This window comes from Indolivaga macrotermitis (genome assembly GCF_900128985.1).
Classification (GTDB): Bacteria; Bacteroidota; Bacteroidia; order Bacteroidales; family Dysgonomonadaceae; genus Dysgonomonas_A; species Dysgonomonas_A macrotermitis.
The window spans coordinates 1-57671 of record NZ_FQUC01000004.1 but is presented as its reverse complement, the minus strand read 5'-3'; the positions used below and the strand labels follow the sequence as shown (position 1 = coordinate 57671).

Here is a 57671-nt window from a genome sequence, read left to right as displayed (position 1 = left end):
CAGATATCCGTTACCTATGTCGATGTCTTCTTCTCCGGCGATAACGAAGCCCATATGTGTATAGAACCCGTGTGAGTGGTTGAACCTGTTCATATTCAGGGTGATGGTATTACATCCGTGTGCAAGGGCTTGTTCCGCTACATAGTCGACCAATAGTTTACCGAGACCCGATCCGTGCGATTCGGGTAGTACATACAACTTATGTATCTTAACTTTGTTCTCTCCGTGATAACCGAACTCGTACGAAACCAATCCTCTGTATTCGCCTGACTGTTCGTCTATAGCAAGAACAAAGTGATGCCCGTTCTCCATCTGTTGAGCTAAAGAATGGTCGCTGTACATCATATTGAGCATGTATTCCGATTGCTCAGGCGATAGTATTTCGCGGTAAGTATCAGCCCAAGTGGTAGAGGCTATCCGGCGTATTGTTGCACAGTCGTCGATTGTAGCTTTTAGTATTTGCATATTTATTGTCCCCTTTTTATAGGGCAAAATTAGCAAAAACATAACAAAAGAGAGCTATAATGATACTATTAAGTAATTGGAAATATTTACTAACGCGCCTTCCGGCTTGTTCTTCATTTTGCCTTGATGCAAAACGAAGCAAAAAATCAAGACTGCGCCTTCAAGCCCGACCCGTTATGTGTGCTCGAAAACTAAGACAAATAAAAAACGTTCAATACAACATCTATTTGCCTTTTAACGCTTTCTTCTCACAACGAGTACCCCGTGCTTTACGACGATGCCGGAGCCTGACAGACGAAAACGAGCGTCAGATAGACGAAGGCTCTAAGCGCCAGTGTGTTTTTGCCTTCTTTTGGGGTTTAGGCAAAAAAATGGGTAAGTAATCTCTGATTGCGTACAGTAAAAAATACGAATTATTATTCGTAGTAATAATTATTACCAGCTTTGGTTTCGAGTATGGCTGCACCGGCTACTACGGTTGCTCCTAGTAGAATAGCCCATCCTGTATTGTTGGCAGGCTTTTCGATGAAAAACATATCTCCCCGTTGACTCATATCTCCGGGCAGGTTTTTGGGCGACATGGCATTTGTTTTGATCAAAGACGATATGTAGAAATCCTGTTCGAATACCATTGGTTTTTCGGGCACGGCATATACGGTTATATAGCTGGTGAAGCTGAAAGGCGTGTCTTCGGGAGTGAAATTGGCTCTTTTTACATCTATGCTTTCCTGATGTTTATTACCCATTTTTGCATTTTTATAAGATAGTTTTTCCACATCTTTCAGGCTGAGGTTGAGACTGAGGGTTGCATTGCTGACCTTGGTACGCGGAGGTATAAAGTCTACATTAGACGGTGTTGCGCCTATCGACCCTATACTGATACTCTGAGTTTCGCTGCTACTCGAAAAAGGATAGTGGTATGTTTCGGACGAGGTGCTTATGCTTATGCGCGATGCTTTGCCGGCATAACTGACCGCCTGATCCTGTACTATCAGAGCCGATTTGCCCCAGTCAACATATAGCGGAGTGTCGAGTTTGTTGTATACGGTGATCTGTATGGGGGCATTCTCGCCGTTGAAGCAATGGGCTATCCAGAGGCTGTCGTTCTCGAAGACAAAGTCGCCGTTGTCTACCTTTTCGGTGTACGGTGTTCCGGTATTCAGTACCGAAAAAAAGTAGGTTGATGAGCACGATGTCAACAACAAAGGTATCAGCAATATCGCTGCGAATATCTTTTTCATAATATAAGGCGTTTAGTGAATGTATATATGATACAGACAGGTTAAATCTGTAAAAGTTGCATAGCATAGCGGTTAAAATAAATAAAAAACGGCTATCTGTCAAAGATAACCGTTTTTGTTGAATTTGTGAAGTATATAGTCTTATAATCCTAAGAACTCGAATGGTTTAGTAACTACGAATTTAGATGATGCGTCTCCCGAATATGTTTCGTGGTTGATAACCGAAAGTTTTTTCACGGGAGCACCTTCCGAAAAGTCTACATTTTTGAAATTAACCCAGAAAGTATTGGGAGTCAATGCAGTTTCGAAATAGTATATCTTGTTTTTCTGATCTGATACGGTACGCCATCTGGTTGATGAGATATTAGGCTGTCCCGGAGTGCTGATACCTAATGGTACAGAACAGTTGCGGATTACACTGAAAACACTTGCTGCACCCAGTTGAAGATCGCCTGTTTTAGGTATAGCTTCGATATAGAATGATGCTCTGACGAAGCGGTCTGCGGCACGGTTGGTTCCGGGTAGCATTACTGTACCGCCTATTTCTTTCCAGTATTCGTTCAACGCAAGTTGTTTTTCGAAGATAGGAGAATTGGTCATTACCTGATACGAAGCATCGTGGTGTATCACCTGTTTTCCGTTGATGTATTCGAATATGGCATTATCTCCCGTTGGGTCCGATATAGACAGGTGAAGGGCTGCCAGACGCGATCCGTCGGGCATTTGGTCGGATATTACTGCAATAGGTTCACTTTCCATATAAGCAACAGCTTCCGATACGGTAGCAAAGTTGTCTAATACATATTGTACCCATGCGGCAATACTTAGTCCGGGTTTAGTACCATCCAAAGTAGGATATTCGGATTCGGCTAACCAAAGCAGGTTGGCAACCAAGCCTTGTTCGTTCATCCCGTCGGTACTCGAAAAGTCGTAAGCCGATGTTACTACACTTCCGTATTTTGATTTCCATTTTACCGAATTGGGACCCACTGCGCCGTCGCGTTCCATTCCTCTCGGGAATATCCATATATTGCTTTTGATGTCTTCTTTCCAGTCCATGGAACGGGCTGTAAGAATCAGATTGTCGTTGCCTTTATACACTACTCGCGTACAGGCTTCTACACCCAGATAACCTGCTGCTAAAAGAACGGCAGCTAAAAGAATTTTTTTCATAAGTGAGTTATATTAATTATTCTATTGTAGAGTAAACAAAATAATTACTCGTAATGTTTGCTTACAGTGTGTGTAAATGCAAAAAAAACGCCCACAAGATATGTGAGCGGCTTTTGGCTTATAATTTATACGTGGTGCGTATTTCGCTTATTTCACTTCTTCGAAATCTACATCGGTAACACCATCGTCGTTTTTAGGTTGAGAACCACCTGCGTTAGCTCCTGCATTAGGATCGGCACCGGGTTGTCCGCCTGTTTGGTTGTACATTTCCTGACTCAATGCCTGGAACAATGTATTCAACTCGTTCATAGCAGTGTCGATAGCGTTCAAGTCCTGAGCTTTGTGAGCGTCTTTCAGCTTATTCAAAGCATCTTCGATAGGCGCTTTCTTGTCGGCAGGAATCTTGTCACCCAGCTCGTTCAGTTGTTTTTCTGTCTGGAAAATCAATGAGTCGGCTTGGTTCAGCTTGTCGATTCTTTCCTTTTCTTTTTGATCGGCTTCGGCATTAGCGGCAGCTTCGTCTTTCATACGTTGTATTTCGGCATCGCTCAATCCTGATGATGCTTCGATACGGATCGATTGTTCTTTGCCTGTCGCTTTGTCTTTTGCAGACACTTTAAGTATACCGTTGGCATCGATATCGAATGTTACTTCGATCTGAGGCACACCACGCATTGCCGGTGGAATACCGTCGAGGTTGAACACTCCGATTTGTTTGTTGTCGCGAGCCATCGGACGTTCACCCTGCAATACATTGATCTGTACCGAAGGCTGATTGTCGGCAGCTGTAGAGAACGTTTCACTCTTGCGTGTAGGTATGGTTGTGTTAGATTCGATAAGCTTGGTCATCACACCACCCATAGTTTCGATACCTAATGACAGTGGAGTAACGTCTAACAGAAGTACGTCTTTCACATCACCTGTCAATACCGCACCTTGTATGGCAGCACCTACGGCTACTACTTCGTCGGGGTTAACTCCTTTTGAAGGAGCTTTTCCGAAGAATTTTTCTACTTCGGCCTGTACGGCTGGTATACGTGTCGAACCTCCTACAAGGATCACTTCGTCGATATCGGAAGCCGATAATCCTGCGTCTTTCAATGCATTACGGCATGGTTCTACACAAGCGCGGATCAATGAGTCTGCCAATTGTTCGAATTTAGCACGTGTCAATGTTTTTACCAAGTGCTTAGGCATACCGTTTACAGGCATGATGTACGGCAGGTTGATTTCGGTTGAAGTAGTGCTCGAAAGCTCGATTTTCGCTTTTTCGGCAGCTTCTTTCAAACGTTGAAGAGCCATCGGGTCTTTACGAAGGTCCAGTCCTTCTTCTCTCTGGAATTCTTCAGCCAACCAGTCGATAATAACGTGGTCGAAATCGTCACCACCTAAGTGAGTATCACCGTTGGTTGATTTCACTTCGAATACCCCATCACCCAATTCAAGGATCGAGATATCGAATGTACCTCCCCCTAAGTCGAATACTGCTATCTTGAGGTCTTGGCTTTTCTTATCGAGACCGTAAGCCAAAGCTGCTGCTGTAGGCTCGTTCACGATACGTTGTACTTTCAGTCCTGCAATCTCTCCGGCTTCTTTAGTCGCCTGGCGTTGCGAGTCGTTGAAGTATGCAGGTACTGTAATCACAGCGTCTGTAACTTCCTGTCCTAGGTAATCTTCGGCTGTTTTCTTCATTTTCTGAAGTATCATTGCCGATATTTCCTGTGGAGTATATAATCTTCCGTCGATGTCTACACGAGGTGTATTGTTGTCACCTTTCACTACTTTGTAAGGTACACGTCCGAGTTCGTTTTGTACCTGATCCCATGTTTCACCCATGAATCTCTTGATAGAGAATATGGTTTTTTCGGGGTTTGTTATGGCCTGACGTTTGGCCGGATCACCCACCTTACGTTCGCCACCCTCGATAAAGGCAACGATAGAAGGCGTAGTGCGTTTCCCTTCGTTGTTGGCGATAACGATAGGTTCGTTACCTTCCAATACGGCAACACAAGAGTTTGTGGTACCTAAGTCTATTCCAATTATTTTTCCCATTGTATTATATATGTTTTTTATTTGTTTATTTTTTTCGGTTTTGATTTGAATGTTGCCTCCAGAGGTTTGTTCTCCGAAGACACTAGGGTTTGTTCAAATCTTGTGCCAAAAATAAGATGGGGTAGTGATGTGACATTTTGACAGAAATCGGAAGGACTGTTTTGATAGAAAAAAATAAGACAGAAACCTTTTGAAGTCTCTGTCTTTATGCTCTTTCATTCAGGTGCTGAACGGATGTTCGCATTGATGACATTTTATTTTCAGCCCGTGATACCTGAGCCTGTCGCCGAATGCTGTTTTACCTTCAGCTTTCGGCGCAAAGTAGATGTCGGTAACCGAATCTGTTGCTGTGCGATAGTCGATATATAGGCGTTCATTATTGATATCTTCTAATATCCTTTCATTTTTGTCTAATGATTCGACACAAATAATACGGCATTCTTGTTCTTCTTTAAAAGCGACATGCTTTACCAGATATCGCAAGTGGATAAGCAGGTCGCAGATAGTTTGTTCGACCTTTTTCTTTTCCTGCTCATCGGTAATGGAAGAAAGGAGCTTGTTTATCTCTTCCTGTAGTTCGCTTAGTTCTTCGCGGACTTTATCTGTCGTGGATTCTATTTCTTTTTTATATGCCTTATATTCGTCTTTTACCGTTTGGTTTATTTCTCTGCCTGTATGTAGTTGTTCTCTGTAAAATGTGTAATCCTCTTTATGTCCGACCGATATAACCTGTCGGGTAGTAGGGTCTAAGTAGATACAACGATAGAGGGATTCATGTTCGTTTTGTATATCTTCTTTTATTTCTGTTTTTATTTCATCAACAGGCGCTTCAGTAAGACTGCTAGTAAAAAGAGCTTTATTGATAGTTATATCTTTATTGAAGAAACTTTTATTAAAAACTAAGCTTAGTCCTGTTGCTTCTTTATTCTCTTCTTTACCATACAGACGAAACTGATTCAAACTGTCGGGGTTAAAAATAAAACTGGCTACAAATGCTTGATGTTCATCCGAAATGCAATCTTCCCTAATGCCTAAATATGTAAGAAGAGGCTTTCCTTCACCCGGATCGTTTGCTTTGGCTACCGTATTCAATTGCATGGGAGAATTATTTAGAAGGAGTTGCTCAGCTACCCACTTTTTTGTGTAATGTGCTACTTGGTTTTCTATATTTTCGGTGTCAATATCTACAAATAATTGTTGAACTATTGACATCGATTTTGAATAAATATTAGTTAGCTCTTTTCTGTATAGAGAATCTTTGGGTACTCTAGAAGAGAAAAAAGAATCAGAATCAGCATTGAGAATATTTGTAACAATTTTTTGAATCTCTTTAGCATTATCAGTATCTCGAAAAGTATATATTTCTAAGATTGCTTTATTAAGTTCAAAACATTTTTTTTTCAAGTTTGTCAAATGCTTTTTCTTTATTGTATATGAATATTAATGCATCGTTAATATATGTAATGTCTCTTTTTTTTATTGCTATACCTTCTGCTACTTCAAATTTTAATCTTGCATTAGTAATATCTCCCCTTTTGAAATATAGTGAAGCAAGATTTTTTAGAGCAATAAGGTTATATGGAGAACGCTTTAATGCTTTTAGATAGTATTCTTCTCCTTTGTCTAAATCCCCTTGCTCATCATACACAAGACCTAAATTCGCTAGAATTCCACTCATCTTTGGGGCTAGATCAAGAGCTTTTAATAGATAAAACTCAGCAGCTTTGAATTCTTTCAATCCAATATTAGCTGATCCTAAGTTAATATATGCCCCCAAGTCTTTAGGGACAAGTTCTATCACCTTTAATAAGAGCTTTTCGGCTTCTTTGTATCTTTGAAAAATAGCACCATGTATATATGCTGACCTTGATAAAATATCACTATCCTCAGGTTCTTCCTTCAAATATATCTCATATTGTCTTATGGCTTCCTGATAGTTTTTATTATCATACGCTTCATGTCCTAACCTCAAAGCTTCTTTAGCTTCGGGGGACAATGGGGGGAGTTCTGTTTCTGCCATAGTTTTGGTGTTAAGAAAAAAAATCGTGTTAATTCTAAGTTCAATAATATACAGGTAAATATACGATAAAAAGTACAATCGTAAAGCACTCCCGAAAGCGAAAAAGCCCGTGATCTCACATCGCAGGCTTTTATTACTTAAAAACAACACTTTTTTTTGAATAAACACCGGACCTTCGAAGTGTGAAAGTCCGATGTATAAACGCTAGTGAAGAATAATAGTTCACGAAAAAAATAAAGCCTCCCGTTACAGAGAGGCTTTGTTGTTAAAACAGAGAATATTTGTGTCTTATAAAATGATAGAAGGGCCGTCACCGGCAGACTTAATAGTTCCGGTTCTGTATAAAAATGTACTTTCACCGTATTGGTTTACAGAATATACTTTCACATCCAGATATTTAGGTGTGGTTCCTATAGAAACAGCTGTTTCGACGGTAATACTTGCTCCGGTTGAAGTTCCTATGATAGTTCCTCCGGATACCTCCCATCGATAACTTGTTGCACCATTAGCAGGAGCTACAGTAAATGAATATTGAGATCTGGAGTTAAATATTTTATTATTCGTTTCGAATCCGATAATATTAGTAGGTGTTGCAGGCTTACCTATCCAAACAGAAGAATGTTCGAAACTAAAATTATTCCCATAGAATGTAACAATGGCTTTGACACGTGCATAGCCATTACCTGATACTTTGAAGGTGGCTTTAGATACCCCGTTGCCGGAAGTAAGAGTTGCATTTTGTATTGACTCCCATTTTATCTGCGTACTAGATAGAGGATTTACTCCTATAGTATAAGTAACATCTGTGCCTGAGCCGACAGCTGTAGAAGATGCCGAAATTTGAGAGTTAGCAGGATACAAGTATCTTATAGCAACAACATCGTAATAGGAGAATCCTTTCCAAGTTGTAGCCATTTTATAATTCATTATAGAATTAATATCGTTATCACTCATATTAGGACCTAAACCACCACCGGACGGAGTTCCCGGAATCAGGATGCCGGGATTGTTACTTTTAGTCTCGCTTAGCTCCAAGTTAAAGTCGGTATGTAATAGCCCTAATGTATGACCTAACTCGTGTACTATTGCATATTTTTTTTCTAAAGAAGAATAACTATTCGATGTGGAATTGACTTCAACATAGCTTCCCGGTTTATTATTAGAGGGTGTAAGAGCACGGGCAACCCATGTTCCGCTTACAGTTGTATATTTGATTTTAATGTCAGGATTAGCTACTGTAGTCAATGTAAATTTGACTAAACATCCGGGTATGCTATTCCATTCATTTATAGCGGATTGTGTTGCATCTCTCCAGCCCGAGTCTGACCCTATGTTTGGCATAGATGAATCGAATCCGACAGAGATATTAGAAACATTTGCCTGGCTAACAAGATTTGTACTTCTGCTTTGCCGTAATGTTAAAGAATCGTTCGAAGAAGACGTGTGTCTCCGGAGTTGTTCTTTTGACAAAATAATATCGCCTTCAACGACATAGCTATCCCCTAGATCTTCGATATTTGTGATATCCATTCCCAACTGTTTTATCAGTGCGAGATCTCCTGAAATATCACCTGATGTTTGCGGAGAGTTTCCATCTTCAATCGTTTCGTTCTGGCAAGCCGATACTAATGCTACGATCAGTAAAATACAGAGAGGTTTAATAAATTTCATAGTTTGTAAAAATTTAGGTTTGAAAATTAGTGTCTGTATGCAAATATGTCCATTAAAAAAAGAAGAGACTATAACCAAAAACTAAAATTATACTCATTTACGACATACGTTCGGAAGCCCGCAACAGAACAGCATTTGAACCGGGAGATAAGGAGTTTTAAACAGTAAATAGTATTTATTCCGCAGATAATTGCTAATTTTCGCAAAAAGACTGACAGATGAAGATTTTTATAGAAACGGAACGGCTCATTTTGAGAGAAGTAGATTACGTAGACGAAGATGATCTGTATGAAATGGACTCCGATCCCCAAGTTCATTTGTATATCGAAAACAAACCTGTAAAATCGATTGAGGAAGTACGGCCTGTGATCGAAATACTGAAAAAACAATACCGCGAATACGGTATAGCCCGTTGGGCGGTAACCGACAAATCGACAAAAGAATGTGTCGGCTGGGCAGGACTGAAATATTTTAACGAGCCGTTAAACAATCACACCGATTTTTACGAACTCGGATACAGATTTAAGAGAAAACATTGGGGAAAAGGTTTTGCGACCGAATCGTCGGTAGCGATATTGGATTATGGATTCGAAAATCTGAATCTCGATATAATATATGCAATAGTTAACCCCGAAAATGTAAAGTCGAAAAATGTACTGGCTAAATTGGGTTTTGACTTTCAGGAAACATTCGACTACAATGGTGTTCAGATAGATTGGCTCGAATTGACAAAGGCGGCTTGGGAGAATCAAAAGCCGAACCTCTGACAAGTATCCGGTTGCGGAGACAAGAGCCGGCCGGCAAATACGAAGGTTAAAAGAAAAAGCTGTAGTTATAACCAAAAACTAAAATTATACTCATCTGTCGTATACATTTGTTTGCGACGAAAAACGAAAAAGCCCGTGATCTCACATCACAGGCTTTCGCTACTTAAAAACAACACTTTTTTTTTGAATAAACACGAACCTTCGAAGTGTGAAGGTCTGATGTATAAACGCAAACGAGGAATAATGGTTCACTCAAAAAATAATAAATATTTTCGATGAATTATATACACAATAGAGTAAATGTTTGTAAAACAGAATTTTAATATATTTCGATTGCGAAAATATTAGTACAAAATTCTCGCAAAAAAAATCACTGATTTAAGCAGAATAAAAAATAAACCTCTTTTTTTAGTAAAACAAATCACCGTACTCATAATTTAGAGTACGGCGATTTATTGGATTAACGGGACAACGCCCCATCTAAAAGTAATTGAGAGTAAAGTTGAATGATGATTTTGAGTGAAAAAAGTTAACCTATTTCAATCTTTTTAACCTTGTCTTCTATCACCTTATCCATTTTATTGAGGTGGATATTCAGTATACCATCCTTGTGTTTAGCCGAAATATGTTCGGCATCGGTATTATCGGGCAGGATAAAACTTCTGGAGAATGACGAAGCGCTGAATTCCTGACGGATCAGGCGATTGTCTTTGTCTTTTTCTTCCATCCGGTTTTCCTTCTTAGCCGAAACGGTCAATACATTGTCCTCCACCTTAATATCTATATCGCTTTTGTCGAATCCCGGAACAGACAGGTCGATGTCGAATCCGTTCTTATTTTCGGTTACATTGGCAGCCGGAAAATTGTTACTTTCAAAAAAGTCGGTAAAGAAATTGTCGTTGAATAATGATGGCAGAGTGTTTCTCCTCGAATCAAATCTTCTTAAAAAGTTAGTCATCGTAAATTCCTCCTATTTTTTTATTAAACAATCTATTCATTGCAGAATCCGCCGTTACGGTTCACTTATACGAGCCGTTTTGGTGTGTTCACCATCGGGCGGCTTCCGGCAGTAAAATGGCAAACAGCGTGCCCGAATGTGTACCCGTGAGGTTTAAAAAAGTTTAAAACAGGCTGTAATATATTGTCAATTAATAAATTATTTGAGAGATGTGAGTTTCTGTCAAAGGGTTGGTAATAAGACTGTTTGTCAGAAAACAGGACATCTTTTCAGTGACAAATTTTCAGAATCGTACCATTCCGCCTGCCGAAGTTTATCTATAACGTAAAAAACTGAAGCTTATGGAACGAAAAGACCTGCCCCGGTACATCGGGCAACGCATCCAACAATATTACGGCATGCCCGAAGCGGGCGAATTTGTGTCGCCAACAGCCCGTCTCGGTAAGATTGTCGAAGACCTGTCGGTGAAGCTGAAAATGTACAAGCAGAACCCCAATGCCAATGACGGTTATATCCGCCGCCAGTCGGAACTGATATGGAACCTGCTGGAGATACACCGCCAGCTGGAGACGCTCGAACCCCTCGATATATGGACGGAGATCAACCAACGGGTACAGCGTGTGGTGGCTTTCGACGACAGCGATCTGGTGACGCTGCTGTTTCCGCTGAAACCGCAATTGCCCGAAATGGGAAAGATCAGTTCGTGCCTGATCAACCTGACCGACCAGCCTGATGACGTAATCCGTAAGAATCTGTTGTATGCAATTGGATTACAGTGATATTGCCCGTATCTGCGGACAGGCTCCCGAAGTGGATGCCGGTGAGGTGGGAGTGCCTCAGTCCGACCTCGTTGCCGAATGCCAGATAGACCTTTCGAAGGAGATTGCCGAGCCTTTGCCGTTGCTTTCGATAGGCGAGGGGGTACTGTTTTCCGAAGGCAATATATCGACTATCGGAGGGGCTGCCAAGTCGTGCAAAACCTTTCTGGTTTGCCTCCTCGCAGCCCGTATGCTCGACCATAATATGCAGGCGAGAGTGTTGGTGGTCGACACCGAAATGGCACGCCACAGCACCCTTAAAACAGCCCGCCGTATACACCGCCTTGCGGGATGGGATCCGCGATTGAACAACAACCGTCTGAAGGTATTTTCGCTGCGCGAATACAGTGCTGCCGAACGTACTGCCATCTTTACACAGATAGTGGAGAAGTGGCAGCCGTCGCTCGTCTTTCTCGATGGGGTGAGAGACTTGGTTCGCGACTTCAATTCGGCCGACGAGAGTAGCGAAACCGTCAATCTGCTGATGCGCCTCACCACCCTCCACAACTGTCATATATGCTCTGTGTTGCACGAAAATAAGGTCGGTGGACAACTGCGCGGACATCTCGGAACGGAGATCGTAAACAAGTCCGAAACGGTGCTCGGTATCAGCCGTACGGGAGGTGTGTCTACCGTCCGTCCGCTCTTTACCCGCAACCGTCCTTTCGACGAATTTCATTTCCTGATCAATGATAAGGGATTGCCCGAAATGTGCGGGAAGAACGATGTTAAGACGAAAACGGATAGCGTTTTGTATGAACATTTCGAACGTATATTTAGTACCATAAATTCTCTTTCGTATGCCGACTTACGTAACAGGCTGATGAAATGCCAGTCGATTAGCGCACGTACTGCCGAAAGGAAGATAAAGGAAGCTATAGGGCAACAACTGATAGACAAAAATAGTAATGGCGAATATTGCCTGTATCCATCCGATGAAACAATACAATATCAGTTACCGTTATCGGTTTAGGCATCTCTTTTTTTACCGTCACCGAAAGCCGTCACTGACTACCGTCAACCGTCACGTATATATATATACGTGACGGTTGACGGTAAGTAGACGGTGACGGGCAAATGCCGGTAGATATATACTTCTTTTAGTGTTTATATTGTTGATATATAGGTGCGTATGTTTTTGGTAAAAGATGAAGTAACCGACAGAAACTACCGTCATCTACCGTCCGGAGTTGACGGTCGGTAATGACGGTTGTACGGTAAAGGTTTGTATCTATATCAGAACATTCCTAATAGATAGAAAACTAAAAAGATAATACCAATAATAATAGGTACAACAAATGCCGAAATACCTATAACGTAGAATACTAAAGCTGTTCTGTCTTTATTTAACAGCTTGAATACAAATGCTATTATAAGAAAGAAAGGTATCGAAAGAAAGAAATATTCCATAATTATTTTCCTCTCAATGTATATCTATCACACCGCCTTCGCAGCCTTTCAGGGTGCCATCGGTAAGTTCGTAGCCCATAACGTACTGACCCGGTATATCGTTCGTGTTACCGATACCGAAAGCCTTGTCGCACCTTACGAACCCGAAACGGCTGTAATAGAGCGGATAACCTACCACGAATACCGAACCGAATCCCATCCGGCGTGCTATCTCAAAGCCTTTGCAGACCAGAGCCGAACCGATGCCCGTGCTGCGGTATTCGAGCAATACCGATAGTGGCGATAGCATCAGGGTATCGGTCTTCTGCCCGTCGCTTCCGGTGATGTATATACGGGTGAACATAATGTGCCCGACAATCTGTCCGTCGTGCTCGGCAACCAACGCAAGCTGAGGAATGTAACCGTCACTTTTGCGAAGATCTTCGGCATAGTCCTGCTCGTCCCCGTCTTTCACTTCGGCAGTAGCAAAAGCCGTTTTGATGAGGTCGTAAATCGTCGCAAAGTCCGAGGGGTTCTCGTGTCGTATTCCGAAAGGTGTTATCATAACATGCTCGTTTTTTTTCTTCAGATAAAAACAAATATACGATTAAGAGTTTGTAATGAATTTTTTCGCTAAAATTTAAACAGACTCTTAATAAAAATCCCCATACAATTTTATAACAGAAGTAATCTAAACGGATGCCCCAATTGTTATATATTCATCGGCCCCGATATGTCAAAATATAAACTTGTTGTATCCGGTCGATAGAAAATAATAAATATTAAATACTTGTTGTAATAAATTAATTATTAGATGTTTATTTTTATGAAAGGAAGATCTTTTAGGTTGGTTTTTGTTAAAAATGACTGATGAAAAAGTTAATACGATAGATAAAATTGAACTATATGACAACACTATTGTTTTAACGATATAAGACAAAACCATAGTGATTAGTGTTTGTAAAAAAAATGTTGTTTTAAGTTGAAGAAGCCTGTGATGTGAGATCACGGGCTTTTTTTATAACATTATTTAAGGTTTGTTTGTATATTAGTCATACATTTGAATAGACATGCCTGATGCACGGTAATATGCCGACAACGGAATCCTGTCTTAACTTAAAACAATTACAAACTAATAACATGAAAAATCGCCGTATTTTACTAACTGCACTGCTGTCTTTAGTCGTTGTAACACTGTCAGCACAAGATAATTACTTTACATTTAACGGTACAGCCGATGTCAAAATGCGATGCTTAGCCCGAGGAGCCGGAGGCAGGGCAATAGTGCACGATGTAAATAATACTCTGGTTCTTAATTATGCCGGAGACTTTACTGGTGGAGTGAAAATAGGAAGTAATCTGACCGTACAGGAAAAACTCACAGCAAAAAGTCTGTATTTAGGTCCTACATCTATCACAGACGGCTGGAATAGAACGGATTTAGAGTACCGAGGGCATACACTGCGCATAGCGTCACCGACAGGTATGTCGACTCACAACCAGATTGAGATATATCCCGGAACTAATGCCAATGCATTGAGATATACATCTTTTCAGATGTTTACGAGTACTACACATACCGATTTCAAAAATGTAGTACAAATACATACCAATGGAGCATCCTATTTCAATGGTGGCAATGTGGGCATCGGCACCGCTACTCCCAAAAATAAACTGGATGTAAACGGAGTTATCCGTGCAACTGAAGTAAAGGTCGAAACAGGTTGGGCAGACTTTGTCTTTGCCGACGATTACAAGCTACCGACCCTTAAAGAAGTGGAAGCCCATATAAGCGAACACCGCCATCTGCCCGGCATCCCATCCGAAGCCGAAGTGAAAGCCGAAGGCGTAAGTCTTGGTGATATGCAAGCAAAACTTTTACAAAAGATCGAAGAGTTGACGCTGTATGTAATAGAACAGAATAAAGTTATAGACGAACAAAAAGAGATGCTTAAAGAGCAAAACCAACGAATCAGCATTTTAGAAAACACAAAATAAACTATCATAATGAACATAAAAACACTAACTGTTACAGCTTTTTGGAGTGTAGTAACCTTAAATTCTTTTTCACAGACGATAAATACACTTAATATTACCGATTGGGGAACAATGAGATATTCGGGGTTTTATGAGTCTGTGACCAAAAACTCGTTAAATACACCGAATCAGAATTATGATTTTTTCTGGGGTCTTAATATTGCACATTCTACAAATAAATCAATGGGCGAAAGACCTTATTATTGGGGAGGGCAAATGTTATTCGGTATCAACCGCACTAATTCTCCTGCAGCGGTATATGTCAGAAGCACCAATGAACAGGGAGCAGGTCCGTGGGCTAAAGTATTGACCGATAAAGGAGAGCAGCAGATAGACGGCGATTTAAAGGTGTATGGCAAATCCATTTTATCTAATCTGCATCTACCTGTGGCAGAGACTATAAATGGTTGGTCTTATACCTACCTAAAGTATGCAGGTCATTCGCTGGTAGTAGGTTCAGCAGCAGGAGTACATGCATTTAACAGGCTCGAAATCAAACCCGGAGGCTCTGATAAAGGCTTACTGCATTCCACGCTGTGTATGTTTGTTTCGCCTTCTACGGGAGTTCATGTCGAAAAAATACGATTACTAACCAATGGCAGTTCTTTCTTCAACGGTGGCAATGTAGGTATAGGTACTGAAACACCTCAGAATAAGCTCGATGTAGTTGGTACAATCCGTGCAACGGAAGTAAAGGTCGAAACAGGCTGGGCAGACTTTGTCTTTGCCGACGATTACAAACTACCGACGCTTAAAGAAGTGGAAGCCCATATAACCGAGCATCGCCATCTGCCCGGCATCCCATCCGAAGCCGAAGTGAAAGCCGAAGGAGTCAGTCTCGGCGATATGCAGGCAAAACTTTTACAAAAGATCGAAGAATTGACGCTGTATGTTATTGAGCAAGATAAAAAACTCTCGGAACAGGCGCAGCAAATGAACAAGCAGAACGAAGAGATACAGCAGCTTCGCAGCGAGCTAAGTTTCGTTAAGTAGTTTTAACTAATAGTTTAACATAATCATCAAGAGCGGCTGTATTGCTTCGGATTCATACCCGTATGCTCTTTAAATACCCTCGAAAAGTGGCTTAGGTTGGTAAATCCCAGTCCGTAGCCGACATCAGATACCGAAAGCTGCCCTTCCTTCAACAGACGGGCAGCTTCTTTCATCCTGAATGCCTGATAATAACTGAAAATACTGTTACCGAAAATCTGCCTGAATATGCGTTTCAGTTTCGACGGGCTCATATTGGCCGTAGCCGCCAGGTTTGCGATAAGTGGCGGAACTTCCGGATGCTCAAGTATTTGTTCCCTCACTCTGTAAATAGTTTGTATGTCACGGATATTCAGCGGATAAAGGTGTTTTTCGTCCCGTTCCTCCAGTTGCATCAATAGCCTGCAAACCAGTTCTTCCGCCTTAATGCGAAGAAAGAACAACGCGAATGTTTCGTTAACCTGTTCATTCACAATCTCGTCTATTATCTTCTGTAAAGCAGGATGAACTATCTGCTCGAAAAGCAAAGGTTGTGTATTTTCGAGAAGGCTTTGCAGTACAGGCGACTTTTCGGACGACCCGAACAGGCTGTTCAGATAATCGGCATCTACTTCTATATTAATAGCTTCCGTTTCGGTATCGATCGGAATAACGGTATCGGTATTCATGCTGCTGGTCGTAATCAGTACCGAAGGCATTTTTGTTACCTGTAATCCTGTTTTAGATATAATATTCTGAAACTTAAAGAGTATCATTCTGCCCGGAATATCAATGTCGGGATTTTCGACAACCAAATCCTCGTTCAGCTTATAGTTCATGATAAGCATCCGGATATGATCATCAAAAATATAACCGGCGCAATATCCACTGCCTGATCCTTCAGGGATTTGCAGCCTTCCGCCCACTATTTTAGTCCCCAGCATATGGGCAAGCCTTCGGAGTATGGCAGGTTCGGTCTGTTGTCTGTATTCTTTCATGAAAGTCTTTTTCGACTATTAATGTGTCAAATATAGGTATTTTATCTCTAAAAGATATAATAGTTTTGTGATATCAATTAAGTAGGAATAAATCATGGAAATACTAACGCGCCTAAAGGCTTGTTCTTCATTTTGCCTTGATGCAAAACGAAGCAAACAGCAAAAGGACAAAATTAGAAGAACGCTTTATGATGACTAATTCATACAAAAAAGTAAAAAATAAACAAGAGTATAAATATGCTGTATGTCAGTAGATTATTGGCGTGTATTCCTTCAAAAAGCTATATGGTGCAAAAAAAAATATCGTTTTCTAATAAAATATTTTTCGGCTCATGTTGTCTACATAATTAGAGAGCTCTCAATAAAAAATAGAATTAAAACATAAAAACAGTAACAATTATGACAACAAGAGATTTTGGAATGGGATTCATCGGAAGAGGACATTTTGGTAACGACGAAAGAGCAAAAATCAAAGAAGAATGGTCTAAAATGACCGACAGCGAAAAACTGGAGTTCATGAATAAATGGATGGAAGGTGCTGACAGGCACGAAGACCGTTTTTCGATAGAAGCGATAGATTCGCGTTGCGAAAAATGGATGAATATGTCTCGCGAAGAAAAAGAGGCATTCCTCACCGAAAAAAAGAAAGCCATGGAAAACAGGATGCACGGCATGCACCGTGGCTTCGGTTTCGGCTTCGGACAATGAACCTTCAAAAAACAGTAGTAACTAATAAAGCCGGTTGCGAAATACCATCGTAACCGGTTTATAAAAAACAATTTAGATATGGAAATAATTACATCAGGACCTCCATCGAACAACGTGGAATTTGATCAGGCATACAGTTCGCTGTCGCATTGGACATGGAGCGATATACGTATCCCCCGCGAACTGAAAGAACTGATAGAAACCTGTAAGCCACGCACATCGTTGGAATTGGGGTGCGGACTCGGACGTTTTTCGCGGTTTGTAGCGAGCCGGAAAGTAGAAGCTACAGGAGTCGATTTTTCGGCCGTCGCTATCTATAAAGCAGATCAACGGGTTGCCGAAGACAAGCACAGACCCACCTATCTGGTAGGGGATGTGACCGATCTGAAAATGCTATCGGAACCGTTCGATGTCTCTTTCGATGTCGGCTGCTTTCATTGCCTGACCTCCGAAGGGCAGCAAAGCTATGTGAAAGAAGTACACAGGCTGCTGAAACCCGGAGGCACACATTTGGTTTGGGCGCTCGATCAGTCGCCGAACGATATGAAGCTGAGCCCCGAATACATTAAAAAGATATTCGGTAACGGATTCCGGTTACAGAAGTCGCAACGCAGCCGCAGGCGTGTCATATTCGTACCGTCGCACTGGTACTGGCTTGTGCGCCTGTAGTACATATTGTGCTCGCTAATAACAAACTATATAAACAGTAAAAGCAATGAAACAACATTCGGCATCAGCCAATTTCGAGAGTTTATTCAACCCGATCTCCCCCGAAGAGATATCCGATAACGTATTTACCTTAGTCGGGAAAATTTTACCGGTGATCACCGCAGGCACTCCCGAACATTACAATTCGATGACGGGCAGCGGCGGAGGTCTGGGGCTACTATTCAAAAAGCCTGTCACATGGTGTGCTATGCGGTCGGACCGTTATACGCTCGAACTGATCGAAAAAGAGCAAACCTATACCATGTCTTATTTTCCGAAGGAGTACAAAGAGCAAATACTCTTTCTGGGAAGTAAGTCGGGCAGGGAGAGTATCAAAATGGAAGAAGTGCAATTGACAAGCATACAAACCCCGTCGGGAAACGTATCTTTCGAAGAAGCCCGTTTAATAATCGAATGCCGGTTGACACAAATCACAATGCCCGATCCCGATGACTTTTATACACAAGAAGCCCGCGACTATCTGAAAGAAGCCTACAAATCGCCGAACGACTACCGCAAATATGTATTCGGGGAGATTACACATGTTTGGGAGAAAAAAGAAGTGTGAGTAAATATTAGTCAAGATATAGGTTATCAGTATATTATGTTTATTTTTACTTCCTGAGAATCGGATGAATTAAAATTAGTGCAACGTTGTCCGTGATTTTGTCAGCCTTACAGGGTATTTTGTACAGCCAAACAACTATTTTGTACATATCGTATAAGAAGGTAGTGTAAAGTTGAAGGATATAATTTACATTTGTATTAAACAAAAAGCAACCGCTGTGAAGTACCTGATATTGTCAAATAGTAACGACTTAGTACGTGTCTCTCCCGAGAGGATCGTCTATGTATCGTCCGATGGCAACTATTCGACCATGGTACTCACAACCGCCGAAGAGCATCTGTTCACGATCAATCTTGGAACGATGGAGCGTATGATCGAAGAACAGCTCGAAGCCGATGCCCGTTTGTTTATACGTCTCGGCAAAAGCCTGATTATCAATAGCAGTTATATCTATTATATCAATGTATCGCGTCAGCAATTGGTACTGTCCGATATGCGTTTCGCCGAACGTTTTACACTGTCGGCATCCAAAGAAGCGCTGAAAGCCTTGAAATCGGTTTTGGAGGACAGCTTAAATAGCAGGAGGACTGAAAAATGACTAATAAACAACATACCGATAACCAAGACGAAGTGTATTTTCTCGGTTCGCGCGACGACCGTCCCGAAATGCAGCAATCCGACCCTGATCACAATCGCCGCCGGCGTCTTGCCATATTGGGCATAGTGGCGGTAATAGTCATAGCTCTGATAGGCTTGTATTTTGTATTGAAAGAAGATGCGCCCGCATATTATTTCGAACCCGAAAACGAAAGTGTGGCTACAGTCGAAACTCAAGCTGTAGATACGGTAACAACCGTTGAACCAAAAGGTTATATCGAAGTACAGGAAGAGACGGTGAACGATGTGCCGATGTATATATATACGCCTCACAATGCGGCGTTGACACTATCGGTAGGTATACCCGACAGAGCCGATTCGACCATTATCTGCGTTATGCAGGCTGCCGATATACGCACTGATAATAAGGATATTGTAGGTGATTTTGTGCTGAACGGCAAACGCCTGTCGAGAGGAGTCGCCAAGAAAGGATTCTGTGCAGTGATCGGCGACGACATTTCGGTCGGGGTTTCGGAAGATACACCCCTGTTGCAAAAGTCGATAGACGAATCGGGATACTTTTTCCGCCAGTATCCGCTGGTAAAGAACGGCGAACTGGTCGAAAACAATCCTAAAAATAAATCGATACGCCGTGCCTTAGCCATTCGCCACGATAAGGTGGTGATGATAGAAAGCCGTAGCAGCGAGTCGTTTCACGATTTTTCGCAGGCACTGGTCGATATAGGAGTCACCGAAGCCATCTATCTGGTAGGGTCTACCGCTCACGGATGGTATCGGACTGAAGACGGGAAGCTGACCGAATACGGAACTTTTCCGGATGCCGCACTCACAAGCGTGTCGTACATAGTCTGGCGGGTAAAATAATCAATCGATAAATAAATACTAAACAGAGGCGAAGAGGTTCCGTAAAAATCTTTGCCGGAGGGCTTATTGTCTCTTTTCCTTGTGGTTTACCGGTAAGATTGTAAGATCAAAACACAATATAGACGATGAAAATAATTACTCTTTTCACACAATTATTACTACTCACGTTTACTACGATGTCGTGCAAACCTTCGGCATCAGCACCCTCGCCGGATACCTCCGATTCGTTGGAGGTAAACAGGCGGGCGTGTAACTCGGTGTACTATTGGAAAACCACCTTTTCGTTGACAGACGAAGACCGCAACTTTCTTACCGGCAACCGTATCGGGCGTATTTATATCCGGTATTTCGATGTATATCAGGATCCCGACAACTATCGCAGTCCTATACCCGAAGCCACTATCCGCTTTAAAGACACCGTGCCTGCCGGTCTGGAAGTTGTACCTACCGTATTTATAGACAATGAGTTGTTCAAGATGTTTGATATGAATGACTATGCCGGGCGTCTGGTAAATCGTATCAGGATAATGTCCGAAACCAATGATATACCAAATATCAGTGAGGTTCAGATCGATTGTGACTGGACGGCTACTACCGAAGGCGTTTACTTCCGTTTTCTGCGTAAAGTAGATACACTGTTGTTGAAAGACGGCATCAGGCTGTCGGCTACCATCCGCCTTCATCAGCTCAATATGGAAGTTCCGCCCGTACACAGGGGAGTACTTATGTGTTACAATACGGGAGCAGTGCGTCATCCCGGAGAGAGCAATTCGATACTCAGGGTGCAGGATGTGAAACCGTATGCAAGCCGTGTGGAAGGTTATAAACTGCCGATGGATATAGCTTATCCGGCATTTTCGTGGGCAGTATTGTTCAGGGAAGGGAAGTTTCAGTCGCTTCTGCGTACGGCAGACCGCAACAACCCTAACCTTAAGCTCAAAGGTAACCATGTGTACCGTGTGGAGAAAGGCTTCTATGTAGATGGGGCATACCTGGCACCGGGAGACGAAATCCGTTTCGAAGATTCTCATTTCGAAGATATTATAGGAGTGAAAAAATTGCTCGAACACCAGTTGTCCGGTTATTCGGTCATAATGTACCACCTCGATTCACGTAACCTCTCTAAATATACACAAGATGAAATTGACAGGATATATCGCCGCCGTTAGCCTCACGTTAATAAGTCTGGAAGCAATTCCGTGCGGTTCGTATAGCTACAAGCCCAGCGAGTATTACACCTTCTATACGACCGATAAGTTTTATTACATCGAGCAAAAAGATGCTCCCGACCCTAATATTACCGAATGGCAGCAATATGTATCGGGAAAAGCCACGTACGAAGATGTATACGACGTAGTGTACAAATACAGTTATGACGAAATGTCGGGAATACTGGGTTGCATATCCCGGAAAGATTCGTCGCGTAACAGCTTTGTACAAAGTCTTATAGATACCCGTGATACCGATGCCGTAGAATATCTGATGCTGGCAAAGCGGTGCGAAATAACCCGCGAGCACCGTAACGATAAGTGGTGGTACCCGAGCAAAGAAGATATGGAGTTTAACGATCTTCAACCCATTGTCGATCAGGCATTGGCTTATAAGGGAACGAAGTTTGGTTCGCGCTACATGTTACAGGCTATACGTGCAGCCTACACTATGGGCGAAGACAGTCTTTGCATCGATATATGGGACAGGTATCTGACCAAAGCACCCGAATCGGCAGTAAAGCGGATGAGTGGCGAGTACATAGGCGGTATTTACTTCAAACGGGGCGATTACGACAGGGCTATGCAGCTTTATTCGCAAGGCGATTATGTGTCTACAGGTTTCTGGTGGAGTGCCAATAAGACCGCAAAATCGGATATAGACCGTATTAAAGTGCTGTATAAATACAATCCCCGTTCGCCCGAACTTGATCTGCTTGTGCAGAACATTTGTCGTGAAGCCGAAGTCCGTGCTAACGAATATATTTTTGACGGTAGTGATTACAGCGAGGAATTTCAGAAGCAATACGGTAGAGAAGATTCTGATTGGGGATACGGTTATACTTCGTTCCGGTACAACAGGGTACGTTATATGGAATTGCGCGACTTTGCCTTAGAGGCTGCCGCCGATAAGCAGTGCGGCAACCGTGCCATGTGGCAATATGCAGCGGCTTTTCTTACCCTGCTCGATAATGATGTGAAGCTCGCAAAAGAGTATATAACCAAAGCGGAGCAATTGCCTGGTACACCTCTTGTAAAGACCAACATCAAAATACTTCATGTAATGATGGACGCCCTTACGGGATCGTATGATGCAGCCTTCGATGCCCGTATGCTGCCCCATCTCAAGTGGCTTTGCGGCTTGGTAGAGTCTAATATATCCGACAGGGTTATAAACGAATATGACGACAACTGGGTATTCGACAATTACAGCTTCTATTATTATAACGATATGCTGCGTAAACTTACCGTATCCATTATGGCACCCCGCTATATGAAGAAGGGTAGGGATACACAGGCTCTACTGACAGTAGGTATGAGCAGCGAGTACCTGCGTACCCTTATCAGGTACAGGGAAAAGCATCCGAAGGTAGGATATGGTGAGGGAAGCGAATGGAACCCCGATTTTTATACCGACGTATTCGGAATGATGGATACCGTTCGCGTCGAAAGCCTTATTAAGTACAAACAAATACTGAACAAGGGAGGAAATACTCCATCGGAACGCTTTATGGCAGCCAAATGCTATAAGAACGACGATTATTACAACGAGGTCATAGGTACTAAATATATGCGTATCCTGCGTTTCGATAAGGCTGTCGAATACCTGTCTAAGGTGAGCAAAGGATATGACCGTACGCTTAATATTTTCGAATACTTTTACGCCGACCCTTTCGGCAAGTATAAGAGCGAAAATCCTATCAGTGATTATAAACTGAGTTATGCTACACAAATGCTCGATCTCGAACGTATTATGTCCGTAGTGCGGAATAGTGATATGAAAGCCGAAGCTGCCTACAGATATGCGCTGGGTATATCTATGGCGAATGAACAATGCTGGGCATTGCTCCGTTATTACAATGGAAATAATTATAATTTCAAAAACGATAGGTATGACTTGTGGGGAGCTACATTATCGAAGTCGGTAGATAAATATGTGAAGGAGGCTACCTCGCTGACAAATAATAAATTACTGACTGATGGATGGTGCTTCAGTAACTGCGACAGGTATGCATCGTATTTTAATTAAAAAAAATAATTTACAATTTTTAACATGATATTTTTTATATATAATTGAACTATTTAGAAACATATACGTTTATATAAATACAAATCCATAGTGATTAGTGTTAATTCAAAAAGAAAGTGTTGTTTTTAAAGAAAAAAAGCCTGTGATGTGATATCACGGGCTTTCTTGCTTTTGATAAAGCTCTGATGAAGTATATATATTTGTTGATAGGTAGCATCTTCTTTTTCGATCCGCCCTTCCGCTTGGCAAAAGAGACGGATCAGAGTTTAACCACGTTCCTGCGTATTCTCGTCAGGATTAATTCTGTTCAAAGCCGCTTTTATAGCTTTAGGGCTTGCCTTTTTGATCTCTCTGTTCAAACCGGGCTTACGAGCATCTTCATATCCGGTAAACTGGCGATATTCGTTTCTGTCTAAGTCCTTCATTTCTATGAGAATTAAAATAGTTACACTATTCTAACAATGTAGGGTAGATAAAGTTCGTTTACAATAAAAAAGAAGCCAAAAAAAAATATTTTCAACTTCTTCTTTACTAATTAGCTATAAATTAAATGTAATTGAGTCTCGTTATTCAGTAAATAAATCCTTGTATCATACATGATTTAATACTAATGTAAAGTTACCAAAATACAATTGGTCTGCTTATAATCGAAATCTAATATTTTTGACAAAAGAGGCTGTAAACTAATTAGTAAAACGAAAAAAGATTAGTTTTTCAGGAAGTTTAAGGTGTCAGCCTACTTAATCAGAAACTGAAGCATGAGAGTAATATTTTTCCAGAAACTCGCCGAATTCGGGTTCGTACTTGATATTATTAAAGTCAGAATCATTTTCAAGCATCTCTCTGTCTATCGTAGTTGTTGGTTTATTATAAGATTTACTCGCCATTAGTCTGAGCCATTTCAGGCTTTCTTCTTTCCGGTTTATAAATGAATAATAGCAGGCAAGATTATATGCTGCTATCTGATTGCTCATTTCTTCTGATTTGAAAAGCAATTGTTTGATCTCTTCATTATAATCGGTAAAGTCATTTGTAAACTTCGCGAAGCGGAACAAAACACAGCCCAAGTTATTATATATTGCAGGGTATTCGCGGTCGTAACCGGCTATCAGTGAGTATATCCGGGCAGCTACCAGTTCTAATGAGGGATTATCACTCTTCAGGTTATTTATCTCGGTCAATTTAGAGTAGAGATAGTAATGGAATGAAGAATACGGTTCTTTCGATTCGGAATGTTCTATCTGGGTTTCCAGATCTTCGAGGTGCCTGTTGTATTCGTTTATCTGATCAAGAGTGAAATATTTCTCCATATCCTCTTTTAGAGAGTATTGCGGATAGCAAACATTTACACATAAAAGGAAGAGTAAGGTCAAAAGTGTATATTTTTTCATGATATCTAATTATAGATGAAGACCGGTAACAAAAAGGTTCTCCGGTAAAAATAAGTAATTAAAAATAAAAGGTTGTTCCTCCCGAGAAATTAAAATAAAAAAAGACCTCCAAATTACTTGAAAGTCTTCTTTGTGCGCGCGACGAGATTTGAACTCACACACCCGAACGGGCACTACCTTCTGAGAGTAGCGTGTCTACCAATTCCACCACGCGCGCTTATTACTCTTTAGGCATCACAAAAATACTACATATTTTGTTTTCGAAATAAGATATGAGCGAAAAAATATACGAAAAAATGTAAATTGTTCTCTTACAGATAAAAACGTACGATCTGTAAAAGACCGTACGTTTTCTCCCGTGAAAAAATTAAGAGGGTCCGAAGACCTTTTTCTCTTTATGACGATTATTTATTCGTGAACGTTTTTGACGCGTAACCTTTTCTTGAAGTTGTATTCCGAAATAAACATTGCCGACAGAATACACAATCCGCCGATAACCGTATATACGGTAATGCTTTCTTGTATAAGGAAGTAAGCCGCAATCACAGCAAATATAGGTTCGCAGAGATAAGTCAGGGCAACCTTTTCTTCCTCAATAAATTTTTGCGAAACATTTTGTATCCCATACATATAGGCAGTAGCCAGAATTCCGGTAAACAACACAGCTTTCCATACCGATGTGTCAGCAGGCAATATCAATTGTTCGGTTCCCAAAGTGCTGATTACCAATACTGCATATGCTACCGCACAGGTATACAATTGTACAATAACCATCGAGATAGTGTCGGCCTTGGTATTGTATTTGCCTACCAGCAGTACATAACAACCAAAGGCTACAGCACCTGCCAGCACATACAAATCTCCCTGATTGAACCCGTTACTGCCCGAATTCATGGCGATAATATACAGTCCGGCAAGGGCTATGCTGCACGCTATCCATATTTGGGGTTTTACCGATTTTTTGAAAATAAACATCTTGAGGATCGGAATCAGCATTACATCCATTCCCGAAATAAAGGAGGCATTAGACGATGAGGTGTATTGTAACCCTATCGTCTGCAATAGTATAGCTACGAATAGGGGTACACCTACCAACATACCGTATTTGACGGTCTGTAAGTTGATTCGTTTTAACTGATTGAAAAATAAGATGGATAATACCAGTGCGGCAAGGATAAACCTGTACAGCAGGAAAGAGTATGGGTGAACCACATTCAACCCGTCTTTAACCAAAGGGAACGATATTCCCCAGAAAGCTGTACCCATGACCAAAAGAGCCAAGTAAATTCTACTTTTCTTCATAACTCAAATAATTTAAGTTTTTACATTAAACTATTAGGGTATGTAAAAGGAAGTATTTACAAAAGGTAGCCTATATCCCCGATTCTCTTCCCTAATGTTGGGATATAAACTATAGATAACCTTATCTGAGCTGCAAAATTATATCATATTGTCGGAATTGCCAAATTTTTATTTATTCTTTTTTTCAGATTTGGCAGGTACGAGACAATCTAAGCCTAACAGCTGGGTGTTGGTTTTATCTGTAATAATCTGATTTACAATCTTGCCCGAACAGGTATTATTCGATGTCGGTATTGAATTTCCAATACTTGACGATACCATCATATATGATAGTAAACATTTGTACCGAGGGCAGATGCAGATGCCTGAATTGCGCATTAAGCGCTACCCGCCTGTTTTCGAGGTCGGCAACATCAAAGTTCCATGTCTGAATCTTGAGATAACATTCTTCGACCTTCTGCTTATCTCCGGTATGAATGGCTTCGTTGATACCTGCAACAACCTTTTTTATTTCGGAGTTCTTGTACTTATCTACAAGTTGATTGTAATCTTCGATGTACTGTTTCGATAGCTTTTCAGAGTCCATAAGGCTATATATTTTAAAGTTTGTAGTATAAAATTACGAAATTAATTTGTTCTAGCTGATAGAAAAAAGATGTTTTTCGATACTTTCCGGTAATAAAAAAGTAAACTCGAAAAGCATTAATTTTTTAATCAGGAAAAATAAGTTAGAAAAATATTATATGTTATAATAGAACAGTATGATATCTTTGTTATATATGTTTTGATGATCTTGTTTATAGATAGTTATAGGTAGAGGATTAATTTTTTAACGGGACTGATTTTAAACAAAAATGAGAGCATGATTGTTTATGTACTATAACGCTATAATAATGATAAGGCAAACCAATCAGATCATTGAAATGTATTAGGGAATTTTTGCAATAGAGCTTTCGGTAATAACGGAAGCTCTTTTTTTGTGAAATAATAAAGAACCCGATACATACCCGTTCATTTAAAAATCTGCCTGTATACCGATATCAGTATCATCATCATTAATAATATACCGAGTAGAGTCATTCCTGAAATATAAAATATATTGGCGGCTTTGTTTTTCTTCAGGAGCGATGCAATGCAGTAACCCGTCATCGAAATCACTATGCCGAAGAAAAAAAATAGTATGATGCCTATAAATACCAATATGCCCATTTCGATAATATATTTTCGGAGTATAGGAACGAAAAACCGGAAGCTCTATCTGTTTGTAACAATGTGAATTTAGTCTTTTTTGTTGAGAAAAAGGAAAGTCAGGATAAAATAATAGTAATAATAAACCCGATGAAAGTGGTTCTGAATGCCCTTTTCATTAATCTACTTTTTCTATCTTTGTAGAATGAAACTGAAGCATGGCAGAGATTATATTATAAAAACGGTATCAGACAAACGTGCCGTTAAAGCCATGTTTCTGTCCGAATACACCAATCTGTTTGGCGACCATTACAAAAATGTTTTTATCGACCAGTCTAATTTATTGCATCGTCTGAAAGATTGTACATTTGTACGTGAAGTCTGATTCGTCCGATATCGTTATATTTGTATAGTCACAATAATTAAAACAGATCCGAAACATAAATGCAGAAACTTTGGAATCCGTGGCATGGATGCCATAAACTGAGCGAAGGATGCAGGAATTGCTATGTTTACCGTGGCGATGCCAAAAGAGGGATAGACAGTTCGGTTATTACACAAACCAAGAATTTTGACCTGCCCGTACAAAAGAAGCGTAACGGCGAATACAAGATTCCTTCGGGCTCGGAAGTAGCTACGTGTTTTACCTCCGATTTTTTTGTTGAAGACGCTGATCAATGGCGTGTCGAAGCATGGCGTATGATTAAAGAGCGTCCGGATCTGAAATTCCTGATGATAACGAAACGTATCGATCGGCTGCATGTAAGCCTGCCCGATGACTGGGGCGATGGATATGACCATGTAACGATCTGTTGTACAGTCGAAAATCAGGACAGGGCTGATTACCGCCTCCCGATTTATAAAGCCAGCCCCGTAAAGCACAAGATTATTATTTGCGAACCTATATTGGAGTATATCGATCTGCAGCCCTATCTGGGATCGTGGATCGAGCAGGTCGTAGTTGGCGGAGAGTCGGGATATCAAAACCTACGGGTCTGCAATTACGACTGGGTATTAGCTATCAGAGAGCTGTGTGTGAAGCACGGAATCTCGTTCTGGTTTAAGCAAACAGGCACTCTGTTTCAGAAAGAAGGGCATATTTATACTATCAACCGCCGTTTTCAGCATTCGCAGGCGCGAAAAGCCGCAATCAACCATAAGTTATATTAAGTGTCTGATTATTATGATTGTGAAGCGTGTTGTGCGTGTGTGAGCATATCAGTCAAGACTTGACGGAAAAATAAAAAGTATTTTCCTGTGAAAAATAATTGACCTAAAATGATGAACAAATGCGGATAGAATATATCTTTGTCCGGATTTTTAAATTTTTTAAAGGAATATGAAAGCATTATTAGACAACCTAAATGGACTTTTTGCAGAATTTGCAAAAGACGCATCTCTTCAAGTAGAAAACGGAAACAAAGCAGCCGGAACCCGCGCAAGAAAATCTTCATTAGCTATCGAAAAAGCACTGAAAGAATTCCGCAAAGTATCTGTAGAAGATTCAAAAAAATAAGAAAAACGGGGGCGGTCAAATGCTCCCTTTTCTTTTTCCGCTACTTTTCCTCCGCAAACTCTCCGTTACGGGATTATCATTAATCTCTTTTTATTCTAAAGCCTTTTTCGGCAATATAAACTCCCGCCAATATAAATACAGTACCTATAAGGGCAATGTACGTGATCTGCTCATCTATCACTATTGCCGAAGTGAACAGTGTAACTAATGGTACAAGGTAAATATAGTTTGATGTCTGTACGATTCCCAGTTCTTTTACAGCCGTATTCCAGGTCACAAAGCACAGGAGAGAAGCTATCAGACCCAGAAATATAATATTGGCAGCTATTAGAGGGCTTGCCAGCAGTGAAGGAGTGAAGGTTGCCGAGTCCATGGCGAAAAACGGCAGCATTGTAAGTATACCGTAAATAAATACCTTACGGGTGATAAATAAGGTAGAATAGCGCCCGTTCACTTGTCGCAATATAATACCGTAAAAAGCCCACGAAAGAGCCGCAAGTATTGTAAGTATATCTCCCAGAGGATTGATCTGTAGTATAAAACTTCCGTTAAAAACTACGAGTGCCACACCCAGAAAAGCCGTTAAAGAACCGAACATGAGTGATGCTTTCATCCGTTCTTTCCGGTACATCAGCCACGATAATAAAGCCGTAAATATAGGAGACGTGCAGATGATGAGCGATACATTCGACGCCAGAGTAATTCCCAGAGCCGTGTTTTCGAAGATAAAATACAATGCGCCACCGCATAAGCCCGATGCAGCGAACAGCAGTTCGTCCTTCAGGTTATTGGCAAACAACTTGCGGGGACAGAAAAACCAGATGCCGATATAAGCGAGTACAAAACGGTACAGGAATATCTCGGTAGGCGAAAGCCCGCCGTTGATAAGCACTTTGGTAGAAACGAAGGTTGTACCCCAAACAATCACAGTAAAGATAGCCATCAGATGGTATCGGTAGGTACTGAATGCAGCCATAGGTTGTGTAATTAAGGACACAAAAGTACAGAGAAAAAATAGCTTATAGGTAAATTAAGTGCGATGTATTTTCTATTTATTTCAGATGAACTTTTAAACAAAGTGATATTGGATTTTTGAACAAACTTATACTTTGTCTCAGAATGTAATTTTGTATCACAGAATACAAGTAATAACATTTAAAAGAAAATAGTATGAAACTTATAGACAAAATTTACATCAACGGCGAATTCGTAAAACCCCACGGAACAGAATTATTCGATCTGATAAGCCCTTCTACCCAGCAACTACTGGGAAAAGTGACATTAGGGGACGAAACCGATACCCGAAATGCAATTGCCGCGGCAAAAGAAGCCTTTAAAAGTTTTTCGAGAACAAGTAAAGCCGAACGTATCAGTTATCTGGAAAAGATGTACGCAGCCGTGCTAAAACGCAAAAAAGAGCTGATAGATGTAATGGTAGAAGAATATGGCGGAACTGTGTTGTTTTCTACGGCATCTTTCCAAAATACGATTGATTCGATATCCGTTAATATAGAAGTCCTGAAAAATTTCAACTTCGATAAGAAAGTAGGTAATTCTACCGTTGTGCTCAATCCGGTCGGGGTTGTTGGTATCATCACACCCTGGAATGCCAGTAATGGCTTTATCTGCGGAAAGTTGTCGACAGCTATTGCGGCCGGATGTACCGCTGTTATCAAACCCAGCGAGATGAGCGCGATGCAAACTCAGCTAATCGCTGAATGTCTCGACGAAGTAGGACTACCCAAAGGTGTCTTTAATATTGTCAACGGCTTGGGTAGTGTAGTAGGTGCAGAGATAACCCGGAATGCAGATATTGCTAAAATATCTTTTACAGGTTCTACTGTTGTAGGCAAAACTATTGCCCGGGACGGAGCGGAAACGATCAAGAGAATAACTCTCGAACTGGGAGGTAAATCCGCTAATATATTGATGGAAGATGCCGATCTGCATGTTGCTATACCTCAGTCGCTGGGACTTGCATTTATGAACAGTGGGCAAGCTTGTATTGCAGCTACACGTCTCTTAGTGCCCGAATCGAGATTGGAAGAGGTGAAAACAATCATAAAAGATTCTATCTCACACATAAAAGTGGGTGATCCGAGGGACGAAACAAGCCATATCGGTCCGATGGTCAGCAAAAAGCAGTACGAGAGAGTGCAGAATTATATTAAAATAGGAATCGAAGAAGGAGCAAGCCTTTTGACCGGAGGACCCGGACACCCCGAAGGTTTGGAGAACGGAAACTTTGTGAAGCCTACGGTATTTGTGAATGTAACTAATGATATGCGTATTGCCCGCGAAGAAATATTCGGTCCGGTACTGTCTGTTATTACTTACAAAACATTGGATGAAGCTATTGAAATAGCAAACGATACTGCTTACGGATTATCGGCCTATGTACAGGGGCAGGACGAAAAGAAGGCTTACGAAATAGCTCTCCGCTTAGAATCGGGGCGTGTTGCGATAAACGGGTTCAAACACGAGCCATTAGCTCCCTTCGGAGGCGTTAAGCAGTCGGGCATAGGTAGGGAGTTTGGTGAATATGGGCTGGAAGAATATTTGGAAACCAAAACTGTTTTAATCTGAGATTGTTTATATTTGATCTTTATTCGATAATGTATGAAATTCTAAATTCTATTATGGATATATCCGATGAAAACAAGCCAAAAATTCTGCAAACCTGCTATTTTACACGTAGCAGGGAAGGGGAGCAGTTTATTCACGAACACGTGCTTGGTTTTCAGGTAACGGGTACGATGACAGTTCATGATGGGCATAAGGAATATATATCCAAAGAGGGCGATTTCCGCTTGTGCAGGAGAAACCGTTTGGCGAAGTTTGAAAAGACACCGCCCGAGAACGGAGAGTTCAAGATAATATCAATATATCTCGATCAGGAAACATTAAAAAAACTGAGTAAGGAACTTAATGTAAAAGCTACAAAATCTGTCGCGACCTCAGATACTCTGATAACGTTAAAGGAGCATCCTCTCTATAAGAGTTTTGTTGATTCTCTTTGGGTTTATTTACAATTGCCGGAGAACGAACAACAAGTTTTGATGGACACTAAAGTAAAGGAAGCCGTGCAGATAATACTGACGGTAAATCCCGAGCTGAAAGATATATTGTTCGATTTTAATGATCCCGGTAAGATTGATATTGAAGCCTTTATGATGAAAAATTTTCATTTCAATGTGCAGCTCAACCGTTTTGCTTACCTTACAGGACGAAGCCTGAGTACATTCAAACGCGACTTCGAAAAGATATTTCATACTACGCCCAGCCGTTGGCTGACACAGCAACGATTGCAGGAAGCTTATTATCAGATCAAAGAGAAGGGAAAGAAGCCTTCGGATGTTTATATCGAAGTTGGTTTCGAAGATCTGTCTCACTTTTCTTTTGCCTTCAAAAAGCAATTTGGTGTAGCGCCTTCGATGCTGGTGTAAAGAGATCCGTTTAATTGATTTAGTAAGGATATTAAATATAAAAGCGTGTAAGGCAATAACTTACACGCTTTTGTTTTGTAGTTTACAGAACTAATATTACTTAAGTTCTAATTGATATATAAAATGGAATAACTTCCAATTAATAACGATTTCTGTTATAACCACCGTTATTGTTCTCTGTTCTTGGACGTGCAACGGTTACATTGATTGTCTTTCCTTCAAAGTCTGTTTCATTTAATTCAGAAATAGCTTTTTGACCTTCTGCATCGTCAGACATTTCAACAAAACCGAAACCGCGAGATCTACCAGTCTCTCTGTCTGTAATGATTTTAGCAGAAGTTACTTCTCCATATGCTTCGAATAGTTCTTGAAAACTTTCGCTAGTTGTGCTAAAGTTTAGATTTGATACGTAAATGTTCATTTGTTTACTTAAATTTATTATTATTGATTATTGGTTATCCTTATTGGCAAGGGTGATATTTACGGCATTCATGCCTTTTTGACCACGTTCCAATTCGAATGTTACCATATTTCCTTCTGTAATGGAAGCCGGGGCACTGCTGATATGGAAAAAATATTTATCCGTACTTCCTGTATGCTTTATAAAGCCGTAACCCTTGTCCGGGTTAAAATATTCTACTCGCCCTTTCAGTATAGGATCTTCCATATCTTCCTTTTTGGGAGTAGAAATAGCTATGTCTTCGATATCCACTTTTAGTTTTTTTGCCGGATCGGGGGGCGTACTCATTATAACACCGTTCTCGTCCACATAAGCTATCATATCTTCAAAAGAATCAGTAGGATTGTTTTTTTTATCCTCTTTCCTTTGCTGTTTTTCTTTTCTCTTTTGTTGTTTGTTTTTTTCTATTTCTCTCTTGTTAAATGAGCTTGACTTCGCCATATTTATTCCTTAAATGTCTTTATTTTTTTATGATGAATACTTTTTTTTGTTCAGTTACTTAATATCAGCTTGCTACAACGAGTTTTTTACCCGTCAGCTTTTGTATATCCCGAAGCATTGATTGCTCGTCCTGTGCACAAAATGTGAGCGCAGTACCTGTGTTTCCGGCTCTTCCTGTACGCCCTATACGATGTACATAAGTTTCGGCAACATCGGGCAGATCATAGTTTATAACCAATTCCAGATGGTCAATATCGATTCCTCTGGCAGCTATATCTGTTGCTATCAGGGTTTGTATCTTATGCGATTTAAAATCGGATAAAGCACGTTGTCTGGCATTCTGAGACTTATTTCCATGAATAGCAGCGCTACCTATCCCGGCTTTACTGAGTATACGGGCTATTTTATCAGCTCCGTGTTTAGTACGGGAAAATATCAATGCCGATTTCTTTTTATCTTTTTTCAGCAGGCTTATCAGTAGATCTTTTTTTTCTTGTTTTTCTACAAAATAAAGATGTTGTTCTATGGTGTCTACAACAGACGACACAGGAGCAACTTCTACTTTTACAGGATCGTGCAGAATTGAACGTGATAGAACGGCTATCGACGAAGGCATGGTTGCCGAAAAGAAAAGCGTTTGTTTTTTCTTCGGAAGTTTTGGTAGCAAGCGCCTTATATCATGGATAAAGCCCATGTCGAGCATCCTGTCGGCTTCGTCCAACACAAAATGGCTGATCGAATTCAGGCTTACAATTCCTTGGTTCATAAGGTCTAGTAAGCGGCCCGGCGTAGCTACTAATATATCTACTCCATCTTTCAGCTGATTTACCTGAGCATTTTGTTTCACCCCTCCGTATATCACACAGTGGCGTATACCGGTATAAGAGGTATAGTCATTCAGGCTCTCATTAATTTGAATTGCCAGTTCACGGGTAGGGGTTAATATCAGTGCCCTTATCTCCCTTTTTTTGCCATGTACTTTGTTCTGATACAGCTGCTGTATGATGGGTAATGAGAATGCTGCAGTTTTACCTGTTCCTGTTTGCGCCAATCCGAGTATATCGCGATTGTCAAGTGCCGGAAGAATAGCTTGCTGCTGTATTGGTGTAGGCGTTATATATCCTTTTTCGTTTAGAGCTCTCAATAGAGGCTCAATAATATTTAATTCTTTAAATGTCATGTTTTGATTCTTTCTGATACAAATTATTTCACAGGAGTTTCTGATTCCGGACACATGTTATAACCCCGATACTTCTTGCATCGGTGATATTATATTCGACATTTGGGAAAGGAAGTTTCCATCCATACCCGGCAGGGCTTGAATAGTCAGAAATTTTGCTTGTTGATTGCCTGAGAAACGTTTGTATTTTATTTTATAAATGTGTCACGATATTGTGATACACACCCTCGCGACTTGTTAATATTATAAACAAGTAAGCTAATTTTGAAGTCGATTTTGACGATCGGAAGATCCGCAAAACTGAGGCGGAGCAAACCATTGAGAAGAAAGATACAATATAAACTCGATTGTTCAGGTGACAAAGATACGAAAATAAATCGATTTATTGTCTGCTAAGCATTTATTCGTGAGAACTATTCTAAAATATGGCTTAGCTTTTGATAAGTCTATGAGAGTGGAAATGACAGTAAAAATGCTCTGCTAGAACATAATAATAAGTTTCCACGTTACACTTTTATTGGCATTTTGGGGCATTTTATTTCCCCGGGATACAGATGTTGTTACGGTGTCTGGTATCCCGACTACCTTCCATACTCCACTTTTGGGACATTTATCTCCTGTTCGGGCAGTCATTCCTAAGCGAGGTTTCATCATATGGGTTGGATTTTAATTTTTTATAATACTATGGGTAAATCAGAATATCGGATCTTTTACTGAAAAAAATGGATTAAAAAAAATAATACAGATTTGTCCGGTAATTTTGTTCCCGATTTAGATAAAGTGTAAATACTCAAAATAAAAGCGCGTAAACTACTGATTTACACGCTTTTATTTCTTTAGTGTGATCCCGAAGGGAATCGAACCCCCATCATAGGAACCGGAATCCTACGTTTTATCCATTAAACTACGGGACCGAAGCCTTTTTTGTTTTAGACGGTGCAAATGTATAAAATATTTATCAATGATCGTCATTTCTTTATTTTTGATTTGTCATTACCCGATAATTTATATCTTTGTTTATAGGAATAACACAGAAAATATACATTGATGAATGTAAAAATAGAGCCATCGTGGCACAAACAGTTAGAAGAAGAGTTTAATCAAGAGTATTTTACCAAATTAACAGATTTCGTACGAAACGAATACCAGACAAAAAAAATATTTCCTCCGGCGAAGTTGATCTTCAATGCTTTCGAACATACTCCGTTTGATCGTGTAAAAGTGGTTATCTTAGGTCAGGATCCTTATCATAATGACGGACAGGCTCATGGGTTATCTTTTTCTGTGAATGAAGGCGTAAAGTTTCCTCCTTCTTTGATAAATATTTTTAAAGAAATAAACGATGATCTGGCTGTACCGGTACCTGCATCGGGCGATCTTACCCGTTGGGCAGATCAGGGAGTACTATTATTGAACGCCACCTTAACCGTTCAGTCGCATCTGGCGGCATCGCATCAAAATAAGGGTTGGGAAACCTTTACAGACGCTGCTATCCGGAAGTTGGCTGACGAACGGTCTAATATAGTATTCTTGTTATGGGGTTCTTATGCACAGAAGAAAGCTTCTTTTATCAATCCCGAAAAGCATTTGGTACTAACATCGGTACATCCGTCACCCTTGTCGGCTCACAGGGGGTTCTTCGGGAATAAACATTTCAGTAAAGCGAACGAATATCTGGTGTCGACGGGGCAATCGCCTATACAATGGTAAAAGATATTTGTAAGAAATAAACACAACTAACATCAAAACAATAGAATAATGCTTCATTAATATTACGGAAATATGGGAATATTTGATTTTTTCAGAAGTAAGAAAGAAAAACGCAATTCGGAACAAAATACACAATCCGGAAATATACAGCAACAAGCTGCGCCGTTAAACGAGCCATTTGCAAAACTATATAATGATTTACTTGAAAAGTTCAGGGCGAACGCCGAAGAAATGGCATGTAAGCTAAAATCCTTACTGGCACAGGATAACTATGATGATAAACAAGACTGGATTGAGGCAATGGTTATCTGTTTTGTAGCCCTCGAAAAGAATCAACTGTCGGATGATATAAAGGAACTGTACCGCCAGATATATAGCCGGAACAGGAATAAAGTTGTCTCTATGGAGTACAATGACGATGATTACCGCGATTGGTTTGAAGCGAACCGTGCTTTGAATGAGCGTTTTATCGAATCCGGTTATACCAGAGGATATTGTGAGCAAGCCGACCTGTATGGTTCAGCCCGGCGCGGGTATCACGATCTGGAGAAGAAGGTCATATATCTACGCAAAGGAGTGGAGCTAAAAGACGGAGCTTCCCTTGGCGATCTGGGATATGGTATTTATCTGGGACTGCCCGAATATGGTGGTGAAGCAGATAAAGAAGAAGGGCGTAAACTGGTCGAAGAATCGATAAAGCAGGGGTATGAATCGGGTGAGCTTTTGTTACACTATATCGATTTCTATAATAATGCGGAGAATGATGAATTCTTGACCGAAATTGAAGCATTCATCGAAAAAACTAAAGCCGACGACCGCAAGCCTTACCATATACTGTCCGATTATTATTTGCGGCGTTCGGATGAAACCGAAGCCGGACAGGCTAATTTCGAGAAAGCAGTTGAGGCTATGAAAAAAGGTGTGGATGCCGGTATCCCATACTGTAAGTATATATTGGGCTTGAATATGCTTAACGGGCGTATACCCGATGCAGATAAAGCTAAAGGAATATCGCTTCTCGAAGATGCATATAACCATTATATATTATATGCAGCCAACTTTTTGGGGCAGTATTATAATTATGCCAATGATGAGAATACCTCGTTGGAGAAGGCTATTGCATGGCACAAAAAAGCCGAGATGTATTGTTATGCCGAATCGTCGTTCGAACTTGCCTGTATCTATCTGTACAACGAACAGTACAAAGATATAGCCGAAGGGCTTCTGTATCTTGAGCAAGCCATTTCAGATGGCAGTGTACGTGCATTGAGTGAAAAAGCATACCTGATGCTCGAAACCGATATTCTTGAAACGAATACCGAAGAAGCTCGGAATCTATTGGAATCGGCCGACTTCAAAGGCAACGAATATGCACCTTATCGTTTGGGGTTAGCTTATCAGAACGGAGAATTCGGGCAAGAGCCTGATTATCCGAAAGCATTGGAACATTTTGAACGGGCTGCATCCCGTGGTCATGTCTATAGTCTTGAGCTGGCCGGAAACTACTATAGGGTAGGTGTCGGAGGTGATAGTGAAGAGGCATCACGCAAAGCTATCGATTACCTGACGCAGGCAGTAGACCGGGGATCGAATTATGCCAAAGTAGAACTGGCATTCTGTTATGATGCAGGAATCGGGGTCGAAAAAGACTATCAAAAGGCATTCGACCTGTTCCAGGCAGCAGCCCAAAATGACTATCCTTATGCCAACACCCGGATGGCGCTTTATTATGAAGACGGTTTACTGGGCAAAGAAGATTATGCAGCGGCGCTCGAACAATATAAAATAGCCGCCGAAGCCGGTTTGCCCGATGCGATTTATCATGTCGGGAGGTATTATAAATATGCGGTAGGAATACCGGAAGATCCACAAACAGCCCTCGATCATTTCCGTAAAGCAGCCGAAGGCGGCAGTGCTCCGGGCTTGGTCGAACTGGCTCTTGCTTACGAAGAAGAGTACGGCGGTATTGAGTTCGATGCAGATAAGGTGATCGAATATATGACCAAGGCTGCCGAACAGGGATATACATATGCACAGTACAAACTGGGAACTTATTTTTACTATGGATTAAAAGAAGTTGATATCCCCAGAGCTAAATACTGGTTCGAAAAATCGTACGAGCAAGGTTATCCGTATTCGGCACTGATGTTGGGAGATATCTATCTTTACAATATAGAGGGAAAAGATGAGCCCGATTACAGCAAATCATTCGAATATTATAAATATGCCGAATCACAAGGTGCAGTATCCGAAGGGTTAGGTGTGTGCTACGAATATGGTTTTGGCGTGGAGTCTAATGAGACGGAAGCCTTTAAATATTATACATTGGCAGCTAACGAGAATTACACAGCTGCTAAGTACCGTTTGGGATTATGCTACAAATACGGTACAGGCACATCGGTGAATACGATCGAAGCTTATCGGTGGTTCTCGGATGCGGCACAAAACGGAAATATTTACGCTACGTACGAAGCTGCCATGCTGTTGTTGAACGGCGACGGTGTAAGCAAAGACGAGGAACAGGCCGTCAATATGTTATTGAAAGCAGCCGAAGAAGAATATGACTGGGCGCAGTTCGAGCTGGGTAATTGCTACCTGACAGGCAGGGGAGTGCCCGAAGACGACGTTCAGGCAATGGTGTGGTACCAGAAAGCTGCCGAAAATGGTAACGAACAAGCACAGAAAGTTACCGGAAAACGGGAAAGACGGCGACGATGAAGATATAGTCTTCTATGACAGGATTTATTAAGCGGCATATATTGCTCGCAATAGCTATCGGTGTAGCTTATTTTATCAATAGGTTTATATTGTCGGGGGCACATCAAGAGATGGCGTTTGACAATTATATCCTGTATTTCCTCTATGGAGTATATGGACTACTTTGTATTCCGGTAATTCGCAGAGATATAAAAGATTATAAACGTAAAAAGCGATTGGCAGTGTTTACTCCGTCATTGATCGCTTTTGCTATTGTTTTTTCATTTGTTTGCTCATCAAAATCGGTTCGCGACCTGGACAAATCTCCGGTTGTGTTTACTGCTTACGGAATGAGTGATTTTAATGGTATGAATATCCAGTTCAGAGATGATGGAACCTATAAACTAACCGAATGGGTTATGTTTATGGCTGAATTTTACAGGGGAGGATGCAGAATAGACAACGATAGCCTCGTAACTTTAATAAATAAAGAGTATATAGAAGAAAGTGAAGATATGCAAAGGTTGCTGAAAAGTAATATCTTTGTGATACGAACAAGAGTGCAAAACAATGAACTAAATGCAGCCGATACCATCAAAGAGTTAATACAGGTTGATAATAAACACAACTATCTGGAAAATAGCACAGTATTTAGAATCAGATAAGTATTGTACCCCAACAACAACAGAATGACACAAGAAAATAATAAATACCTTTTTCAGGTTAACCTGAAAGGAATGATCGAATTATTATCAGAGCATATTTACAGTGCTCCGAATGTTTTTGTACGCGAAGTCCTGCAAAACGGGATGGATGCGGCAACGGCCCGCCGTACAATAGACGAACATCATCAGGGCGAAATCAATATATATATCAATAAAGTCGACGGGTTGCCACAAGTTATATTCGAAGATAATGGTATAGGGTTGTCCGAAAACGAAGTACACCAGTTTCTTTCGGTTATAGGGCAAAGTTCGAAACGCGGCGATTTCAATGAAAAGGATTATATCGGGAAATTCGGTATAGGAATGCTGTCGTGCCTTGTCGTGAGTAACGAAATAATTGTCGAAACGCGGTCCTTGATTAAGGACGAAGCCGTTTGCTGGAAAGGAAAAGCAGACGGAACATATACCGTAGAGCGTATCGAAAATATGGAAAAACCCGGGACAAGGGTAATACTTCACCCGAAAAAAGAATGGCTACCCTTGTTTGAGAAAGCCGAGCTTAAGAAAAATATCCTTTATTTCGGTAATGCCCTTCCTATAACTATCCGTTTGATATCTGACGGTGAAACAGAGATGCTGGTCGATAAAACCCCCGTTTGGCTATCGCCGGAAAGCACGAAGGAAGAATTGTTATCATACGGAAAAGATGCGTTCAATATAAATTTTCTGGATGCGTTTCCATTGCATTCCCATGCCGGAGAGATAGATGGCGTGGCTTATATAATGCCTCATAAAGTACAGTTTTCGGGAAGTAAACAGCATAAAATATACCTGAAACGGATGTTTCTGTGCGAACAGGCAAATAACTTGTTGCCCGAATGGTCGTCATTTGTAAAATGTATCATCAACACAAACGAACTGCGTCCGACAGCATCGCGCGAGTCGTTGATGGACGATGAGATAATGAAGGAGGCGAAAAAAGAGTTGAGCAACAGTTTCAAAGATTATCTGAAAGTACTGACATTGAAGGATACAGGTAAACTAGGCGAAATTATCAACATTCACCATATGTTTATCAAAGCGCTGGCTGTGGAGGATCGTAGCCTGCTGAAATTGTTTGTCGATTATATTCCTTTCGAAACCAACAAAGGGCATATTCCTTTCGTTTCAATAAAGTCGTATAATGAGGTAATATATTATACTCCGTCTCTGGACGATTTCCGCCAGATACGCCGTATCGCAGGTTCGCAAGGTAAAACAGTGATCAATGCGGCTTATTCTTTCGAAGCTGATTTGATTCAGCAGATAAAGATAACCTTCCCCGAAATAAAGATCGAGAAGATAACCCCTCAGGATATTCTGGATACGTTGGCAGATGTTGCCGTGTCGGAAGACGAAGCCTATATGCGGTTCGAAAAACGGGCTAATGACCTCTTGAAACAGCAATATTGCAAAGCCCAATTAAAACAGTTCGATCCGGTAGACACTCCTGCTATCTATGTAGCCAACGATGAGGCGATGAGTAATAAAAATCTGCAAAGCCTGTCTACCGCCGGAAATCCGTTTGCGGCTACTTTGCAGAATTTTATCAAAAAAGAGGATAACATGCCGACTCTTTGTTTTAATAAAGACAATGAGATCGTCAAAAACCTGATTGCGATCGAAGACGAACCCCTCTTTAATTCTATCGTACACATTATGTATGTGCAGGCATTGATGCTCGGCGGATATCCCGTAAATAAAAAGGAAATGACCGTGTTCAACGATGCTTTATATCAACTGCTCGTTATGGGTATGAGTAACTTTTTGGGTAACATGGGATTGTAAGCAGCACTCAATCCCGTTTTTATTCGATTTTAATGGTATCGGCCGGGTTCATATTCGCAGCTTTCCAGCTTTGCCATAATACCGTTATAAATGAAACCAATAAGCAGAATACTCCTACTATTATAAAGAAGAAAGGGCTTAGTTTTATCTTATATGTATATGTGGCAAGCCAGTCTTTCATGAAATACCAGATAACGGGTACTGCTATAACAAATGCTATGACTACGTAACTCAGAAATGTTTTAACCAGATTTATAAGAATCTCGTGGTTGTATGCCCCCAGTACCTTTTTTATAGCAATCTCTTTGTATCGTTGCTGGATAAAAAATGTAGACATAGCAAGCAGTCCTAATGAGGATATTAAGATTGCAATAATACCGAAAATAGAAACTATTTGTGCAATCTTGAGTTGCGCCTTAAATGAGCTTTCAATCATTTTATCCATAAACTGACCGGTAAAGTCAAGTTTGGTAATTCCTTCATAAGTATCCTTTACCTGACTAAATGCCATGTCTTTATCCCCGTTAAATTCTACAACGATTGTCCATGGGTTGGTGATGTTGCGATGAACGACAATTACTGTGGGATCGTAAGGTCTTGTGATATTAAACATCCGAATATCTTTAATAACTCCGGCTACAGGTTGCGGTTCCCCTCCAAATTTGAATGTAACGGTTGTTTCCGGCAAATTCATTTCTTTTAATACCCGTTCAGAGAGATAATAAGAAATTGAATCGGCCAGATTATTTTCTATTATTTTCTGAAAACCAAGTATCCGGAAATAGGTTGAGTCTCCATCCAATATCCGGAAGGATATACTTTTTCCTTCGTACTCCTGTGTCCAGTTATTACCCATGTCGAAGGGCGTACCGTTACCTAACCCTATCTGGTTGACACAGGCTAGTTGTTCCGTTTGGGAGATAAACTCATTTAATTCTTCTTTATTTTGAAAATGGGGTTCGAGGCTTATTATGTTTTCTTTATTGTAACCCAGCGGTGCACTTACCAGATAGTTGACCTGAGTATACATTATTATGGCTATAGTAATCAGAACAATTGCTATGGTGTTTTGGAAAGTAATAAAGAACTTACTGAATACCATCTTATTCTTTCTTTTGAAACCTCCTTTTACAGTATCTATCGGTTTTACCCTCGATAAGATAAAGGCAGGAAGTAGTCCTGAAATTATCCCCAATGATACAATGAGTAAAAGGCTCAAAAGAACACTTATAGGAGAAATTAATGCCATAAGATCAATTTCCTTACCTAATATTCCCTTAGTATAAGGGCTGAGGAATACGGCAAATACAGCACCTAAAGCAAAGCAAATAAAACAAAGTAATGTTGATTCCGTTATCAATTTAAATATCAAATTTTTACGTCCTGAGCCTAACAGCCTGCGTATCGCCATCTCTTTAGCTCTGAAACCTGTTTGCGCAACAGTCAGGTTAATATAATTTATAATGGCAAAGATCAAGATTACAATTCCTACAATCATTAATACTAAGACCAGTTTGGGTTCTCCCTTTATAAGGGTATATGTTTGATAATCAGAAAAATATATTTCTTTAAGAGGCGTTAGTGTTACAGTATTGAATAACTCGTCTTTATACACCCATACTATTTCTTTGAGATATGCAGCCATATCTGTTGTTTTAGCCCGCAGGTTACTGCCCTCTTTGACCAGAAAAAAGATACAAGTAGATCCGTAATTGTCAAAAGTTTCACTAATGATACTCGAATTAAAATACTTCACGTTCTCAGTTCGGATAATAATGTCAGAATAGGGGATGGATGAATTTTTGATATCCTTCATTATACCACTCACAGTAACGGTAAGTTCCGGCTTCAATACGATAGACTGTCCTATAGGATTTCTGCCTCCAAAGGCTTTCCTTGCAAATGATTCAGAAATCACAGCACTATTTTCAGCAGCTAACACTTGTTTAGGATTACCTTCGGTTAATGAGAAGGAAAACACTTCAAAAAATGTAGTATCAGTGAATAATAACTCCATATTTAGTCTGGTATTATTAATCGTGGCGTTTTGCTCCGGGAAGTAAGTGACCGTACACGTTTTCTCTATTTCAGGATAACGTTCCTGTAAACGTGCTGCTAAACGGTAGGCGCTTCCTATATGCTCTTCGTTACCGAGTATATATATACGGTCTGCATTCTTATGGAATCTGTCTGTTGAATATTCCTCTATAGCATATGCAGCTATAAGAATGACAAACATTAATGAAACGGATAAACCGAAAATATTAATAGCTGTATATAATCTATTCTTATTAAGGAATTTGAAAAAAGTTTTCATATTCAATACATTGTTAATTAGTTGCTTTTTAAACCTTCTACCGGGTTTATACGGGTAGCGTGGCGACATTGCCAGCTGACAGCAATTACGGAAATAAGCATTACGGATACTCCTGCTCCCATAAACAACCACCAGGGCAGACTGGCTTTATATGCAAAATTTTCGAGCCATTTGTCCATTACATATTTCGATACGGGTATAGCAATAATAAAGGCTAAAGCTATCCACGTCAGTAAGCTCCGGTTTAGCATATAAAGAATGTCTTTACCCGAAGCTCCGTTTATTTTACGGATACCGATTTCCTTGGTACGGGTTTTTATCATGAATGCCATAAAGACAATAAGCCCCAATATGGTTATAGCTAAGCAGAGTCCCGAGAATAGATTAACTATTCTTTCGGCATTCAGTTCATTGTGGTATACAACTTTGTATGAGTCTTTCAGGAAACTGTAATCCAAAGGGTAGCCGGGATTAACATCAGCCCATACTTTATTTAGTATACCAAGTGCTTTCTCCGTATTGTCCGGTGCAAGGTGCAGCATGAAGCAGTTCATAAACATATTTCGCTGTATAACCAACATCGGAGTGGCTTCTTCGAAAACGGTGGAAAAGACAAAATCATCTACAACTCCGCAAATTCTTCCGGATGGTATATAGTCTATGATGCTACGATCTAGAATCAGTTCTTTGCCAATTGCTTCATCAGGAGACGAATAACCCAATAATTTCAAGGCACTGCGGTTGATAATATAATTATCACGAATCGAAGTTTTATTTTCTTTCCCTTCAAATCTATCTGTCAGCAATTGAGCCTCTTCTTCTTGGGTCAATACCAAAGGCGGAGGTAATTCTCCGGATACAGGTTTAATATTGAAAAACGGGAAAAAATCTTCACCGACGATCAGTATCGGGCAATATATGGATTCACCGCCATCCTCTTTCTTGATAAAAATCCCGTCACGAACAGCTTCGCCTGGTAACTGCATAGCTGCAGTAACCATTTCTATTTCGGAGTGTTTCAGTAGTTCCTGTTTGAATAAACGAAACTTATCGATCACTTCTTGTGGCTGTTCCTTCAGAACCAGTATGCTGTCGTTTTCTGCTCCGATCTGATTGGTCTTGATAACCGACATCTGCCCTTTTATCCCCGCAGCAACAATAATGATAAAGATAACAATCGCATACTGTACAACCAGCATATATCTTACATTAGAGAACGAAAACCGTTTGGTCCGCAGGTCGTAATTCTGATTACTGAATGTTGTAGATACCATATTCTGAATAGCCGGAAGCAATGATGCAAGAACGGTACAAATTAGGAGTAGTGCGGCTATCCCTATTTTAGAAATGATATTTACAGATTCTCCGGATATCCCGAAAGCTTTATTCAAAAAGAAAGAAAGAAGTATTCCAAAAATCAAAGAAATTCCTCCAAGGAATGTGGCAATACTAATTTCGTCTTTTATTACTTCGAATGAAGAAGCTCCGTTGAGGCGGAGTAATTGGTAGTACCGTCTGTGGTACGAGAAAATAACATTAGAGTTGAGCCACAGGTTAAACAGAACTATAATGAGTAATAATATATTAGCTCCCCCGATCAGATAAACATAATTGATATTACCATTCGATTCTAATTCTCTTAAAATGCGGCTATGCAGATGTATATCCGCCAGGGGCATAACATCGGCTAAGACAGTTTCTGTTTTATTTTTATTTATATCAGCCTGTATCAGTCCTGTGAGTTTATCTGCTAATGCCTGAGTGTCGGTCTTGTCTTTTAATAGTAGGTAAGTATAACAATAGTTGTCTTTTTCAAAGTTATCACCATATATTATGATATCAGAATGTAGATGCGAGTTGTCGGGGATATCCTTATATACGCCACTGATAAAGCCTTCATTAGTAGAGAGCCTCCGGCTATTCAATCCTATTTTTTGACCGATAACATCCGTTTGTCCGAATAACCGTATAGCCATTCTTTCACTGATAACAATTTTTCCTTTACTATCGAAAGCTGAGGGAAGGGTTCCCTGAACGAATGGCAGATCGAAAAAAGTAAAAAAATTACCGGATGTAAGCAGTATATCATTAACAACATATTTTTCGTCGTTATGTATAACTGTAGCAGTTTGAATCTTAGTGAACTTAAGAGTCTCTTCTATTTCAGGACAATTTTTGAGTATAGGGGCATATGTATCCCCGAATAAACGCCCGTCGGGTTGATTGCCGTCGAAAGCCAAAGTGAGACGGGCTATGCGATCTGATTTTGTATAGAATTTGTCGTAGCTTAATTCTTTAGTGATATATGTATATGATACAAATACACAAGTAAACATCAGTACTAGTCCTAACAGGTTTATAAACCGGAGACTTTTAACTTTGGCCAAACGGCGCAGAAAATATGGAGTATTCATCTCAGACGGTTTATTCGATTTTGATAGCGTCTACCGGATTCATATTCGCCGATTTCCATGTCTGGTAGCAGACCGTAAGAAGGGCAATAGCAATAGACATAAAGCCAGCTATGGCAAATATCCATATACTCAGAGGCGTTTTAATCACAAAGTTTTTCAACCAATTATCTATAAACAGGTAGGATAAGGGACATGCAATAACAAACGAAAGTATAACCCATACCACAATATCTTTGTTTAGCAACAATAAGAGATTCGGGATGGTAGCCCCGTTTATCTTACGTATACCTATCTCCTTAATCCTTCGCTGGGTAGAGTAGAATATCATAGCATATAGTCCCGCAACGGTTATTAGTATTGTTATGACCAATGCAAAAGATAATATATTCTTCGCATTGATCTCGGTCGTATATTGCGCATCATACGTTGCATCCAGAAAATGATATTCGAATGTAACATTGGGCAACAGTTCCTTCCACTTCTTTTCTATAACACTTATCGCCCTTTGGGAATCTCCGGCTATTTTGAAAAAAATAGGGTTATCATTATCCCTGCCTAAACGGAGATATATTTGCGGATCGGGTTCCTGGTACAATGATTTTACATACGAATCGCGGATAACGCCTTTAATTATAAAACGCTGTCCATTGTGTTCGCTGAGAGTTCCTCCTATGGCGATCATTTTGAATGTTTTATCTATAAGGGGAGGTTCCAGATCCAGAAGCTTTGCCGCTTTTTCGTTGATTACACAATATATTGCAGCCGATTCACTTTCGAGAGTCAGGGGATTCTCTCCTTCAACGAATTCCATCCCGAAGAAATCGAAATAATTAGGCGATACTTGAGACATATCTACTAAAAAGCTATTACCTGTTTTTTCATTAATTGTACCGATTCCGTTTCCCATATTCAGAGGTATGTCATATTGTTTCATTGCTACGTCAATAATAGTCGGTTCCTGCATTAGCTCTTTTCTCAGATTTTTAAAATCCGGGCCAAAGCCACCCCAACCCTTAACATAAACAATGTTTTTGTTATCGAATCCTAAATCCTGCGATAATATCTGGTTGATTTGTTTGGCAAAAAACATAACAATAATCAGCAGGCTGATAGATGATGTAAATTGTATTATGATCAGCACTTTCTGGAATGCTGACATGTTTTTCCCTTTGAATTTCCCTTTGATCGTTTCTACAATGCCGAACCGTGTCATTTGGAATGCAGGAAAAGTGCCTGCCATAAATGTGGCAAATATTGCCAGGCCTACTATGAAAATATAGAACTCGGGAGATAAGAAATCGATGCCGATATCAGAGCCTGTATAACTATTGAATACCGGAAAGGCGGCTAAGGCAAGCAATACTCCTATCACAACTGATATAATTACGTAAGTGGCAGTCTCTCTGTAAAACTCTTTAATTAAGAGCTGTTTTCCAGCTCCCACTGATTTTTTTATCCCTATGGTTTTACCCCTGATAAATGAAGTCGAGATGGATAAGTTGGTGAAGTTTATACACGATATAATAAGTATAACGGCAGCGATAGAAATAAATGTTTTTAACAGGTCTTTGTTGCCTTTTATAGCACTGTCGAAACCGGCGCTGGTTTTACTGAAATGTACATCGGTAATCGGTTCCAGATCAGTCGAAACTTTAGCGCTCTGAACAAAGGCAGACACGCCGGATAAACAAATCTCGACAAGCTTCTTTTCAATGGCCTTAATATTAGCATCTTTTGATAAAACAAAATATGTGTCGTAGCTGAAAGAGCTGTCCCACCCCGTATCTTTGAATTGTCCGAACAGGGGGAAAACCGCATCTGCCTGTATATGTGAATTTTTAGGAAAGTCATACATTATTCCCGATATAGTAAAGTCGTACCGATGAAACCGTACATTTTTGCCTATCGGGTTTTCATCCGGAAAATACCTTTTTGCCATAGATTCGGTTATGATCACATTGTCGGGTCCCGAAAAAGCGGTATTGATATCTCCCTCTTTCAACGGAAAGTTGAAGAAAGTATAAAAGTTATGGTCTGTAATAATATAGCTTAGGTCGAAGCGCACAATATTGTCTATCATCAGCCCACTGTTTTTCTCTATTACTACTCTGCACATCTGTTCTATTTCGGGTATTTCGGCTGCTGCAATTTCACCAAGGGGTTTAAATGCTGTTGCAGCCCGTATGGGTTCATTGCCGACCTCAAAATTCTGAACTACCCTGTACATACGGTCTTTGTTCTTGTGAAAGTCGTCAAACGATAGTTCATTAAAAGCCCATAAACCTATGATAATGGATACCATAATACCCAAGCTTAAGCTGCAAATATTTAATATACCTACGGTTTTCTGTTTTCTGAAGTTTCTGATAAATTGTTTCATATGTGGTTCGAGTGGAGGATTAATAGTATTCGTTTCAGATAATTTATTCGATTTTAATAGCATCTACCGGATTCATATTCGCCGACTTCCATGTCTGGTAGCAGACCGTAAGAAGGGCAATAGCAATAGACATAAAGCCAGCTATGGCAAATATCCATATACTCAGAGGCGTTTTAATCACAAAGCTTTTCAACCAATTATCTATAAACAGGTAGGATAAGGGACATGCAATAACAAACGAAAGTATAACCCATACCACAATATCTTTGTTTAGCAACAATAAGAGATTCGGGATGGTAGCCCCGTTTATCTTACGTATACCTATCTCCTTAATCCTTCGCTGGGTAGAGTAGAATATCATAGCGTATAGTCCCGCAACGGTTATCAATATGGTTATAACAAGAGCAAAAAGCAAAATATTTTTTGAGTTAATCTCGGTTTTATATTGCGCATCATATGTTTCGTCCAGAAAGCGATATTCGAATGTAACATTGGGCAACAGTTCCTTCCACTTCTTTTCTATAACACTTATCGCCCTTTGGGGATCTCCGGCTATTTTGAAAAAAATAGGGTTATTATCGTCTCTGCCTAAACCGAGATACATCTGCGGGTCGGGTTCTTGATACAGGGATTTTACATATGAATCCCGTATAACACCTTTTATGATGAAAGGTTGTCCAGCACGTTCGGCAAGAGATCCGCCTATCGATATAATATTGAAAGGCTTGTTTACCGGATCTTCTATTCCTAAAAGCCTCACGGCGGTTTCGTTAAGGACACAATATGTTGCAGCCGATTCACTTTCGAGAATCAAGGGATTTTCTCCTTCAATAAATTCCATCCCAAAGAAGTTGAAGTAATTGGGTGATACTTGTGACATATCCAATAAAAAGTTGTTGCCCGTTTTTTCATTAGTCGCTCCAAGCCCATTACCCATCGCCAATGGCAAATGATATTGTTTCATGGCTACATCTACAATCGTCGGTTCTTTCATAAGTTCCTCACGTAAGTTTTTAAAATTAGGGCCAAAGGCTCCCCAGCCATTTACATATACAATGTTTTTATTGTCGAAGCCCAAATCCTGAGATAGTATTTGATTTATTTGCTTAGCAAAGAACATAACAATAATCAACAGGCTGATAGATGATGTAAATTGTATTATAATCAGTATCTTCTGAAATACTGACATGTTTTTTCCTTTGAATTTCCCCTTAATTGTTTCCACAATTCCAAAGCGTGTCATTTGAAATGCAGGAAAAGTTCCGGCTATAAGTGTTACCAATAATATAAGAACTCCAACGAAAGCATAGAATCGTGGTGATGAGAAATCGATCCCTATATCCGAACCCGTGTAAGTGTTGAAAATAGGAAAAGCGATCATTGCCAAGGATATACCTAATAGAACTGCTATAATAGCATAAGTAGCTGTCTCCCTGTAAAACTCAACAACCAATTGTTTTTTGCCGGCACCCTGTGACTTTTTAATACCTATCGATTTAGCTCTTATAAAAGATGTCGAAATAGATAAATTAGTGAAGTTTATGCAGGATATAATAAGTATAATAGCTGCGATGGAAATAAATGTTTGCAGTAAATCTTTATTTCCCCTTAATGCACTATCGAAGCCGGCACTGGTTTTGCTGAAATGTATTTCTGCCAAAGGTTCTAATTCGGTGGTTATTTTTGCATTTTGGAGTAGCTCCGACATATTAGCCAGGTTTATTTCTGAAAGCTTCTTCTCTATAGCAGGTATATCAGCATTTTGCGATAGAACGAAATATGTGTCATAACTAAATGAACTGTCCCATCCCCAGTCTTTGAAATGCTTGAAGAGGGGAAAAACCATATCAGCCTGTATATGTGAGTTTTTAGGGAAGTCGTACATGATAGCTGATATGGTAAAATCAGATCCATGATATCGGACCGTTTTGCCTATAGGATTCTCATCCGGAAAATATCTGTTGGCTGTCGATTCTGTTATTATTACATTGTCCGGTTTTGAAAAAGCCGTTTTAATTTCGCCTTCCTTTAGAGGAAAGGTAAAGAAGCTGAAGAAATTATGATCGGTAACGATTGAAACAAAATCGAAATGGACAATATCTTGAATTGCAACTCCGTCTTCCCCTCGGTTGACAACTACCCTGCACATTTGTTCTATCTCGGGAATCTCGGCTTCAGCCAGCTCTCCGAGGGGTTTAAATGCTGTTGCAGCCCGTACGGGTTCATTGCCGACATCGAAATTCTGTACGACTCTGTACATCCGGTCTTTGTTCTTGTGAAAGTCGTCAAACGATAGTTCATTAAAAGCCCATAAACCTATGATAATGGATACCATAATACCCAGGCTTAAGCTGCAAATATTTAATATACCTACGGTTTTCTGTTTTCTGAAATTTCGAATGAACTGTTTCATAAGGATCGAAGCTAATTAAATAATCTGCTTTTTAGATATCTAAAACTGTGCCATTGTTTGTAACTGATTGTTTGCGATTGGTTTAGTTGTTATCTGCTATATATGTATTGTAAAAAAATATTACATGAGTTTGGAAATTTATTTTACAATGCTAGTGGTGTCAATATAATCTTACTATTATATTCTTTTTTTCTAGAATTATGCATATTTTATGTATAAATATACACTGTGATACATATTTATTACTTTTTTCTTGTTTTTAATATAAAATACGTATCTTTGGAAATAGTACTAAAAAATGGAATATTGATTAACTAAATGATATAAGAGGATGATTTTTGACGTTAAAATGATTCAGGAAGTATACAAAACGTTACCTGAGAAAATAACTAAGATTACACAAGTTCTTAAAAGACCTTTAACTCTTACCGAAAAGATATTATATGCCCATCTGGCGGATGGAGAACCACTTAAGGATTATAAACGTGGCGAGGATTATGTAAACTTTTCTCCAGACCGTGTGGCAATGCAGGATGCAACAGCGCAGATGGCACTTTTGCAATTGATGAATTCGGGACGCGAGCGGGTTGCTGTTCCGTCTACGGTACATTGCGATCACCTGATACAAGCATACAAATCGGCAAAAGAAGATTTAAATACAGCAGAAGTAACAAATAAAGAAGTATATGATTTTCTGAGTGCGGTATCTAATAAGTTCGGTATCGGATTCTGGAAACCCGGAGCAGGAATTATCCATCAAGTAGTTTTGGAAAATTATGCATTTCCCGGAGGAATGATGATCGGTACTGACTCGCATACCCCTAATGCCGGAGGTTTGGGGATGATAGCAATTGGTGTCGGAGGTGCTGATGCTGTAGATGTTATGGCTGGAATGCCGTGGGAGCTAAAGATGCCCCGTATAATAGGAGTAAAACTTACCGGAAAACTTTCGGGCTGGGCTTCGGCAAAAGATGTGATTTTGAAACTGGCAGGTATTCTTACCGTTAAAGGAGGTACCAATGCTATTATAGAATATTTTGGTGAAGGGGTACATTCGTTATCAGCTACCGGAAAAGCAACGATCTGCAATATGGGTGCAGAGGTAGGGGCAACTACGTCTATTTTTCCATATGACGATAAATCAGCTGAATATCTTATTGCTACAGACCGGAAAGAAATAGCGGATTTAATAACTTTACTAAAACCTTATCTGCAACCGGATAAAGAAGTGGAAGCTGCACCCGAAAAATATTATGACCGTGTAATAGAGATAAACCTGAGCGAACTCGAACCATATATAAACGGACCGTTTACACCCGATGCGGCACATCCGATTTCGGAATTCGCAAAGGTGGTGAAGGAGAAAGGCTATCCACAGGTAATGGAAGTCGGTTTGATAGGGTCTTGTACCAACTCATCCTACGAAGATATGTCCCGCGCAGCATCTATTGTAAAGGATGCGAAAGAAAAAGGTATTTCGGTAAAAGCCCAGTTTATTATCAATCCGGGATCGGAACAGGTGCGGTATACTGCCGAACGTGACGGTATTTTAGAGGAGTTCGAAGAAGTGGGCGCAACTATTATGGCTAATGCCTGTGGCCCTTGTATCGGTCAATGGAAACGAGAAACGGAAAATCCAGACCGCCCAAATTCTATAGTAACATCATTCAACCGGAACTTTGCGAAACGAAATGACGGTAACCCCAATACACATGCTTTTGTAGCATCGCCCGAATTGGTTGCTGCTTTGACTATTGCAGGTGACCTGTGTTTCAATCCGATGAAAGACGCTTTGGTTAATAATAAAGGGGAGAGCGTGAAGTTACAAGAGCCGGTTGGCTCGGAACTTCCATCAAAAGGATTCGGTGTTGATGATCTCGGATATATTGAGCCTGTAACAGATGGCAGTAAAATTGACGTAAGTATTGCTCCGGATTCTCAACGCTTGCAGGTATTAAAGCCTTTTGCAGCATGGGACGGAAAAGATATAATGGGGCAACCTTTGCTGATAAAAGCAAAAGGAAAATGTACTACCGACCATATATCTATGGCAGGTCCTTGGTTACGTTTCCGGGGGCATTTGGATAATATTTCGGACAATATGCTTATCGGTGCAGTTAATGCATTCAATGATAAGACAAATTCTGTAAAAAATCCATTGACGGGAGAATATGAAGCTGTACCTCAGTTAGCACGTGAGTTTAAAGCCAAAGGTTTGGGATCGGTTGTCGTTGCAGAAGAAAATTACGGTGAAGGGTCTTCTCGTGAACATGCTGCCATGGAACCCCGTTTCCTGAATGTTAAGGCTATACTGGTAAAATCTTTTGCCCGTATCCACGAGACCAACTTGAAAAAGCAAGGAATGCTTGCCCTCACTTTTGTGAATAAAGACGATTACGAAAAAGTACGTGAAGACGATAGAATAAGTATTCTAGGTTTGACCGACTTTAAACCCGGAAAAAACCTGACAGTAGAACTTTTGCATTCCGACGGGACAAAAGATTCGTTCGAAGTTGCTCAAACATACAATCAGCTTCAGATAGAATGGTTTAAGGCAGGTAGTGCTTTGAATTATATGAAAGGCTGATCAAAAAATATTTTTATGACTTTTAATATACTGCTGTTTACCGATTTCGAAACACTGGATGTGTTTGGTCCGGTCGAGATTTTTGGAAAGCTGGAGAATAGTGAAATACGCTATTTTTCGGAAAAGGGTGGGGCAGTATCAAATAAAGACGGAATAAAGATAGATACCGAAAAGTTGGAAATGCTTTCAGATTCGGATATACTATTTATTCCGGGCGGTATGGGTACACGAACGGAAGTAAATAATCACGGTTTTCTTCAACAGGTAAAAGATATTGCCGAACGAAGTAATTTCGTATTGACGGTTTGTACAGGCAGTGCCCTTCTGGCAAAAACAGGATTGCTGGATGGAAAGAAGGCAACATCCAATAAGAGGTCTTTCGACTGGGTGAAAAGCTGTTCAGGCGAAGTCGAATGGATAGAACAAGCCCGTTGGGTTACAGACGGTAAGTACTATACATCATCCGGTGTCAGTGCCGGAATAGATATGGCATTGGGTTTTGTTGCAGACCGGTTAGGAATAGAAGAAGCCCGCCGGATAGCATTCAGAATCGAATATGTTTGGCAGGAAGATAGTAAACAAGATGATTTTTGGAAGCAATAAACTGCAACTGTATGAAACCAGAAATAGGCTTATTTAAATCTGTTTTATTATTTACGTTGATGCTGTCTTTTGTATCCTGTAAGCAAAACAGAAAGTTTACAAAGGATGAATGGTTGAAGGAAGTCGATTTTCCAGTGAATAATGAAAGGAATAAAATGGTTGATGATCTTTTAAATAATTATTTGAATAAACCATTATCTTATCAAGAAGTTTTAGGCTTATTAGGAGAACCTTTTAATAAAGACTCTCTAAGTTTTAGTGTGTCTTATATAACCTATATTGAATATGAATGGTTGGGAATAGATGAATCTCAAATAAATTATTTAGATATTTCTTTCGGTCAGGATTCGATATTGAAAGAAGCTAAAGCTAGAATATGGAATAAGAAATATTAATAATAATATAGGAATAAAGTTATAATAATATATGTCGCAAAAAGTAACCATACAAAACGGAACGCTAAATGTACCCGATAATCCTGTAATACCTTTTATCGAAGGAGACGGGGTAGGGAAGGAAATTTGGAAAAATGCCCAATCGGTAATTGATAAGGCGATAGAAAAAGCATATGCCGGAAAACGAAAAATAGAATGGAAAGAAGTTCTTGCCGGTGAGAAATCGTTCAATGAGAATGGTTCGTGGCTACCCGAAGAAACAATGAATGCTTTTCGCGAGTATCTGGTAGGGATAAAAGGACCGTTGACAACACCAGTCGGTGGCGGTATCCGTTCGCTGAATGTGGCATTGCGTCAGGATCTGGATTTATATGTTTGTCTTCGTCCTGTACGTTGGTTCAAAGGAGTAGTGTCTCCCATTAAAACCCCCGAAAAAGTAAACATGACTATTTTCAGGGAGAATACCGAAGATATTTATGCCGGAATAGAATGGATGCAGGGTACACCCGAAGCAGCCAAATTTCTCGAATTTCTGCAAGAGGAGATGGGTGTAAAAAAAGTACGCTTTCCCGAGACATCGTCATTCGGAGTAAAACCCGTTTCGGTAGAAGGTACCGAACGATTGGTGCATGCTGCCATAGAATATGCTCTGGTAAATAATCTTCCATCGGTGACCATCGTTCACAAAGGAAATATAATGAAGTTCACCGAGGGTGGTTTCAAAAACTGGGGATATGATTTAGCCGAACGTGAGTACGGAGATAAAGTATTTATCTGGCCTCAATGGGAGAAAATCAAAAATGAACAAGGTGAAGCAGAGGCTAATGCAGCGCTGAAGAAAGCTCAGTCGGAAGGAAAAATCGTAGTAAAAGACGTAATAGCCGATGCCTTCTTGCAAAATACATTGTTGAAACCAGCCGAATATTCGGTTATTGCAACACTGAATCTCAATGGAGACTATGTTTCGGATCAGCTGGCAGCTATGGTAGGTGGTATTGGTATTGCTCCCGGAGCAAATATCAATTATAAGACCGGACATGCCATATTTGAAGCTACACATGGCACAGCACCCGATATTGCAGGCAAAGATACCGTTAACCCTTCATCCCTTTTACTATCGGCAGTGATGTTGCTCGAGTATATAGGTTGGAATGAAGCCGGAGAACTAATCACCAATGCTCTCGAAAAATTGTACGGAGAAGGTAAAGCTACACACGACTTAGCTCGTTTTATGGAAAACGGAACAAGCTTGTCTACCAGCCAGTTTTCTCAAATATTAGCAGAAACCCTGTAATTAATTAAAAGACCGGATTCCTTAACCTTTAAAAAATAAGATTATTCAAATGAATGACATTATTAAGAAAATATCTGAAACTGTAAAAAAGACAACACAGATCGATCCAGACCTGTTTAATATATACAATGTTAAACGTGGGCTCCGTAACGAAGATCATACAGGAGTAATAGTAGGATTGACAAAGGTAGGGGATGTTGTAGGGTACGAGCGTAACGAAGACGGTTCGCTGAAAGCCATTCCCGGTAAACTGATGTACAGAGGGATCAGCCTCGAAGAAATAGTACGTGGAGCACAGCAGGAAAACCGTTTAGGATTTGAAGAAACAATCTATCTCATTTTAGCAGGATATCTGCCAAACAAGATAGAATTAGATGAATTTTCGAAGATATTGAGCCGGACAATGGACTTGAACCAGAAGATCACTATGCATATCCTCGATCTCGAAGGACAAGACATAATGAATATCCTGGCACGCTGTGTATTGGAACTTTATACATTCGACGAAGCTCCGGACGATACATCAGAAGAAAATCTGGTGCGCCAGTCTCTTAACTTAATAGCTACTTTCCCAACTATTATAGCATATGCATATAACGCCTTGCGCCATAATACAGGAAAATCATTGCATATACGTCATCCACAGGAAGGGCTATCACTTGCCGAAAACTTCCTGTATATGATGAAAGGGCGGAATTATACACCTCTGGACGTGAAGATTCTTGATCTGGCACTGATGGTACATGCCGATCACGGAGGAGGTAATAACTCTACCTTTGCCGTACGCGTAACTAGCTCGACAGGTACAGATACCTATGCGTCGATTGCAGCCGGTATCGGTTCGCTGAAAGGGCCTTTGCATGGGGGAGCCAATCTTCGCGTAGTAGATATGCTAAAACATATTAAGAAACATATCAAAGATTGGACGGATGTTGAAGAAATTGATGCATATTTGCAAAAGATACTTAATAAACAAGCTTATAATAAAACCGGACTGATATACGGTATTGGGCATGCGATTTATACAGTATCAGATCCCCGGGCAACTTTACTGAAAGAAATGGCCAGGGATTTGGCAATAGAAAAAGGGCGCGAAAAAGAATTCCTTTTTATGAGCTTGCTCGAAGAACGTGCTATTAAGAGTTTTATGGAGTTCAAAGGCACTAATGTGAAGAAACAAGTCTGTGCCAATGTTGATTTTTATTCGGGCTTTGTATATGATATGATCGGGTTGCCACAGGAAATTTATACACCGTTGTTTGCAATGGCACGTATCGTTGGGTGGTCGGCACATCGTATAGAAGAATTGAACTTTAAAGAAAGGCGAATAATACGTCCTGCATATAAAAATGCGTCAGACGTAAGAGAATATAAACCAATTGATGAAAGAAATTAACTTAGAACCAAACCTAATTTAAATTATTTACCTTACTCTGATTGGAAAATTACGGAGATTATTCGAAAGAATAGTTTCCGTTTTTTCTTTATTGTTTATATTTGCTTGGTATAAATAGATGTTATTTATTAAAAATAATCAAATGAAACAAACTATACTAATTGTAGGAGGCTTATATGGAATGCTTTCTGTTATACTCGGGGCCTTTGGTGCCCATGCTTTTAAATCAATGATATCAGCAGATAAATTGGCAAGTTTCGAAGTTGGTGTACGTTATCAAATGTATCATGCCATCGTATTATTGATTTTGGGCTTTTTTCTGAATTTTGATACATCAATCGAAAAATGGTCTTCGTTGTGTATTATTATAGGGACATTTCTTTTCTCCATTAGCATATATTTCCTTGCCTTTTCTGAATATTGGAATATCAATTGGAAATTCTTAGGACCTGTCACCCCTTTGGGAGGCTTATTTATGATTGTAGGCTGGGCTTTATTAATTATTTTTTTTGCAAAAAATAAAATCTAAAAAAAAGTGTTTTTTATTTGGAAATATAAGATAAAATCTCTATGTTTGCCGAGTACACAATTTTAAGGTGAAACAACAATTAGGTATAGCAAGAGAAATTCTTGTTATATTTTTGTAGCCTCTAAAGGTATGTAATGTAAATGATTACGTTCATCTATAAAAAGTCTCTTAAAAAAACCTCATAAAATATTTGGAATGGAAGGGTAAGTGTATTACTTTTGCACTCGCTTTAAAACCGAGAGTGGTAATAAAGAAAAGA

General features: G+C 40.1%; 52 protein-coding genes and 2 tRNA genes (1 of these 54 running past the window's edge). 28 read left to right on the top strand and 26 right to left on the bottom strand.

What is annotated here, in order from left to right:
• Positions 1-465, bottom strand: the 5' portion of a protein-coding gene (locus BUC12_RS07195; protein WP_062181469.1) for a GNAT family N-acetyltransferase. The gene continues 36 nt to the left of window position 1, outside the view; only the first 465 of its 501 coding nucleotides appear in the window; it begins with the start codon at positions 463-465; its stop codon lies off the left edge, out of view.
• 59 nt (positions 466-524) lie between these two features.
• Between BUC12_RS07195 and BUC12_RS19860 the strand changes: the two genes are divergently transcribed.
• Positions 525-848, top strand: a complete 324-nt coding sequence (locus tag BUC12_RS19860) for a hypothetical protein (RefSeq protein WP_139262023.1) — start codon at positions 525-527, stop codon at positions 846-848.
• A gap of 33 nt (positions 849-881) precedes the next feature.
• Here BUC12_RS19860 and BUC12_RS07190 read toward each other — a convergent pair whose 3' ends face one another.
• The 6 genes from BUC12_RS07190 to BUC12_RS07165 all read right to left on the bottom strand — a co-directional run bounded on the left by BUC12_RS07190 (position 882) and on the right by BUC12_RS07165 (position 8622).
• Positions 882-1706, bottom strand: a complete 825-nt coding sequence (locus tag BUC12_RS07190; protein ID WP_062181466.1) for a hypothetical protein — start codon at positions 1704-1706, stop codon at positions 882-884.
• A gap of 141 nt (positions 1707-1847) precedes the next feature.
• Positions 1848-2879: a linear amide C-N hydrolase gene (locus BUC12_RS07185; protein ID WP_062181463.1), complete on the bottom strand. Its 1032-nt coding sequence runs from the start codon at positions 2877-2879 to the stop codon at positions 1848-1850.
• A gap of 147 nt (positions 2880-3026) precedes the next feature.
• Positions 3027-4931 carry a molecular chaperone DnaK gene (dnaK, locus tag BUC12_RS07180; protein WP_062181460.1) on the bottom strand — a complete coding sequence of 635 codons (1905 nt, stop codon included), beginning with the start codon at positions 4929-4931 and terminating at the stop codon, positions 3027-3029.
• Between the two features lie 219 nt (positions 4932-5150).
• Positions 5151-6143: a DUF2971 domain-containing protein gene (locus BUC12_RS07175; RefSeq protein WP_139262022.1), complete on the bottom strand. Its 993-nt coding sequence runs from the start codon at positions 6141-6143 to the stop codon at positions 5151-5153.
• A 172-nt stretch (positions 6144-6315) separates the two neighbouring features.
• Positions 6316-6951 carry a tetratricopeptide repeat protein gene (locus tag BUC12_RS07170; protein WP_062181453.1) on the bottom strand — a complete coding sequence of 212 codons (636 nt, stop codon included), beginning with the start codon at positions 6949-6951 and terminating at the stop codon, positions 6316-6318.
• Positions 6952-7239: 288 nt separating this feature from the next.
• Positions 7240-8622: a M57 family metalloprotease gene (locus tag BUC12_RS07165; protein ID WP_062181450.1), complete on the bottom strand. Its 1383-nt coding sequence runs from the start codon at positions 8620-8622 to the stop codon at positions 7240-7242.
• 218 nt (positions 8623-8840) lie between these two features.
• Between BUC12_RS07165 and BUC12_RS07160 the strand changes: the two genes are divergently transcribed.
• The gene (locus tag BUC12_RS07160) at positions 8841-9389 is read left to right on the top strand and encodes a GNAT family N-acetyltransferase (protein ID WP_062181447.1); all 549 of its coding nucleotides are present in this window, start codon (positions 8841-8843) and stop codon (positions 9387-9389) included.
• Positions 9390-9918: 529 nt separating this feature from the next.
• Here BUC12_RS07160 and BUC12_RS07155 read toward each other — a convergent pair.
• A complete protein-coding gene (locus BUC12_RS07155) occupies positions 9919-10347 on the bottom strand; it encodes an Hsp20/alpha crystallin family protein (protein ID WP_062181443.1) in 429 nt (142 codons plus the stop codon).
• Between the two features lie 341 nt (positions 10348-10688).
• On the opposite strand from BUC12_RS07155, the gene BUC12_RS07150 reads away from it, so the two are divergent.
• Both BUC12_RS07150 and BUC12_RS07145 read left to right on the top strand, forming a co-directional pair.
• Positions 10689-11126, top strand: coding sequence for a hypothetical protein (locus tag BUC12_RS07150; RefSeq protein ID WP_062181440.1), 438 nt, complete (start codon positions 10689-10691; stop codon positions 11124-11126).
• Positions 11107-12138, top strand: a complete 1032-nt coding sequence (locus BUC12_RS07145; RefSeq protein WP_062181438.1) for an AAA family ATPase — start codon at positions 11107-11109, stop codon at positions 12136-12138. The genes BUC12_RS07150 and BUC12_RS07145 overlap by 20 nt, the downstream gene beginning before the upstream one ends.
• Positions 12139-12401: 263 nt before the next feature.
• Here BUC12_RS07145 and BUC12_RS20015 read toward each other — a convergent pair whose 3' ends face one another.
• Positions 12402-12575, bottom strand: a complete 174-nt coding sequence (locus BUC12_RS20015; RefSeq protein WP_157257543.1) for a hypothetical protein — start codon at positions 12573-12575, stop codon at positions 12402-12404.
• Positions 12576-12588: 13 nt separating this feature from the next.
• Complete coding sequence (locus BUC12_RS07140; RefSeq protein ID WP_062181435.1) at positions 12589-13119, bottom strand: GNAT family N-acetyltransferase; 531 nt, start codon at positions 13117-13119, stop codon at positions 12589-12591.
• Between the two features lie 575 nt (positions 13120-13694).
• Here BUC12_RS07140 and BUC12_RS07135 point away from each other — a divergent pair.
• Both BUC12_RS07135 and BUC12_RS07130 read left to right on the top strand, forming a co-directional pair.
• Positions 13695-14552: a hypothetical protein gene (locus BUC12_RS07135; RefSeq protein ID WP_062181432.1), complete on the top strand. Its 858-nt coding sequence runs from the start codon at positions 13695-13697 to the stop codon at positions 14550-14552.
• A 9-nt stretch (positions 14553-14561) separates the two neighbouring features.
• Positions 14562-15584: a hypothetical protein gene (locus BUC12_RS07130; RefSeq protein ID WP_062181429.1), complete on the top strand. Its 1023-nt coding sequence runs from the start codon at positions 14562-14564 to the stop codon at positions 15582-15584.
• A 26-nt stretch (positions 15585-15610) separates the two neighbouring features.
• Here the strand turns inward: BUC12_RS07130 and BUC12_RS07125 are convergent, their stop codons facing one another.
• The gene (locus BUC12_RS07125) at positions 15611-16558 is read right to left on the bottom strand and encodes a helix-turn-helix transcriptional regulator (protein ID WP_062181427.1); all 948 of its coding nucleotides are present in this window, start codon (positions 16556-16558) and stop codon (positions 15611-15613) included.
• Between the two features lie 399 nt (positions 16559-16957).
• Here BUC12_RS07125 and BUC12_RS07120 point away from each other — a divergent pair, with 399 nt between their 5' ends.
• From BUC12_RS07120 to BUC12_RS07090, 7 genes are all read left to right on the top strand, one after another.
• Positions 16958-17266 (top strand): hypothetical protein, encoded by a 309-nt coding sequence (locus tag BUC12_RS07120; protein WP_062181424.1) that lies wholly within the window; start codon positions 16958-16960, stop codon positions 17264-17266.
• A gap of 78 nt (positions 17267-17344) precedes the next feature.
• Positions 17345-17935, top strand: a complete 591-nt coding sequence (locus BUC12_RS07115) for a class I SAM-dependent methyltransferase (RefSeq protein WP_062181421.1) — start codon at positions 17345-17347, stop codon at positions 17933-17935.
• A gap of 46 nt (positions 17936-17981) precedes the next feature.
• Positions 17982-18542 carry a flavin reductase gene (locus BUC12_RS07110; RefSeq protein WP_062181418.1) on the top strand — a complete coding sequence of 187 codons (561 nt, stop codon included), beginning with the start codon at positions 17982-17984 and terminating at the stop codon, positions 18540-18542.
• Between the two features lie 217 nt (positions 18543-18759).
• Positions 18760-19140: a LytTR family DNA-binding domain-containing protein gene (locus BUC12_RS07105; RefSeq protein ID WP_062181415.1), complete on the top strand. Its 381-nt coding sequence runs from the start codon at positions 18760-18762 to the stop codon at positions 19138-19140.
• A complete protein-coding gene (locus tag BUC12_RS07100) occupies positions 19137-20024 on the top strand; it encodes a hypothetical protein (protein WP_062181412.1) in 888 nt (295 codons plus the stop codon). Before BUC12_RS07105 ends, BUC12_RS07100 begins: the two co-directional genes overlap by 4 nt.
• Before the next feature lie 125 nt (positions 20025-20149).
• Positions 20150-21193 (top strand): hypothetical protein, encoded by a 1044-nt coding sequence (locus tag BUC12_RS07095; RefSeq protein ID WP_139262021.1) that lies wholly within the window; start codon positions 20150-20152, stop codon positions 21191-21193.
• A complete protein-coding gene (locus BUC12_RS07090; RefSeq protein ID WP_062181406.1) occupies positions 21162-23261 on the top strand; it encodes a hypothetical protein in 2100 nt (699 codons plus the stop codon). The genes BUC12_RS07095 and BUC12_RS07090 overlap by 32 nt, the downstream gene beginning before the upstream one ends.
• 266 nt (positions 23262-23527) lie before the next feature.
• On the opposite strand, the gene BUC12_RS20010 is transcribed toward BUC12_RS07090, so the two are convergent.
• The 5 genes from BUC12_RS20010 to BUC12_RS07070 form a co-directional block, all read right to left on the bottom strand.
• A complete protein-coding gene (locus BUC12_RS20010) occupies positions 23528-23686 on the bottom strand; it encodes a hypothetical protein (RefSeq protein ID WP_157257541.1) in 159 nt (52 codons plus the stop codon).
• Between the two features lie 315 nt (positions 23687-24001).
• Positions 24002-24652: a TPR end-of-group domain-containing protein gene (locus BUC12_RS07085; protein WP_139262020.1), complete on the bottom strand. Its 651-nt coding sequence runs from the start codon at positions 24650-24652 to the stop codon at positions 24002-24004.
• 133 nt (positions 24653-24785) lie between these two features.
• Positions 24786-24869, bottom strand: a tRNA-Leu gene (locus BUC12_RS07080).
• Positions 24870-25060: 191 nt separating this feature from the next.
• On the bottom strand, positions 25061-25954 hold the full coding sequence (locus tag BUC12_RS07075) for a DMT family transporter (RefSeq protein WP_062181399.1): 894 nt from the start codon (positions 25952-25954) through the stop codon (positions 25061-25063).
• Between the two features lie 277 nt (positions 25955-26231).
• Entirely contained in the window at positions 26232-26540 is a 309-nt protein-coding gene (locus BUC12_RS07070; protein ID WP_062181395.1) for a hypothetical protein, read from the bottom strand.
• 807 nt (positions 26541-27347) lie between these two features.
• On the opposite strand from BUC12_RS07070, the gene BUC12_RS07065 reads away from it, so the two are divergent.
• The 3 genes from BUC12_RS07065 (at position 27348) to BUC12_RS07055 (ending at position 28658) form a co-directional block, all read left to right on the top strand.
• Entirely contained in the window at positions 27348-27527 is a 180-nt protein-coding gene (locus BUC12_RS07065) for a hypothetical protein (protein WP_139262019.1), read from the top strand.
• Positions 27528-27586: 59 nt separating this feature from the next.
• On the top strand, positions 27587-28312 hold the full coding sequence (locus BUC12_RS07060) for a DUF5131 family protein (protein WP_062181389.1): 726 nt from the start codon (positions 27587-27589) through the stop codon (positions 28310-28312).
• Between the two features lie 169 nt (positions 28313-28481).
• A complete protein-coding gene (locus BUC12_RS07055) occupies positions 28482-28658 on the top strand; it encodes a histone H1 (RefSeq protein ID WP_062181387.1) in 177 nt (58 codons plus the stop codon).
• A gap of 79 nt (positions 28659-28737) precedes the next feature.
• Here the strand turns inward: BUC12_RS07055 and BUC12_RS07050 are convergent, their stop codons facing one another.
• Positions 28738-29634, bottom strand: coding sequence for a DMT family transporter (locus BUC12_RS07050; RefSeq protein WP_062181384.1), 897 nt, complete (start codon positions 29632-29634; stop codon positions 28738-28740).
• 194 nt (positions 29635-29828) lie between these two features.
• On the opposite strand from BUC12_RS07050, the gene BUC12_RS07045 reads away from it, so the two are divergent.
• Positions 29829-31244: an aldehyde dehydrogenase family protein gene (locus BUC12_RS07045; protein WP_062181381.1), complete on the top strand. Its 1416-nt coding sequence runs from the start codon at positions 29829-29831 to the stop codon at positions 31242-31244.
• A 53-nt stretch (positions 31245-31297) separates the two neighbouring features.
• The gene (locus tag BUC12_RS07040) at positions 31298-32104 is read left to right on the top strand and encodes an AraC family transcriptional regulator (protein ID WP_062181621.1); all 807 of its coding nucleotides are present in this window, start codon (positions 31298-31300) and stop codon (positions 32102-32104) included.
• A 139-nt stretch (positions 32105-32243) separates the two neighbouring features.
• Here BUC12_RS07040 and BUC12_RS07035 read toward each other — a convergent pair whose 3' ends face one another.
• The 5 genes from BUC12_RS07035 to BUC12_RS07020 form a co-directional block, all read right to left on the bottom strand.
• Positions 32244-32525 carry an RNA recognition motif domain-containing protein gene (locus BUC12_RS07035; protein WP_062181378.1) on the bottom strand — a complete coding sequence of 94 codons (282 nt, stop codon included), beginning with the start codon at positions 32523-32525 and terminating at the stop codon, positions 32244-32246.
• Between the two features lie 27 nt (positions 32526-32552).
• Complete coding sequence (locus BUC12_RS20330) at positions 32553-33005, bottom strand: cold-shock protein (protein ID WP_062181374.1); 453 nt, start codon at positions 33003-33005, stop codon at positions 32553-32555.
• A 64-nt stretch (positions 33006-33069) separates the two neighbouring features.
• On the bottom strand, positions 33070-34185 hold the full coding sequence (locus tag BUC12_RS07025) for a DEAD/DEAH box helicase (RefSeq protein ID WP_062181371.1): 1116 nt from the start codon (positions 34183-34185) through the stop codon (positions 33070-33072).
• A 480-nt stretch (positions 34186-34665) separates the two neighbouring features.
• Entirely contained in the window at positions 34666-34839 is a 174-nt protein-coding gene (locus BUC12_RS20005; protein WP_175552618.1) for a hypothetical protein, read from the bottom strand.
• 188 nt (positions 34840-35027) lie between these two features.
• A tRNA-Arg gene (locus tag BUC12_RS07020) sits at positions 35028-35099 on the bottom strand.
• 133 nt (positions 35100-35232) lie between these two features.
• Between BUC12_RS07020 and ung the strand changes: the two genes are divergently transcribed.
• The 4 genes from ung to BUC12_RS07000 all read left to right on the top strand — a co-directional run bounded on the left by ung (position 35233) and on the right by BUC12_RS07000 (position 41084).
• A complete protein-coding gene (gene ung / locus BUC12_RS07015; RefSeq protein WP_062181368.1) occupies positions 35233-35895 on the top strand; it encodes a uracil-DNA glycosylase in 663 nt (220 codons plus the stop codon).
• Between the two features lie 72 nt (positions 35896-35967).
• Positions 35968-38613, top strand: coding sequence for a tetratricopeptide repeat protein (locus BUC12_RS07010; protein ID WP_062181365.1), 2646 nt, complete (start codon positions 35968-35970; stop codon positions 38611-38613).
• A gap of 14 nt (positions 38614-38627) precedes the next feature.
• Complete coding sequence (locus BUC12_RS07005; protein WP_062181362.1) at positions 38628-39257, top strand: hypothetical protein; 630 nt, start codon at positions 38628-38630, stop codon at positions 39255-39257.
• Between the two features lie 24 nt (positions 39258-39281).
• A complete protein-coding gene (locus tag BUC12_RS07000) occupies positions 39282-41084 on the top strand; it encodes an HSP90 family protein (RefSeq protein WP_062181359.1) in 1803 nt (600 codons plus the stop codon).
• Between the two features lie 19 nt (positions 41085-41103).
• Here the strand turns inward: BUC12_RS07000 and BUC12_RS06995 are convergent, their stop codons facing one another.
• From BUC12_RS06995 to BUC12_RS06980, 4 genes are read right to left on the bottom strand one after another with little or no spacing between them, the layout of a single operon-like run.
• Positions 41104-43401: an ABC transporter permease gene (locus tag BUC12_RS06995; protein WP_062181356.1), complete on the bottom strand. Its 2298-nt coding sequence runs from the start codon at positions 43399-43401 to the stop codon at positions 41104-41106.
• Between the two features lie 17 nt (positions 43402-43418).
• Positions 43419-45815, bottom strand: coding sequence for an ABC transporter permease (locus tag BUC12_RS06990; protein ID WP_062181352.1), 2397 nt, complete (start codon positions 45813-45815; stop codon positions 43419-43421).
• A 10-nt stretch (positions 45816-45825) separates the two neighbouring features.
• Positions 45826-48195 carry an ABC transporter permease gene (locus BUC12_RS06985; protein WP_062181348.1) on the bottom strand — a complete coding sequence of 790 codons (2370 nt, stop codon included), beginning with the start codon at positions 48193-48195 and terminating at the stop codon, positions 45826-45828.
• Between the two features lie 43 nt (positions 48196-48238).
• The gene (locus BUC12_RS06980; protein WP_062181346.1) at positions 48239-50608 is read right to left on the bottom strand and encodes an ABC transporter permease; all 2370 of its coding nucleotides are present in this window, start codon (positions 50606-50608) and stop codon (positions 48239-48241) included.
• 331 nt (positions 50609-50939) lie between these two features.
• On the opposite strand from BUC12_RS06980, the gene BUC12_RS06975 reads away from it, so the two are divergent.
• The 6 genes from BUC12_RS06975 (at position 50940) to BUC12_RS06950 (ending at position 57412) form a co-directional block, all read left to right on the top strand.
• Positions 50940-53195: an aconitate hydratase gene (locus BUC12_RS06975; protein WP_062181343.1), complete on the top strand. Its 2256-nt coding sequence runs from the start codon at positions 50940-50942 to the stop codon at positions 53193-53195.
• Between the two features lie 15 nt (positions 53196-53210).
• Positions 53211-53798, top strand: coding sequence for a DJ-1/PfpI family protein (locus tag BUC12_RS06970; RefSeq protein ID WP_062181341.1), 588 nt, complete (start codon positions 53211-53213; stop codon positions 53796-53798).
• An 11-nt stretch (positions 53799-53809) separates the two neighbouring features.
• Complete coding sequence (locus BUC12_RS06965) at positions 53810-54193, top strand: hypothetical protein (protein ID WP_062181339.1); 384 nt, start codon at positions 53810-53812, stop codon at positions 54191-54193.
• A gap of 31 nt (positions 54194-54224) precedes the next feature.
• Positions 54225-55487, top strand: coding sequence for an NADP-dependent isocitrate dehydrogenase (gene icd / locus BUC12_RS06960; RefSeq protein ID WP_062181336.1), 1263 nt, complete (start codon positions 54225-54227; stop codon positions 55485-55487).
• A gap of 49 nt (positions 55488-55536) precedes the next feature.
• Complete coding sequence (locus BUC12_RS06955) at positions 55537-56883, top strand: citrate synthase (protein WP_175552617.1); 1347 nt, start codon at positions 55537-55539, stop codon at positions 56881-56883.
• Between the two features lie 142 nt (positions 56884-57025).
• A complete protein-coding gene (locus tag BUC12_RS06950) occupies positions 57026-57412 on the top strand; it encodes a DUF423 domain-containing protein (RefSeq protein WP_062181330.1) in 387 nt (128 codons plus the stop codon).
• The last annotated feature ends 259 nt before the right edge of the window (positions 57413-57671 follow it).

Coding starts and splice junctions, on each gene's coding strand:
- BUC12_RS19860 (WP_139262023.1), top strand. CDS start 525: ATGATACTATTAAGTAATTGGAAATATTTACTAACGCGCCTTCCGGCT.
- BUC12_RS07190 (WP_062181466.1), bottom strand. CDS start 1,706: ATGAAAAAGATATTCGCAGCGATATTGCTGATACCTTTGTTGTTGACA.
- BUC12_RS07185 (WP_062181463.1), bottom strand. CDS start 2,879: ATGAAAAAAATTCTTTTAGCTGCCGTTCTTTTAGCAGCAGGTTATCTG.
- dnaK (WP_062181460.1), bottom strand. CDS start 4,931: ATGGGAAAAATAATTGGAATAGACTTAGGTACCACAAACTCTTGTGTT.
- BUC12_RS07175 (WP_139262022.1), bottom strand. CDS start 6,143: ATGTCAATAGTTCAACAATTATTTGTAGATATTGACACCGAAAATATA.
- BUC12_RS07170 (WP_062181453.1), bottom strand. CDS start 6,951: ATGGCAGAAACAGAACTCCCCCCATTGTCCCCCGAAGCTAAAGAAGCT.
- BUC12_RS07165 (WP_062181450.1), bottom strand. CDS start 8,622: ATGAAATTTATTAAACCTCTCTGTATTTTACTGATCGTAGCATTAGTA.
- BUC12_RS07160 (WP_062181447.1), top strand. CDS start 8,841: ATGAAGATTTTTATAGAAACGGAACGGCTCATTTTGAGAGAAGTAGAT.
- BUC12_RS07155 (WP_062181443.1), bottom strand. CDS start 10,347: ATGACTAACTTTTTAAGAAGATTTGATTCGAGGAGAAACACTCTGCCA.
- BUC12_RS07150 (WP_062181440.1), top strand. CDS start 10,689: ATGGAACGAAAAGACCTGCCCCGGTACATCGGGCAACGCATCCAACAA.
- BUC12_RS07145 (WP_062181438.1), top strand. CDS start 11,107: ATGCAATTGGATTACAGTGATATTGCCCGTATCTGCGGACAGGCTCCC.
- BUC12_RS20015 (WP_157257543.1), bottom strand. CDS start 12,575: ATGGAATATTTCTTTCTTTCGATACCTTTCTTTCTTATAATAGCATTT.
- BUC12_RS07140 (WP_062181435.1), bottom strand. CDS start 13,119: ATGATAACACCTTTCGGAATACGACACGAGAACCCCTCGGACTTTGCG.
- BUC12_RS07135 (WP_062181432.1), top strand. CDS start 13,695: ATGAAAAATCGCCGTATTTTACTAACTGCACTGCTGTCTTTAGTCGTT.
- BUC12_RS07130 (WP_062181429.1), top strand. CDS start 14,562: ATGAACATAAAAACACTAACTGTTACAGCTTTTTGGAGTGTAGTAACC.
- BUC12_RS07125 (WP_062181427.1), bottom strand. CDS start 16,558: ATGAAAGAATACAGACAACAGACCGAACCTGCCATACTCCGAAGGCTT.
- BUC12_RS07120 (WP_062181424.1), top strand. CDS start 16,958: ATGACAACAAGAGATTTTGGAATGGGATTCATCGGAAGAGGACATTTT.
- BUC12_RS07115 (WP_062181421.1), top strand. CDS start 17,345: ATGGAAATAATTACATCAGGACCTCCATCGAACAACGTGGAATTTGAT.
- BUC12_RS07110 (WP_062181418.1), top strand. CDS start 17,982: ATGAAACAACATTCGGCATCAGCCAATTTCGAGAGTTTATTCAACCCG.
- BUC12_RS07100 (WP_062181412.1), top strand. CDS start 19,137: ATGACTAATAAACAACATACCGATAACCAAGACGAAGTGTATTTTCTC.
- BUC12_RS07095 (WP_139262021.1), top strand. CDS start 20,150: ATGAAAATAATTACTCTTTTCACACAATTATTACTACTCACGTTTACT.
- BUC12_RS07090 (WP_062181406.1), top strand. CDS start 21,162: ATGAAATTGACAGGATATATCGCCGCCGTTAGCCTCACGTTAATAAGT.
- BUC12_RS20010 (WP_157257541.1), bottom strand. CDS start 23,686: ATGAAGGACTTAGACAGAAACGAATATCGCCAGTTTACCGGATATGAA.
- BUC12_RS07085 (WP_139262020.1), bottom strand. CDS start 24,652: ATGAAAAAATATACACTTTTGACCTTACTCTTCCTTTTATGTGTAAAT.
- BUC12_RS07075 (WP_062181399.1), bottom strand. CDS start 25,954: ATGAAGAAAAGTAGAATTTACTTGGCTCTTTTGGTCATGGGTACAGCT.
- BUC12_RS07070 (WP_062181395.1), bottom strand. CDS start 26,540: ATGGACTCTGAAAAGCTATCGAAACAGTACATCGAAGATTACAATCAA.
- BUC12_RS07065 (WP_139262019.1), top strand. CDS start 27,348: ATGAAACTGAAGCATGGCAGAGATTATATTATAAAAACGGTATCAGAC.
- BUC12_RS07060 (WP_062181389.1), top strand. CDS start 27,587: ATGCAGAAACTTTGGAATCCGTGGCATGGATGCCATAAACTGAGCGAA.
- BUC12_RS07055 (WP_062181387.1), top strand. CDS start 28,482: ATGAAAGCATTATTAGACAACCTAAATGGACTTTTTGCAGAATTTGCA.
- BUC12_RS07050 (WP_062181384.1), bottom strand. CDS start 29,634: ATGGCTGCATTCAGTACCTACCGATACCATCTGATGGCTATCTTTACT.
- BUC12_RS07045 (WP_062181381.1), top strand. CDS start 29,829: ATGAAACTTATAGACAAAATTTACATCAACGGCGAATTCGTAAAACCC.
- BUC12_RS07040 (WP_062181621.1), top strand. CDS start 31,298: ATGGATATATCCGATGAAAACAAGCCAAAAATTCTGCAAACCTGCTAT.
- BUC12_RS07035 (WP_062181378.1), bottom strand. CDS start 32,525: ATGAACATTTACGTATCAAATCTAAACTTTAGCACAACTAGCGAAAGT.
- BUC12_RS20330 (WP_062181374.1), bottom strand. CDS start 33,005: ATGGCGAAGTCAAGCTCATTTAACAAGAGAGAAATAGAAAAAAACAAA.
- BUC12_RS07025 (WP_062181371.1), bottom strand. CDS start 34,185: ATGACATTTAAAGAATTAAATATTATTGAGCCTCTATTGAGAGCTCTA.
- BUC12_RS20005 (WP_175552618.1), bottom strand. CDS start 34,839: ATGATGAAACCTCGCTTAGGAATGACTGCCCGAACAGGAGATAAATGT.
- ung (WP_062181368.1), top strand. CDS start 35,233: ATGAATGTAAAAATAGAGCCATCGTGGCACAAACAGTTAGAAGAAGAG.
- BUC12_RS07010 (WP_062181365.1), top strand. CDS start 35,968: ATGGGAATATTTGATTTTTTCAGAAGTAAGAAAGAAAAACGCAATTCG.
- BUC12_RS07005 (WP_062181362.1), top strand. CDS start 38,628: ATGACAGGATTTATTAAGCGGCATATATTGCTCGCAATAGCTATCGGT.
- BUC12_RS07000 (WP_062181359.1), top strand. CDS start 39,282: ATGACACAAGAAAATAATAAATACCTTTTTCAGGTTAACCTGAAAGGA.
- BUC12_RS06995 (WP_062181356.1), bottom strand. CDS start 43,401: ATGAAAACTTTTTTCAAATTCCTTAATAAGAATAGATTATATACAGCT.
- BUC12_RS06990 (WP_062181352.1), bottom strand. CDS start 45,815: ATGAATACTCCATATTTTCTGCGCCGTTTGGCCAAAGTTAAAAGTCTC.
- BUC12_RS06985 (WP_062181348.1), bottom strand. CDS start 48,195: ATGAAACAATTTATCAGAAACTTCAGAAAACAGAAAACCGTAGGTATA.
- BUC12_RS06980 (WP_062181346.1), bottom strand. CDS start 50,608: ATGAAACAGTTCATTCGAAATTTCAGAAAACAGAAAACCGTAGGTATA.
- BUC12_RS06975 (WP_062181343.1), top strand. CDS start 50,940: ATGATTTTTGACGTTAAAATGATTCAGGAAGTATACAAAACGTTACCT.
- BUC12_RS06970 (WP_062181341.1), top strand. CDS start 53,211: ATGACTTTTAATATACTGCTGTTTACCGATTTCGAAACACTGGATGTG.
- BUC12_RS06965 (WP_062181339.1), top strand. CDS start 53,810: ATGAAACCAGAAATAGGCTTATTTAAATCTGTTTTATTATTTACGTTG.
- icd (WP_062181336.1), top strand. CDS start 54,225: ATGTCGCAAAAAGTAACCATACAAAACGGAACGCTAAATGTACCCGAT.
- BUC12_RS06955 (WP_175552617.1), top strand. CDS start 55,537: ATGAATGACATTATTAAGAAAATATCTGAAACTGTAAAAAAGACAACA.
- BUC12_RS06950 (WP_062181330.1), top strand. CDS start 57,026: ATGAAACAAACTATACTAATTGTAGGAGGCTTATATGGAATGCTTTCT.